Annotated in this window: 44 protein-coding genes and 1 pseudogene (1 of these 45 running past the window's edge); 20 read left to right on the top strand and 25 right to left on the bottom strand. The window is 70.6% G+C overall.

What is annotated here, in order from left to right; translation table 11 throughout:
* Positions 1-422: the 5' portion of an RHS repeat-associated core domain-containing protein gene (locus tag AB0J72_RS44875; protein WP_363411461.1), read on the bottom strand. It extends 5,794 nt beyond the left edge of the window; only the first 422 of its 6,216 coding nucleotides appear in the window; it begins with the start codon at positions 420-422; its stop codon lies beyond the left edge, outside the window.
* Between the two features lie 822 nt (positions 423-1,244).
* Here AB0J72_RS44875 and AB0J72_RS44870 point away from each other — a divergent pair.
* A pseudogene (locus AB0J72_RS44870) lies at positions 1,245-1,626 on the top strand (hypothetical protein).
* 58 nt (positions 1,627-1,684) lie between these two features.
* On the opposite strand, the gene AB0J72_RS44865 reads toward AB0J72_RS44870, so the two are convergent.
* From AB0J72_RS44865 to AB0J72_RS44850, 4 genes are all read right to left on the bottom strand, one after another.
* Positions 1,685-5,560: a ThuA domain-containing protein gene (locus AB0J72_RS44865; protein WP_363411459.1), complete on the bottom strand. Its 3,876-nt coding sequence runs from the start codon at positions 5,558-5,560 to the stop codon at positions 1,685-1,687.
* Between the two features lie 360 nt (positions 5,561-5,920).
* Positions 5,921-6,850 carry a hypothetical protein gene (locus AB0J72_RS44860; protein ID WP_363411457.1) on the bottom strand — a complete coding sequence of 310 codons (930 nt, stop codon included), beginning with the start codon at positions 6,848-6,850 and terminating at the stop codon, positions 5,921-5,923.
* Entirely contained in the window at positions 6,847-8,805 is a 1,959-nt protein-coding gene (locus tag AB0J72_RS44855) for an amylo-alpha-1,6-glucosidase (protein WP_363411455.1), read from the bottom strand. The genes AB0J72_RS44860 and AB0J72_RS44855 overlap by 4 nt, the downstream gene beginning before the upstream one ends.
* On the bottom strand, positions 8,802-11,444 hold the full coding sequence (locus tag AB0J72_RS44850) for a glucosidase (RefSeq protein WP_363411453.1): 2,643 nt from the start codon (positions 11,442-11,444) through the stop codon (positions 8,802-8,804). Before AB0J72_RS44850 ends, AB0J72_RS44855 begins: the two co-directional genes overlap by 4 nt.
* A gap of 111 nt (positions 11,445-11,555) precedes the next feature.
* On the opposite strand from AB0J72_RS44850, the gene AB0J72_RS44845 reads away from it, so the two are divergent.
* Positions 11,556-13,175, top strand: a complete 1,620-nt coding sequence (locus tag AB0J72_RS44845) for an HDOD domain-containing protein (protein ID WP_363411452.1) — start codon at positions 11,556-11,558, stop codon at positions 13,173-13,175.
* Between the two features lie 648 nt (positions 13,176-13,823).
* A complete protein-coding gene (locus tag AB0J72_RS44840) occupies positions 13,824-14,597 on the top strand; it encodes a tetratricopeptide repeat protein (RefSeq protein WP_363411450.1) in 774 nt (257 codons plus the stop codon).
* A gap of 459 nt (positions 14,598-15,056) precedes the next feature.
* Here AB0J72_RS44840 and AB0J72_RS44835 read toward each other — a convergent pair whose 3' ends face one another.
* Entirely contained in the window at positions 15,057-16,454 is a 1,398-nt protein-coding gene (locus AB0J72_RS44835) for a trehalose-6-phosphate synthase (protein WP_363411448.1), read from the bottom strand.
* 158 nt (positions 16,455-16,612) lie between these two features.
* Here AB0J72_RS44835 and AB0J72_RS44830 point away from each other — a divergent pair, with 158 nt between their 5' ends.
* On the top strand, positions 16,613-17,623 hold the full coding sequence (locus tag AB0J72_RS44830; protein ID WP_363411446.1) for a zinc-binding dehydrogenase: 1,011 nt from the start codon (positions 16,613-16,615) through the stop codon (positions 17,621-17,623).
* Between the two features lie 73 nt (positions 17,624-17,696).
* Here AB0J72_RS44830 and AB0J72_RS44825 read toward each other — a convergent pair whose 3' ends face one another.
* Together AB0J72_RS44825 and AB0J72_RS44820 are read right to left on the bottom strand one after the other, a co-directional pair.
* Positions 17,697-18,362, bottom strand: coding sequence for a DUF4253 domain-containing protein (locus AB0J72_RS44825; protein ID WP_363411444.1), 666 nt, complete (start codon positions 18,360-18,362; stop codon positions 17,697-17,699).
* On the bottom strand, positions 18,359-19,018 hold the full coding sequence (locus AB0J72_RS44820) for a DUF4184 family protein (RefSeq protein ID WP_363411442.1): 660 nt from the start codon (positions 19,016-19,018) through the stop codon (positions 18,359-18,361). The genes AB0J72_RS44825 and AB0J72_RS44820 overlap by 4 nt, the downstream gene beginning before the upstream one ends.
* A gap of 71 nt (positions 19,019-19,089) precedes the next feature.
* Here AB0J72_RS44820 and AB0J72_RS44815 point away from each other — a divergent pair, with 71 nt between their 5' ends.
* Positions 19,090-19,824 (top strand): GNAT family N-acetyltransferase, encoded by a 735-nt coding sequence (locus AB0J72_RS44815; RefSeq protein WP_363411440.1) that lies wholly within the window; start codon positions 19,090-19,092, stop codon positions 19,822-19,824.
* Here AB0J72_RS44815 and AB0J72_RS44810 read toward each other — a convergent pair.
* Positions 19,814-20,497 carry a hypothetical protein gene (locus AB0J72_RS44810; protein WP_363411438.1) on the bottom strand — a complete coding sequence of 228 codons (684 nt, stop codon included), beginning with the start codon at positions 20,495-20,497 and terminating at the stop codon, positions 19,814-19,816. The genes AB0J72_RS44815 and AB0J72_RS44810 overlap by 11 nt on opposite strands.
* A 46-nt stretch (positions 20,498-20,543) precedes the next feature.
* Here AB0J72_RS44810 and AB0J72_RS44805 point away from each other — a divergent pair, with 46 nt between their 5' ends.
* The 4 genes from AB0J72_RS44805 to AB0J72_RS44790 are packed head-to-tail and all read left to right on the top strand — an operon-like array spanning position 20,544 to position 23,917.
* Positions 20,544-21,101 carry a sigma-70 family RNA polymerase sigma factor gene (locus AB0J72_RS44805; protein ID WP_363411436.1) on the top strand — a complete coding sequence of 186 codons (558 nt, stop codon included), beginning with the start codon at positions 20,544-20,546 and terminating at the stop codon, positions 21,099-21,101.
* On the top strand, positions 21,085-22,164 hold the full coding sequence (locus AB0J72_RS44800; protein WP_363411434.1) for a hypothetical protein: 1,080 nt from the start codon (positions 21,085-21,087) through the stop codon (positions 22,162-22,164). Before AB0J72_RS44805 ends, AB0J72_RS44800 begins: the two co-directional genes overlap by 17 nt.
* Positions 22,165-22,193: 29 nt before the next feature.
* Positions 22,194-23,081: an ABC transporter ATP-binding protein gene (locus AB0J72_RS44795; protein WP_363411432.1), complete on the top strand. Its 888-nt coding sequence runs from the start codon at positions 22,194-22,196 to the stop codon at positions 23,079-23,081.
* Positions 23,078-23,917, top strand: a complete 840-nt coding sequence (locus tag AB0J72_RS44790) for an ABC transporter permease (protein WP_363411430.1) — start codon at positions 23,078-23,080, stop codon at positions 23,915-23,917. The genes AB0J72_RS44795 and AB0J72_RS44790 overlap by 4 nt, the downstream gene beginning before the upstream one ends.
* 2 nt (positions 23,918-23,919) lie before the next feature.
* Here AB0J72_RS44790 and AB0J72_RS44785 read toward each other — a convergent pair whose 3' ends face one another.
* The gene (locus AB0J72_RS44785; protein ID WP_363411428.1) at positions 23,920-24,498 is read right to left on the bottom strand and encodes a hypothetical protein; all 579 of its coding nucleotides are present in this window, start codon (positions 24,496-24,498) and stop codon (positions 23,920-23,922) included.
* Between the two features lie 51 nt (positions 24,499-24,549).
* Here AB0J72_RS44785 and AB0J72_RS44780 point away from each other — a divergent pair, with 51 nt between their 5' ends.
* From AB0J72_RS44780 to AB0J72_RS44760, 5 genes are all read left to right on the top strand, one after another.
* On the top strand, positions 24,550-26,823 hold the full coding sequence (locus AB0J72_RS44780; protein ID WP_363411426.1) for an excinuclease ABC subunit UvrA: 2,274 nt from the start codon (positions 24,550-24,552) through the stop codon (positions 26,821-26,823).
* A 148-nt stretch (positions 26,824-26,971) separates the two neighbouring features.
* The gene (locus AB0J72_RS44775) at positions 26,972-27,172 is read left to right on the top strand and encodes a hypothetical protein (protein WP_363411424.1); all 201 of its coding nucleotides are present in this window, start codon (positions 26,972-26,974) and stop codon (positions 27,170-27,172) included.
* 818 nt (positions 27,173-27,990) lie between these two features.
* Positions 27,991-28,230, top strand: a complete 240-nt coding sequence (locus tag AB0J72_RS44770) for a hypothetical protein (RefSeq protein ID WP_363411422.1) — start codon at positions 27,991-27,993, stop codon at positions 28,228-28,230.
* Between the two features lie 68 nt (positions 28,231-28,298).
* Complete coding sequence (locus AB0J72_RS44765; RefSeq protein ID WP_363411503.1) at positions 28,299-29,921, top strand: cellulose binding domain-containing protein; 1,623 nt, start codon at positions 28,299-28,301, stop codon at positions 29,919-29,921.
* A 798-nt stretch (positions 29,922-30,719) separates the two neighbouring features.
* On the top strand, positions 30,720-30,983 hold the full coding sequence (locus tag AB0J72_RS44760) for a hypothetical protein (RefSeq protein WP_363411420.1): 264 nt from the start codon (positions 30,720-30,722) through the stop codon (positions 30,981-30,983).
* Between the two features lie 498 nt (positions 30,984-31,481).
* Here AB0J72_RS44760 and AB0J72_RS44755 read toward each other — a convergent pair whose 3' ends face one another.
* The gene (locus AB0J72_RS44755) at positions 31,482-31,964 is read right to left on the bottom strand and encodes a cupin domain-containing protein (RefSeq protein ID WP_363411418.1); all 483 of its coding nucleotides are present in this window, start codon (positions 31,962-31,964) and stop codon (positions 31,482-31,484) included.
* Positions 31,965-32,539: 575 nt separating this feature from the next.
* Here AB0J72_RS44755 and AB0J72_RS44750 point away from each other — a divergent pair.
* The 4 genes from AB0J72_RS44750 to AB0J72_RS44735 all read left to right on the top strand — a co-directional run bounded on the left by AB0J72_RS44750 (position 32,540) and on the right by AB0J72_RS44735 (position 38,352).
* On the top strand, positions 32,540-32,680 hold the full coding sequence (locus AB0J72_RS44750) for a hypothetical protein (protein ID WP_363411416.1): 141 nt from the start codon (positions 32,540-32,542) through the stop codon (positions 32,678-32,680).
* A gap of 160 nt (positions 32,681-32,840) precedes the next feature.
* A complete protein-coding gene (locus tag AB0J72_RS44745) occupies positions 32,841-35,285 on the top strand; it encodes a PQQ-dependent sugar dehydrogenase (RefSeq protein WP_363411414.1) in 2,445 nt (814 codons plus the stop codon).
* A 34-nt stretch (positions 35,286-35,319) separates the two neighbouring features.
* Positions 35,320-36,693, top strand: a complete 1,374-nt coding sequence (locus AB0J72_RS44740; RefSeq protein ID WP_363411412.1) for a carbohydrate-binding protein — start codon at positions 35,320-35,322, stop codon at positions 36,691-36,693.
* Positions 36,694-36,705: 12 nt separating this feature from the next.
* Complete coding sequence (locus AB0J72_RS44735; RefSeq protein WP_363411410.1) at positions 36,706-38,352, top strand: glycosyl hydrolase family 8; 1,647 nt, start codon at positions 36,706-36,708, stop codon at positions 38,350-38,352.
* Positions 38,353-38,639: 287 nt separating this feature from the next.
* Here the strand turns inward: AB0J72_RS44735 and AB0J72_RS44730 are convergent, their stop codons facing one another.
* The 13 genes from AB0J72_RS44730 to AB0J72_RS44670 form a co-directional block, all read right to left on the bottom strand.
* Complete coding sequence (locus AB0J72_RS44730) at positions 38,640-39,473, bottom strand: nitrilase-related carbon-nitrogen hydrolase (RefSeq protein WP_363411408.1); 834 nt, start codon at positions 39,471-39,473, stop codon at positions 38,640-38,642.
* Entirely contained in the window at positions 39,470-40,186 is a 717-nt protein-coding gene (gene npdG, locus AB0J72_RS44725) for an NADPH-dependent F420 reductase (RefSeq protein ID WP_363411406.1), read from the bottom strand. Before npdG ends, AB0J72_RS44730 begins: the two co-directional genes overlap by 4 nt.
* The gene (locus AB0J72_RS44720) at positions 40,183-41,190 is read right to left on the bottom strand and encodes an LLM class flavin-dependent oxidoreductase (RefSeq protein WP_363411404.1); all 1,008 of its coding nucleotides are present in this window, start codon (positions 41,188-41,190) and stop codon (positions 40,183-40,185) included. The genes npdG and AB0J72_RS44720 overlap by 4 nt, the downstream gene beginning before the upstream one ends.
* Positions 41,191-41,211: 21 nt before the next feature.
* Positions 41,212-42,630: a dihydropyrimidinase gene (hydA, locus tag AB0J72_RS44715; RefSeq protein ID WP_363411402.1), complete on the bottom strand. Its 1,419-nt coding sequence runs from the start codon at positions 42,628-42,630 to the stop codon at positions 41,212-41,214.
* Positions 42,631-42,662: 32 nt separating this feature from the next.
* Positions 42,663-44,030: an aminotransferase class III-fold pyridoxal phosphate-dependent enzyme gene (locus tag AB0J72_RS44710; RefSeq protein WP_363411400.1), complete on the bottom strand. Its 1,368-nt coding sequence runs from the start codon at positions 44,028-44,030 to the stop codon at positions 42,663-42,665.
* On the bottom strand, positions 44,027-44,590 hold the full coding sequence (locus AB0J72_RS44705; RefSeq protein ID WP_363411398.1) for an amino acid synthesis family protein: 564 nt from the start codon (positions 44,588-44,590) through the stop codon (positions 44,027-44,029). Before AB0J72_RS44705 ends, AB0J72_RS44710 begins: the two co-directional genes overlap by 4 nt.
* 89 nt (positions 44,591-44,679) lie before the next feature.
* Positions 44,680-45,507, bottom strand: a complete 828-nt coding sequence (locus AB0J72_RS44700) for a nitrilase family protein (RefSeq protein ID WP_363411396.1) — start codon at positions 45,505-45,507, stop codon at positions 44,680-44,682.
* Complete coding sequence (locus tag AB0J72_RS44695) at positions 45,504-46,988, bottom strand: NAD-dependent succinate-semialdehyde dehydrogenase (RefSeq protein WP_363411394.1); 1,485 nt, start codon at positions 46,986-46,988, stop codon at positions 45,504-45,506. Before AB0J72_RS44695 ends, AB0J72_RS44700 begins: the two co-directional genes overlap by 4 nt.
* A 50-nt stretch (positions 46,989-47,038) precedes the next feature.
* Positions 47,039-47,833, bottom strand: a complete 795-nt coding sequence (locus AB0J72_RS44690; RefSeq protein ID WP_363411392.1) for an IclR family transcriptional regulator — start codon at positions 47,831-47,833, stop codon at positions 47,039-47,041.
* Positions 47,834-47,930: 97 nt separating this feature from the next.
* Positions 47,931-49,061, bottom strand: a complete 1,131-nt coding sequence (locus tag AB0J72_RS44685) for an ABC transporter substrate-binding protein (protein WP_363411390.1) — start codon at positions 49,059-49,061, stop codon at positions 47,931-47,933.
* A 39-nt stretch (positions 49,062-49,100) separates the two neighbouring features.
* Complete coding sequence (locus tag AB0J72_RS44680) at positions 49,101-49,922, bottom strand: ABC transporter permease (protein WP_363411388.1); 822 nt, start codon at positions 49,920-49,922, stop codon at positions 49,101-49,103.
* Complete coding sequence (locus AB0J72_RS44675) at positions 49,922-50,713, bottom strand: ABC transporter ATP-binding protein (RefSeq protein WP_363411386.1); 792 nt, start codon at positions 50,711-50,713, stop codon at positions 49,922-49,924. Before AB0J72_RS44675 ends, AB0J72_RS44680 begins: the two co-directional genes overlap by 1 nt.
* A gap of 114 nt (positions 50,714-50,827) precedes the next feature.
* A complete protein-coding gene (locus tag AB0J72_RS44670; protein ID WP_363411384.1) occupies positions 50,828-51,676 on the bottom strand; it encodes an ABC transporter permease subunit in 849 nt (282 codons plus the stop codon).
* A 432-nt stretch (positions 51,677-52,108) separates the two neighbouring features.
* On the opposite strand from AB0J72_RS44670, the gene AB0J72_RS44665 reads away from it, so the two are divergent.
* Positions 52,109-53,707 (top strand): Hsp70 family protein, encoded by a 1,599-nt coding sequence (locus AB0J72_RS44665; RefSeq protein WP_363411382.1) that lies wholly within the window; start codon positions 52,109-52,111, stop codon positions 53,705-53,707.
* A gap of 25 nt (positions 53,708-53,732) precedes the next feature.
* On the opposite strand, the gene AB0J72_RS44660 is transcribed toward AB0J72_RS44665, so the two are convergent.
* Positions 53,733-55,487, bottom strand: a complete 1,755-nt coding sequence (locus AB0J72_RS44660) for an extracellular solute-binding protein (protein ID WP_363411380.1) — start codon at positions 55,485-55,487, stop codon at positions 53,733-53,735.
* 661 nt (positions 55,488-56,148) lie between these two features.
* Between AB0J72_RS44660 and AB0J72_RS44655 the strand changes: the two genes are divergently transcribed.
* Positions 56,149-57,414 carry an amidohydrolase gene (locus AB0J72_RS44655; protein ID WP_363411378.1) on the top strand — a complete coding sequence of 422 codons (1,266 nt, stop codon included), beginning with the start codon at positions 56,149-56,151 and terminating at the stop codon, positions 57,412-57,414.
* The last annotated feature ends 257 nt before the right edge of the window (positions 57,415-57,671 follow it).

The raw sequence follows: 57,671 nt of genomic DNA, 5'->3' as shown, positions 1-57,671 counted from the left end.
GACGCCGTCGGTGAGAAGGGTCCAGCGCTGTAGTCGCCTCCACCGCCGGACGACTGCGCCGACGACGCCAGTGCAACCATGGCGCCCGACGGAACTGACGCGGCGCTCTTCGCCGAGTTGCCGCCGCTCGCCGCCGTGGCCAACGGGACCGTGGCCGTCACCGTGCCGCGGGCCACATCGTTCATTGAAGGCAGGTCCGATGCCTGGCATTCGGGAGCCTGCGGCGTACGCAGCGCGCACTCGGGGAGGCTGACGAGCCGCAGGCGGCTCGCCCAGTCACCGCCGTAGGCGTCGCGGAAGCGGCTGTAGTCGATCTCCGCTCTGATCTTGGTGGCCGTGCCGGGACTGGCATCCGAGCGGGTCAGCCGCACGACGAGCGACCGTCCCGAGGTTTTCGCCGTGGCGCGATCCAGCACCTGCACGCGCACGGAGTCGGGTCCTGTGTCGATCTGACGGGCGGCGTTCCCGCCGCCGAACGCCACGCGGGCAATGCGCAGGGGTGCGGAGGGGACTACTTCGCCCGTCCGGGCTTCGGCATCCACAAGGGACGACGGCGTGGGAGCAGGCAGGGTGACCGTGCTGTCGATGGCGGCCGGCCACTGGACGGCAGGCGCAGACTGCATGTTGTTCTTCGCGGTCGGGTCGCCCGCGGCGCCCGCCGCCTTGACATAGCTGCCCGGCACCGACGCGACAGGCGCGGATGGAGTGATGCGCTTCGGTGGTGCCGCAAACCCCGGGACCTGAGCGCCAATGGTTGTCGTAACCACCACGGGCAGGGTGAGGGCGAGAATCCGTCGCAGCATCCGGATGCCCGCCCGTCGAGTTCCGATCGTGCGAGCCAATGGAGGCGCTTCCGGCTGGCGCCGCAACCGCGCATGTTCGACGGGCGGCAGCAGTGTGCCATCATGCGGCCGAGATGTCCGCCGGTTGTGGACGGCACGCAATACGGCGCGCATACAACACCCCCCATGACTGTGTACGACGACGGCAATCTAGGGCACGCAGCCAGCCCACACAACAAGGCGGCAGAAGCGACGGCGGCCAGGTAGTACGTACCGTCACCACACCTGTCGCAACCCTCAGGCCACCAACAGGCACAGTCACACACGGCTATCACCGGCCAGTCAGCCATGAAGAGTTTTCATCTACAGAAAGTTATGGCGACCGACGGGCTCACCGCCCGCGGTCACCTCGACGGCGATGAGCTCCAGCACCTGAGTTCGCCACAATGCGGGTCGGCGAGAATGATCGTCATGACTGTCCGGTACGACGAGGTGCTCGGGGCCCTGCGCACGGCGTACGACGCGGGTGCGGCACGGCGCGACGGGTTCGTCAAGGAGCCGTGGAAGCTGGCGGAGCGTCAGGCGTTCGGGGACCGGCTGGCGGTGGGGGCGCGGTTGCTGGAGATCGGCGCCGGCACGGGGCAGGACAGTGTCCACTTCCAGCAGGCCGGCCGAAGGTCCGATCGCCGGCGATGAGCACGTGCCGCCGCGCTTCTTCTCGTGGCGCACCGACGAGCAGCTGCTCGGCTTCGCCACGGCCTGGTTCGACGTCGTCGACTTCCACCCCGTGGACGCCGGTGGGGGCCGGCGGTTCCAGTCGCTGACGCTGTGCCGGCCCGGATGAGAACAGCGGGCGCGGGGACCGCCGACGATCCCCGCGCCCGGTTGTGCCGTTCAGACCGCTAGCTGGCGTACACCTCGAACTCCAGCAGCGAGTAACCCCACGCCGTGGCGCGGGTGGTGCCGTTGATGCGCACGTAGCGGCCCGTGGCGGCGAGGCCGGTGTTGTCGTCGACGCCACCGTCGCCGCCGGTCACGGAGCGGACCGTCGTCCAGTTCGTCCCGTCGGCCGAGGTCTGGATCTGGTACGCGGACCCGTACGCGGCCTCCCAGGTGAGCTTCACCCGGCCGATCGCGTACGACTGGCCGAGGTCGACGCGGATCCACTGCGGGTCCGCGAAGGCACTCGACCAGCGGGTGGTCAGCGAGCCGTCGACGGCCCCCGACGCCGGGGTCCCGGCGTTCTCGACGCTGGACGCCGTCGCCGGCTTGTTCAGCGCGAGGTTGGTGGCGGGCGGCTGGGTGACCGTCCCGCCGTACACCTCGAACTCGAACAGCGAGTAGCCGTAGGCCGTGCCGCGCGCGGTGCCGTTGATGCGCACGTAGCGGCCCGTGCCGGTGAGGCCGGTGTTGTCGTCGACGCCACCGTTCTCGCCGGTCACCGTCTTGATGGTGGTCCAGGTCGTCCCGTCGGCGGACGTCTGGATCTGGTACGCCGAACCGTATGCCGCCTCCCAGGTGAGCTTCACCTGGTTGATGGCGTACGACTGGCCGAGGTCGACCCGGATCCACTGCGGGTCGGAGAAGGCGCTCGCCCACCGCGTCGTCAGCGAGCCGTCGACGGCCGCCGACGCCGGGGTGCCGGCGTTCTCCACGCTGGACGCCGTCACCGGCTTGTTCAGCGCCAGGTTCGACGACGGCGGCTGGGTCGTGCCGGAGTTGAACGTGAAGTCGTCGATGTCGAACAACGACCCCGCGCCGCCGGTGAACACCAGGTACAGCTGCTGTGTGCCGGCCGGTGGGCTGATCGTCCCGGTGACGTCGGCCCAGGTCTCCCAGCCGCCGGTCGGGGCGACCTGCACGGTGCCGGCCACCGGGCCGGTCGGCGAGCCGGTCCGCACGGTGATGGTGCCGCCGGTGCCGGCCGAGGCGACCCGCGCCTTGATGCTGTTGACGCCGGCCAGGTTGTACGTGTTGAAGGAGATCCAGTCGCCGTTCTCGATGTACCCGACGGCGTTGCCGCCGTGCGCGCTGGCCTTGGCGGCGAGCTGGACGCCGTTCATCGTGTTGTAGTGCTCGGCCTGCCGGGTCCGCGGCTGCAGCTGGTGCTGGTCCTGGACCGCGGTGCCGCTGACCGGGGTGTACACGGCGGCCATGACCCCGAAGATGTTCGAGCTGGGGTCGTGCTCACCGTCCACTGTGGTCTGGATCGACCCGGTGCAGCCGTTCTTGCTGGTGATCGGGTGACCGTGACTGTCGTGGCCCAGGACGTAGTTGACCACGACCCGGTTGCAGTCGATGGTGCCGGCGTTCGGGTCGGTGACCCTCACCTCGAACGGCACCAGGTCCCCGAACTGGAACACCGAGCCGTCGGCCGGGGTGATGAGCTGGATCGTCGGCCGGCCGACCCCGACGACGACACTTGCCGTCGCGGTTCTGCCGCCGGTGTCCCGCACCGTCAGCGTCGCGGTGTACTCGCCGTTCGTGGGGTACGTGAACGTCGGGTTGGCCGCGGTGGAGTCGGTGCTGCCGTTGGTGGTGAAGTCCCAGGCGTACGTGATCGCGTCGCCGTCGGGGTCGTTGCTGCCGGCCGAGCTGAACTGCACGGTCAGCGGTGCCGCACCGGAGGACGGGGTCGCCGCCGCCTGGGCGATCGGTGACCGGTTGCCGCCGCTGTTGTACTCGATGCGGTAGAGCGCCGAGTTGGCGTCGCCGCCGAACCAGGTGGTGCCGTAGTCGAGCACGTACAGGGCGCCGTCCGGCCCGAACTCCATGTCCATGATGGCGGTTCCGGTCCACGGGATCTGGGTGATCGCGCCGGCCGTGCCGTTGGCGTTGATGGCGGCCGCCTTGATCCAGCGGCTGGTGAACTCACCGAGGAAGACCTGGCCGTTGTAGGAGGCCGGGAACTTCACGTCGGAGACCAGGTTCGGGTTGAAGTTGTAGACCGGGCCGGCCATGGGGCCGCCGCCGCCCAGCTCCGGCCGCCACGGGCCCTGTCCGCCGTACGGCAGCCAGGCGGCCTGCGACGCCGGCAGGGTGGTGATGCCGGTGTTGTTCCGCGAGTTGTTCGTCGGCCCGCCGGCGCAGTTGTACGGCCCGGACGACGGTCCAGTGGGGAACGTGTACTCCTGGTACGGGGTGTTGTAGTTGGAGCAGTACGGCCAGCCGAAGAAGCCCGGCTGGGTGATCCGCTCGAACGAGACGGTGCCCGCCGGTCCGCGGTTCGGGTCGGCGGAGCCCGCGTCGGGGCCGTAGTCACCGAGGTAGACGACCCCGGTGGCCTTGTCGACGCTCATCCGGAACGGGTTGCGGAAGCCCATGGCGTACACCTCGGGCTTGGTGTTCGGCGTGCCCGGGGCGAACATGTTGCCGGCCGGGATGGTGTATCCGCCCGTGGCGCCCGGCTTGATCCGCAGCACCTTGCCGCGCAGGTCGTTGCTGTTGCCCGAGGTGCGCTGCGCGTCGTAGGCGGGGTTGCGGTCGGCCCGCTCGTCCAGCGGCGCGTAGCCACCGGAGTCGAACGGGTTGCTGTCGTCGCCGGTGGACAGGTACAGGTTGCCGGCGGCGTCGAAGTCGATGTCACCGCCGACGTGGCAGCACAGCCCACGGCTGGTCGGCACGTCGAGGATCGTCACCTGCGAGTTCGGGTCGATCGTGTAGTCGTCCCGCACGGTGAACCGGGCCAGCTTGTTGGAGCCGTTGAACGGGGCGAACTGCGCCGCCGTGCCGGTGGACGGGGCGTCGCCGGCCGGGGTGCTGAGCGGTGGCGCGTAGTAGACGTACACCCACTTGTTGGTGGCGAAGTTCGGGTCGGCCTTGATGCTCTGCAGACCCTCCTCGTCGTGGGTGTAGACCTGCAGCGTCAGGGCGACCTTCGTGTTGCCGTTGACGTCGGTGTACCGGATGACGCCGTCGCGCGCGGTGTGCAGCACGCCCCGGTTCGGCAGGACGGTGAGACCCATCGGCTCGCCGGTCTCCGCCACGCCCTTGGCCAGGTTGACCTGGTTGAACGTGCCGGCGGCCGACTGCACCGAGCAGTTGCCGAGGTTCTGCGCGGCGTACTTGATGCCGCCGAGCAGGTGGGTGCGGAAGTTCGCCTCGGTGTAGCTCTCCTGGGTGTGGCCGAGGCCGGTGTACCAGGAGCGGCCGCCGTCGTAGGCGCGGCACCACGAGATCGGGTGGTCACCGTTCATCGTGCCGCCGGTGTACGTGGCCTCGTTGAGGTTGGCCAGGACGTGCACCTGCGAGCGCGGGTTGGTGCGGTAGTTGTACAGCTCGTCGGTGCGGTTCCAGTTCGCCGGGATGCCGGCGTTGGACGGGTGCGCGGTGTCCTCGATGCGCACCGTCACCGGCTGGATCGCCGGGTGGCTGGAGAAGTAGGCGCCGACGAGGTTGCCGTACCAGGACCAGTCGTACTCGGTGTCGGCCGCGGCGTGCACGCCGACGTAACCGCCGCCGGCGCGGATGTAGCGCTCGAACGCGGCCTGCTGGTTGGCGTCGAGCACGTCGCCGGTGGTCGACAGCCAGATGACCGCCTTGAAGCGGGCCAGGTTCGTGTCGTTGAACTGCGTCGCGTCCTCGGTCGCCTCGACCGTGAAGTTGTTCTGCGTGCCCAGTTGCTGGATCGCGGTGATCCCGGCGGGGATCGCGTCGTGCCTGAACCCCGCGGTCTTGCTGAAGATCAGCACCGAGAAGTCGGCCGCGAATGCCGGGGCGATGTTGAAGCCTGCCGCGGCGAGCACGAGGGCGACGCAGAGCAGCACTCTGCGGAACATGATCGGTTGCACCTCTCCTACGAAGAAAGCAGCGAACGACGTGCGCCGATCACGTCCGATCCCTGATGGGGCTTCCGGCATGCGGGCACGGTGAAGCGCCGCCCGCTCCGGCGGGTGGATGGGGTGTCACACGGGCGTCGATGCCACGCGAAGGGCCGCACACCATGCGCCTCGCCGAAGGTCACACGGTGCCGCGGTGGTGTCCGTCGCCATTGGCGGTGGCGATCGGACCTGTTGGGGGGCGGGGGTTACTCCTTCCACCCCGGCGGGCGCCTCAGAGAGCGCTCTCTCACCAAGGTGCCGATCAGTTAAGCAGACTCGCCACCCCCTGGCAACGGTTCTGCATAGACCATCGTTTATTCAGTCGGCGGCCTGCGCCGACGGCGCCGGGATGACCCGCAATGACCAGGTCATCGAGAACCATCCTTTGTCCTCGTCGGCGACCGCGAGCCGGGTCCCGTCGGCGTTGAACGCCACGCCCAGGAAGCGCCCCCGGGCGATCCGCTCGAACTGGCCGCCCTTCACCAGCCACACGCCCGCCTTGCCGTTGGCCTCCCCGGCGAGCACGATCCGGTCGCCGTGCACGGTCAACGCCGAGGGCGCCTGCACGGCCCGGGCCACCGTCCGCGCCGGCCCGTGCCCGACCCGCCGGCACACGGAGTAGACGGGGAAGACGGACTCCGGCCCCGGCGCGTCGGTGCCGCACCGGGTGGTCAGGTAGACCAGCGACCCGTCGGCGGCCACGTCGCCGAGCATCGCGTCATGCTCGCCCAGACACGTCGACGGCAGCTCCCCCGCCGGACGGTTCTGCGGGCAGGAGGGCGTCGGGTAGTACACCGTGCCCTCGCCGCCGGACCAGGCGACGCCGCCGGAGTGACCGACCTTGCCGACGACGGCCGACCGCCCGGTGTCGGCGTCCCATCGCACGACCGCCGCGGGGGCGTCGGCGCCGGTGCCCCGGCAGGACATGACCAGACCGAGCTCGTGACCGCTGACCGCCAGGACCTTCCGTAACCTGGCCTTCAGCCCGCGCGGGTCCGGGCAGTCCGGGTGCTCGACCGTCACCTGTTCCGGACGGCCGCCGGTGCGGACCCGCATCAACCGCGGCGGGGTGTCGGAGTCGTCCTGGAGCTGCGCGAGGTAGTAGACCGTGTCGCCCACCCAGACCGGGCTGGAGTACTGATCCGCGTTCGACGAGACCAGCTCCTGCCCCCGCCCATTCGCACAGCCGGCGGCGGTCGCGAGCCCGAGGACCGCGACCGCCGCGAGAATGCGTCTGAGGATCGTCACCGGCCCACCCAGGTACCGCCTTCCAGGGCGCGGGCGCGTAGGAGCTCGGCGACCGACCATGCCTGGAACGGGCAGCCGGTGGCGGCGTGCGGCGCGTCGCCGTCGGCGGTCTCCGACACCGAGCCCAGGCCCCACTCACTGAGGTGCAGCTCCAGGCCGTCCAGGACGCCGGTGGTGTCGGCGCCGGTACGGCGGGCGGCGTCGACGAACGGGCCGATCAGCCACGGCCAGACGGTGCCCTGGTGGTAGGCGTGGTCGCGGTCCGCCGGGCCGCCGCGGTGCCGGCCGTGGTAGCCCGGGGAGCCCGGGGCGAGCGACCGCGGGCCGATCGACGTCAGCAGCGTCGCCCGGCACAGCTCCACGATGTCCGGATCCGCCGCCGGTACGTGCGGCAGCCCCACCGCGAGGAGCTGGTTGGGCCGGATGGACGGGTCGTTGCCGGCCGGACCGTCGACCACGTCGTACAGGCCGAGGCCGTCGGGGCGGGTGAAGCGGTGCTCGAACGACGCGGCGGCCCGCGACGCCGCCGCGGACCAGTCGTGCCCGCGGCCGATCCGGTCGAAGAGGGCGGCGGTGCTCGCCAGGCCGTTCACCCACAGGGCGTTGATCTCGACCGCCTTGCCCTGGCGTTCGGTGACCGGGACGCCGTCGACGCGGGCGTCCATCCAGGTGAGCGCGAACCCCGGCTTGCCCTGCATGAGCAGGCCGTCGGCGGGGTCGGCGGCGATGCCGAACCGGGTGCCGCGGCGGTGCAGGTCCAGCACCTCGTCCATGGCCCCGGCGAGGGCGGCCACGGTGTCCAGGTCGCCGGTGACCTCGGCGTACCTGTCGATGGCGCGCAGGAACCACAGGGCCGCGTCGGCGGTGTTGTACTCGAGGGTGCCGGTGTCGGCGGTGTTGGCGAGCATGCCATCGGACACCGTCGCGCCGGCGCGGAGCAGGACGCGGCGCGCCTGCTCGTGGCGGCCGGTGGTGAGGAACAGCCCCTCGAACGACGTCATCAGGTCGCGGGACCACTCGCCGAACCACGGGTAGCCGGCGACGGCCGACGGGCCGGTCGGCGTCTCGATGACGAACTGGTCGGCGGCGATCGCCAGCTGCCGCCCGACGGCGTCGCCCCCGCCCAGCGCGACGGCACGGCGCCGGGCCGCGGCGACGATCTCCACCGCCGACGGCGTCTCGCCGTCGATGAACGCGGCCGGCATACCACCGGCGAAGGTGGTCGGCACCGCGCCGGCGGCCGGCTCCCCGGTCGCGAACGCGGTCACGGACGCGGTCTCGCCAGGTGCGAGCGTGGCCGTGAAACAGCCGGCGGCCCACAGGTCCTCGTCCGGGTTCAGCCCGCGGGCGGCCTCATCGCGGGCGTGCACGCCGCGGTACCACTCGCCGCCGGGCCGCCACGACGGGCCGGCGACCCGGTACACGCCCTCGAACTCGAAGCCGCCGGCGACCGGCGTGACCTGCGGGTCGCCCCACGCGTGGCGCTCGCCGTGCGCGTCCCGCCAGGTGCACAGCGGGGTGAGCTCGAGCTCGACCGGGCGCGGGGCGCGCAGGACGCGGAACACGACACCGACCGCGGACCGGCCGTGCGCCATCGCGATCTCCCGCTCCAGGACCACGTCGCCGAGGTCCCAGCGCCAGCACGGCACGCCGTCGGTGAGCCGGAACTCGGCGAGGTGCGTGTGGCCGGCGGGGTCGACGGCGCCGCCGGCCCACTCGTCGGTGGCGAGCCGGAAGACCCGCTCGCCGGCCCGCACGACCGGGTCGAGCGCGGCGAGGCCGAGGCTCCGGGAGGCGGCGCCGGGCGCCGCGACCACGAGCAGGCCGTGGTAGCGGCGGGTGCGCAGGCCGGCGACGGTGCCCATCGCGTAGCCGCCGAGGCCGTCGGTGACCAGCCACTCGCGGCTGGCCGCCGCGTCGAGATCGCCGCACACCTGGCGGCCGAACCTGATCATGAGTGGACCTCCACCTGGTGCGCCGACGGCCGCGCGATCATCTCCGCCAGCAGGCCGGTCCAGCCGGTCTGGTGGGTGGCGCCGAGGCCGGCGCCGTTGTCGGCGTGGAAGTACTCGTAGAACAGCAGGTTGTCGCGCCAGTGCGGGTCGTGCTGGAACTGGTCGATCCAGCCGAACGCCGGCCTGCGTCCGTCGGGACCCCGCCGGTACAGCGCCAGCATCCGCTGACGGAGGTCCTCGGCGATCTCACCGGCGGTGCACTGCCGCCCGGACCCGGTCGGGTACTCGATCTTCACGCCGTCGCCGAGGTGTGCGTGGTTGTCCTCCAGGGTGCGCATGACGAGGTAGTTGAGCGGCATCCACAGCGGCCCGCGCCAGTTGGAGTTGCCGCCGAACATGCCGGTGCTCGACTCGGCGGGCTCGTAGCCGACGGTCGCGGTCCAGCCGGGCAGCTCGACGCTGAACGGGTGCTCGGCGTGCCACTTCGACAGCGCCCGCAGCCCGTACGGCGACAGGAAGCTCTCCTCGTCGAACAGGTGCGGCAGGATGCGCCGGGTCCGGCCGTGCGCCGCGACCCCGACGCCGACCGTGCCGTCGGTCCCCGGCACCACCTGATGCTCGGGCATCGCGGCGAAGCTCTTGGACAGCCGGCGGACGCGGGCGAAGACCTCCTTCGGCAGCGCCTTCGTGGCGAACAGCGGGATGACGCCGACCATCGACCGGACCCGCAGCGGCTCGCTGCTGCCGTCGGGGCGGCGCAGCATGTCGTAGTAGAAGCCGTCCTGCTCGTCCCACAGGTCGTTGTCGTGCATCGCCTCGGAGATCAGCGCGAAGTGTTCGAGGAACTTCACGACGAGGTCGTCGAACGCCGGGTTCTGCGCGGCCAGCTCGCGGGCCATCTCCAGCAGGTTCAGGCAGTAGAACGCCATCCACGCCGTCGCGTCGGACTGTTCCAGGCGGTACCCCGGCGGCAGATGCGAACGGTCGATCGGGCCGATGTTGTCCAGCCCCAGGAACCCGCCCTCGAACAGGTTCCGCCCGTCCTCGTCCTCGCGGTTGACCCACCAGGTGAAGTTCAGCACCAGCTTCGAGAAGACGCGGGTGAGGAACTCCAGGTCGCGCCGGCCGTCGATGTTGTACACCTGCAGGGCCGCCCACGCCTGCACCGGCGGGTTGAGGTCCTCGAACGCCCACTCGTACGCGGGGATCGCGCCGTTGGGGTGCTGGAACCACTCCCTGCACAGCAGCAGCAGCTGGTACTTGGCGAACTCCGGGTCGAGGTGCGCGAGCGCCACCGCGTGGAACGCCGAGTCCCACGCCGCGAACCACGGGTACTCCCACGGGTCGGGCATCGACATGATGTCGGACGCGTCCAGGTGCCGCCAGCCGGCGTTGCGGCCGTGCTGCCGCCCCGGGGGTGGCGGCGGCTGCCCCGGGTCGCCGCTGAGCCACTTCGCCACGTCGTAGTTGTAGAACTGCTTGCCCCAGATCATCCCCGCGAAGCCCTGCCGCATGATCATCGCGTCTTCGTCGCTGGTGCCGGCTGGGGCGAGCTCGGCGTAGAAGGCGTCGGCCTCCTGCTTGCGCTGGTCGAGGACCTGGTCGAACGCCGGCCCGAACGCGTCCGGGGCGGCATTCGGGGCGAGCCGCAGCGACAGCTCGACCGTCTCGCCCGGGGCGACCGTCACCTGGTACCAGAACGCGGCCTTCGTGCCCTCGTGCGCGGGGTTGACGGTGGCGGCGCCGTGCACGACGTGGTCGTTGATGCCGTCCTTGGGGAACGCCGCGCCGGACGGCATGCCGTAGAGCCGCTGCGAGTTGGTGTCGTTGTCGCAGTACAGCTGCCGCGGCATCGACCCGTCAGGACCGGGTGCCGCCTGGAGCACCATCGAGCCCATGCCGATCGTGTCGCCGCCCGCCGTGGCCAGCCGCGGCTTCTCGCCGCCCTCCTCCCACGACCACGTGTTGCGGAACCAGACGGTCGGCAGCACGTGCAGCGTCTCCGTCTCCGGGCCGGGGTTGGTGATCCGCACGCGGATCCGCATGTCGTCGGGGTCGGCCTTGGCGTAGTCGGCCTCGACGATCCAGAACCGGTTCTCGTCGAAGATCCCCGTGTCGAGCAGCTCGAACTCCGGCTCCTCCCGCGAGCGGCGCCGGTTCTCGCTGAGCAGCTGCTCGTACGGGAACTCCCGCTGCGGGTAGTGGTACCGCCAGCGCAGCCACGAGTGGCTCGGCACCGCGTCGAGGTACCACCAGTACTCCTTGGCGTCCTCGCCGTGGTTGCCTTCGTTGCCCGTGAGGCCGAAGATGCGTTCCTTCAGGATCGGGTCGCGCCCGTTCCACAGTCCGAGGGCGAAGCACAGGCGCTGCTCCACGTCGCAGATGCCACCCAGGCCGTCTTCGCTCCACCTGTACGCCCTGGACCGCGCGTGGTCGTGCGGGAACGCCTCCCATGCGGTGCCGTCGCCGCTGTAGTCCTCGCGGACGGTGCCCCAGGCTCGCTCACTGAGGTACGGTCCCCACCGGTACCACGGATTGGCGTGCTCCTTCAGGCCGACCGGTGCACGCTCGGCGTCGGCTGGTGTCTGGTCGGGGGTCTGAAGGGGAGTGGCCATCCGCTCCCGCTCCGGATTGCTCATGCTGCCAGGACACCACCGGGACCCTTCGGTGGCGTCACCTCCCGCGCGCGACCGGGTCCGTATTCCTCCGTTTTGCGGTAGTCAGGGGGATTTCCGGGCGAAGATGACGGGGTGAGCCAGCCTGACGACGAGCAGCATGTGGTCCACGTCGGCCGGCAGCCGATCTACGACCGCGACGGTGCCGTGGTCGCGCACGAGCTGCTGTTCCGCGCCGGCGCGACCGCCGCGACCGCCGCCCGCCGCGACGCGCACGCCACCGCCAGAGTGCTGGTCGCGGCGTTCACGGAGTTCGGCCTCGACGAGGTCTCCGGCGGGCAGGTCTGCTTCATCAACCTGACCCGGGACTTCCTCACCGGCCATCTGCCGCTGCCGTTCGACTGCAGCCAGGCCGTCCTCGAGGTGCTCGAGACCACCGACGTCGACGAGGAGGTCCTGGCCGGCGTCACCGCCCTGCACGAGCAGGGCTACACCATCGCCCTCGACGACTTCGTCTTCGGCACCAGCCACGAACGCCTCCTCGACGTCGCCACCTACGTGAAGATCGACATGCTGGACACCGACGAGGCCACCATCCGCGCGACCGTCGTCAACTGCCGCCTGCACGCCCACCTGCAGCTCATCGCCGAACGCCTCGAAACCCCAGAGGCCCTCGACCTGGCGATGTCCCTGGGCTTCGAGTTCTTCCAGGGCCACGTCCTGGGCCGCCCGCACGTCAGCTCCACCGTCGCGCTCGCCCCGTCCCGCCTCACCCGCCTGCGCATCATGGCCGCCCTCAGCACCGACGACGTCGACGTCGACTCGCTCGTCCCCCTCATCGGCCAGGACGCCAGCCTCAGCCTGCGCCTGCTCCGAGCCACCAACGCCGCCTCCTTCGGCCTCAACCGCACCGTCTCCTCCATCCGCGACGCCGTCGTGGCCCTCGGCCTGACCCGCCTGCGCCAGTGGGTCACCCTGATGGTCGTCGCCGACATCACCGAGGCCGACCCCGAACAGCTGAGCCACCTACTGATCCGCGCCCGCTGCTGCCAGCTCCTCGCCGAGGCCGCCTCCCTCCCCGGCGAACCCGCGTACATCGGCGGCCTCCTGTCCGCCGTCGCCGACCTGTTCAACGAACCCACCACCCGCATCCTCAACGGCGTCCCCCTCGACCCATCCCTCACCGCCGCCCTCCTCACCGGCGCTGGCCCCCTGGGCCAGGTCCTCACCACCGTCCGCGCCTACACAACCCCCACCCCCTCCCCCTCCGGCCTGTCCAACGCGTCAGGCATGTCCGGCCACTACGGACTCACTGGAAGCACCGAACCCACCGAGATCGCCGAACCCGCCGTGAATGCCCGACCCGCCGGGATTGCCGAACTCACCGGGGGTGCCGGACCCGTCGAGCTCTCTGGACCTGCCGCCTCCGAGAGACTCGTTGGAGCTGCCAGACCTGCCGGACGAGCCGAACCTGCTGAACCTGTTGGACCCGGACTCCATGACCCAGCTGAAAGCGCCGGCCGTGCTGGAAGCGCAGGCACAGCTGGGAACGCCGGTCCCACGGCCGAACCTGCCGAGTCCGCTCACCCGGCCGGAGCCGCCCCGCCGGCCCCCACAGACGACCCCGCCGCGCTGGCGTCCTTCTACCTCGCCGCGGTCCGCTGGACGAACACCACCCTCAGCGAACTCGCCAACGAGTTCCGCCACCCCCAACCCGCCAACCACACCACCGCCCCAGTCCCCCAGAACCGCTGACGCCCGCGCCTCCAGACGACACCCCACCCACTGCCACACCCAGCTACAGCACCACCGCACCACCCCGGCTCCGTCACACGACAACCGTTGCCGCGCTCGGCACAGCAACATCCATTCGCCGCACCGCCACACCCGGCCGCCGGCGCCGGCACATCGGCCCCGGGGCCGTCACGCGACAACCGCACAGCGCCCGGCACAGCCGCACCCAGCCGCAGCATCGCCACACCCCGCGGGGGCCGCCGCATCGACCCAGGTCCCGTCCCGCGACAACCGCACAGCACTCGGCACCGCCACAACCAGCCGCAACACCGCCCGGGTCCATCGCACGACAAACCCGCACGGCACCCGCCACGCCCGCACCCAGAAAAAACAGCGCAGCCGGCACCCAGCCGCGGCACCACGGGACCATGCGCGACAACCACACGGCGCCAGCGCCGCCACACCGGCCGCGGTGCCGCCGCTCCCGGCTCGGGGCGGCGCGAGGTAACCGTGCGGCGCTCGGCTCGGCTGCGCCCAGTTGCTGGACGGCCGCAGCGTCGGGATGCGGACTCGAGCCAGCCCGGCACGGCGCGGGGCCAGCGCGGGGGCAGCGCGGGGCAACAGTGCGGCGGTTGGCGGGGATGCTGGCGGTGGCGGGGGTGCGCGACGATGGCTGGTGTGAGCCGAAGCTCTTGGCGCCGCTGGCTGCGACCCGACCGTGCCGCCGCCGCTGCCGACCAGCAGCCGGCCGACCAGCCGCCTGCCGACGAGGGTGAGGCCGAAGTGTGGCACCGGCGGGCCGTTGCCGCCGATCCCGGGCGCACGCTGTCGATGGTGAAGCTTGCCGACCTGTTGCGGAAGCGCGGTGACGGGGTCGAGGCTGAGTTCTGGTATCAGCGCGCCGCTGACGCTGGTGATCCCTTCGCCATGAGTACGCTCGGCGATCTCCATCTGGACCGTGGTGACCAGGCCGGGGCCGAGAGCTGGTTTCGCCGTGCCGCCGGCACTGGCTACGTCGTCGCCATCTGCAACCTCGGCGACCTCTACCGGGGGCGCGATGACCCGGCCGAGGCGGAGGCCTGGTACCGGCGTGCCGGCGACGACGAATACGCGATGAGCCGCCTCGGCAGCCTCTTCGCTCACCTCGGTGACGCCGGCCGGGCCGAGACATGGTTCCGCCGCGCGGCGGAGGCCGGCAGCACCTACGCGATGGACAGTCTCGGCGGGCTCCTCCGCGACCGTGGCGCCGTCGACGAGGCCGAGCGCTGGCTCCGCCGGGGCGCCGAGGCGGGCAACGACTTCGCCATGTGCAGTCTGGGTGAGCTCCTCCGCGACCGCGGCGCTGTCGGCGAGGCGAAGCGCTGGCTCCGCCGGGCGGCCGACGCCGGCAACGCCCGCGCCATGTCTGCCCTCGGTGACCTCCTCGCGGGCGGCCAGGCATGACCGCATGACTGCCAAGTAGGACACCACTGCCGAACGACCGGCACCATCAGGTCCAGCGGAAGCCGAGCCGGACCACGGCGGCGACGCGGGCTCGCCGGCCAGCACCCGGGCGTTGCGCAGGCGGGTCAGCTTCGCCGCGTGGCGGGCCCGCAGCCCGTGCGCGCGGGCCTCGGCGAACTCCGCCCTGACCCGGCGCTTCTCCTCACGCCGGCGCTCCCACGCAGCGGCCGACGCCGCGAGCCGAGCCTGCGAGTCGATCGAGCCAGGGACCGTGGAACACCCGGAATCTGGGGCTGACAAAGAAAAGTAGGGTCGTGGCACGTGCCGCCTCCCCCCGGTAGGCGCTGCCCCACCATTCTCCCAACTCCCCAAACCCCCGTCCAGCGCGCACCTGCCACATGACTCAACGCTGCCCCAACCGTTACACTCCGACGTGCAAGCACCCAGGGTGCGGCCCGGCTAGTGGTGAACGGGGACGCCGAGGGCGTCCAGGAACTCGCGGGCCCACTGGTCGACGTCGTGGGACTGGATGCGGGCGCGCATGGCGCGCATGCGGGTGGTGCGGTCGGCGGGTGGGGCGGCCAGGGCGGCGAGGATGGCGCGCTTCAGGTCCTCGACGTCGTGCGGGTTGGTCAGGAACGCCTCGTCGAGCTCGGCGGCGGCGCCGGTGAACTCGCTGAGGACCAGGGCGCCGAGGGCGTCGCGGCGGGCGGCCACGAACTCCTTCGCGACGAGGTTCATGCCGTCGCGGAGCGGGGTGACGAGCATGACGTCGGTGGCAAGGTACAGGGCGACCAGCTCCTCGCGGGACCGGTTCTGGAAGAGGTAGTGCACGGGCATCGTGCCGACCTCGCCGAACTCGCCGTTGATCCGGCCGACCTCGCGCTCGACCCGTTCGCGCAGCTGCTGGTACTGCGCGACCCTCATGCGGCTCGGGGTGGCGACCTGGACCAGGACCACCTCGTCGCTGGACACCGCGCCCTCGGACAGCAGCTCGCCGAACGCCTCGACGCGCTGCTCGATGCCCTTCGTGTAGTCGAGGCGGTCGACGCCGAGCAGCATCCGCCGGTCGCCGCCCAGCTCGGAGCGCAGCCGGCCGGCCGCCTCCTGCACGTCGGGCGACGCGGCGAGCCGGTCGATCTCCGTGATGTCGATGGAGATGGGAAACGCGCGTGCCACGACGGTGCGGTCCTCGTACACCACGGAGTCACCGGACGGGTGGAGGCCGAGGAGCCGGTCGGTGAGCTGCAGGAAGTTCTGCGCGGCGAGGGGGCGCTGAAATCCGACCAGGTCGGCACCCAGCAGGCCGCGCAGCAGCTCGGCCCGCCGCGGCAGCTGCATGAAGAGCTCCACCGGCGGAAACGGGATGTGCAGGAAGAACCCGATCCGCAGGTCCGGACGCAGTCGCCGCAGCATCGCCGGCACGAGCAGCAGCTGGTAGTCGTGCACCCACACGCTCGCACCCTCGGCCGCGACGTCCGCCGCGGCGTGCGCGAAGCGCCGGTTGACCTCCTCGTACGACTCCCGCCAGTCCCGGCGGTGCACCGGCTGCTCCACGAGGTCGTGGAACAGCGGCCAGACCGTCGAGTTGGACTGGCCCTCGTAGTAGCGGTCGACGTCCTCCGCGCTCAGCGGCACCGGGCGCAGCTGGATGCCGTCGATCTGGACGGGCGCGGTGTCGTCGTCGGTGGCGCCGGTCCAGCCGACCCATGCGCCGCCGGAGCTGCGCACGATCGGCTCGAGGGCGCTCACCAGCCCGCCGGGGCTGCGCGTCCACTGGGTCTCGCCGTGCTCGTCGGTGGTGCGGTCGACGGGTAGCCGGTTCGCCACCACGACGAACGAGTATCCGTCAGCCATACTCCTCGGTTTACCGCACGGGCCGCACCGGAAACCGGGAAGCCCGGAATTTCCCGCCGCCGCTGTACCAGTACAGCGCGGCGGCACCGCTCCAGAACCGCTCGAGGACCGCTCGAGGTGCCTTTCCGGGGCGGCGAGGGTCGCGTACGGTGGCCGGCGTGCCCGCCGTCGAGATCGTCCTGCCGGGTCCCGTCGAGCCCGAAGGCATGGTCGTGCGCCGGAGGCCGGTGCCCGTGCCGGCGCCGCACGAGGTGCTCGTCGAGGTCGAGGCGAGCGGCATGTCCTTCGACGACATGCTGATGCGGCGCGGCACCTGCCTGGACCGCCGCGCGTACCCGATGGTGCCGGGCCGCGACCTGGCCGGCGTCGTCACCGCGACCGGCGACGCGGCCGACCCGCGGCTCGTCGGCCGGCGCGTCGCCGCCGTCGTGCCGGGCGGCGCCTGGGCCACCCACGTGACCTTCGACGCCGGCGCGCTCACGCCCCTGCCGGAGACGCTCGGCGCCGTCGATGCGGTGGCGCTCGCGTATCCCGGCCTGCTCGCCCGGTACATGCTGCATGACGTGGCCCACGTCCAGCCCGGTCAGGTGGTCGTGGTGCCGGGCGCGCCGGGCTGGGTCGGCACGACGCTCGTCCAGCTCGCGCGGCAGGCCGGTGTGCGGGTCATCGGCGTGTCGAGCACCCGCCAGCTCGCCGAGACCACGGACCTGGAATTCGAGCCGGTCGACCACTGGACCGAGGACGTCTCCGCCCGGGTGCGGCAGCTCGCGCCGGACGGCGTCGACGCGGTGTTCGACTCGATCGGCGGGCCGAACCTGGCGGAGTCGTGGGACCAGCTCGGCGCCGCCGGGATCCTGGTGTCGTACGGGCACAACTTCACCCGCGACGCGACCGGTGACCCCGCGGACCGGCAGGCCGCGCTGACCGCCCAGTTCGACGCGTGGGCCGCGGCGTCGCCCGGGCGCCGGGCCACCACCGCCGACCTGTTCGCCGCGGGCCCGCCCGACCCGGCGTGGGCCGGCACCATCCTCAGTGGACTGTTCGGGTCCGCCGCCGAGGGCCGGTTGCGCCCGTACGTCGCGGCGACGTTCCCGCTGGCGGAGGCCCCGGCCGCGCTGCGCGAGCTGGAGACCGGCGGCCAGGTCGGCCGGGTCGTCCTGACCGCGTAGCCGGGCTCAGTCCCACCAGGCGCGCCACACCGTCGCGTGGCTGAGGCTGATGGCCAGGTCGGCGTAGCCGGGCTCAGTCCCACCAGGCGCGCCACACCGACGCGTGGCTGAGGCTGACGGCCAGGTCGGTCAGCGTGTCCGCGCCGTAGTAGTCGTACTCGCCGTCGTTGTACACCCGGTACTCCGCGGCGAGCCGCAGCGCGCCGGCCCGGTCCCGCGGCGGCCACTTCACGGTGAACTCGGCGGTCGTGTCGGTCATCGCGACGAGCTCGGCGCCGTACGCGGCGTGGAAGTGCTTCAGGATCGCCGCGTGCTCCGCCGGCGTCGGGTACTCGTTCCACCCGCCGCAGTGCAGCGCGAGCGGCACCTGCCACGGCGCCGCGACGGGCACCAGCGCGACGAACACCTCCTCGGCGTACTCGGAGACGCCGAACCCCGGCAGCTCCGGCCGCGGCCGCCATTCACCTTCACCGCGCAGCTCGGCGCGGAGCGTGTCGGCGTAGTCGCCGCCGTACCGGGCGAGCCGCCCCTCGAACCACTCCGCGAGCAGCGCCGCGCCGTCGTACCGCAGGGCCGACTCCTCCTCCGGCGTCCGAATCCGGAACGGAGTCAGCTCCTCGGGCGTCTCCGGTGTCATCAGCACCGGCCACAGCCCGGTCCCGCGGTGCTGCGCCCGCAGCCGCCACCACCATTCGAGGGAGTCCTCGCCGGGCACCAGGAACCCCTGCACAGCCGTCATGATCGCGACGATACCGCCCACGACGCGGCGAGCAGACCCGCGCCCGCGGCGCAGAGCAGCCTGGCGCCGGTCGTGTGCGCCAGCGACGCCCCGGGCAGGAACGGCGTGAGCGCGGCCAGCGGCAGCGCCACCGCGCAGGCCACCGTCCAGAACGGCAGCGGTCGCCGACGGCGCGGTGGCGGGTCGCCGTGCCAGCGCCGCAGCAGCCGGCCGCGGCGGATCCGCACGGCTGTCGCGGCCAGAACCAAAACGCCCAGCACGTGCATGACGTACTCCGACCAGGGGACCGCGAGCTCGAGCCGGTCGAGGGCCAGATGGCTCGCCGCGCCGAGCAGCGCAGACGTCACGGTGACCGGCCACGCCGGCCGGTGCGACAAGAGCACCCCGTAGTCGCCGGACCCCGGCAGGTGCGCGGCGAGCGCCGGCGCCGCCCGCCGGATCAGCCACCCGACCGCCACGGCGACCGGCAGGCACCACGCGACGAGCCCGGGCAGCTGGTGCGACAGGGGCCAGACCGGCAGCCCGGAGCCGTCCAGCACGTACGCGAGGTCCGGCGCCACCGACCCGGTGACGAGCGCGACCCCGTCGAACCAGCGCGGCCGCCACACCTTCAACGGCAGCACGGCGGCGGGGTGGGTGGGGAACGTCAGGGGCACCAGCGCGACGGTAGCGGCGGCCGGTGGGGGCGGGGCGCCGGAACCGTGAAGATTCGGCAAGGATGGGGACCATGACGACGATCGAGGAGGCGCCGCTGCGGCAGGCGCGCAACTCCGCCGCCTTCTGGGCCGCGACCGGCCGGGCCCGCGGGCACGAGGTGGTCCGCCGCCCCGGGTACCTCGCCGTCGTGGGCGACGCGCGGGCGGGGGTGCGGGTGCTGATCCAGCGGGCCGGGCTCGACACCGCGGAGGTCGCCGAGATCACGGACCTGGCGGCTCAGGCACCCGGGCCGGTGGACGTCGAGGACCCGTTCAGCGCGACGGACCTCACCCACCTCGGTATGCGCAACTGGCAGATGCCCGTCATGCTGCGCGGGCCGGGGCCCGTGGGCGTGCCGGCGATGGACGTCATCCGAGTCCGCGCAGACGTGGATCTCCAGTCGGCCGAGCGTGCCGTGATCGACGGCTTCGAGCTCAGCCGGTTCACGCCGTACAAAAGCGGCGAACTCTTCCCGAATGCCTTGATCGAACAGTCCGGGGTGGACGTCTTCGTCGCGCGGCTCGACGGGGAGGTCGCTGGCGCGTGCGTCACCGTCCTGGACGACGGGCTCGGCAGCCACTACTGGGTCGGGACCCCGCCGAAGTTCCGCTCCCGCGGCGTGGGGCGGGCCGTCATGCTCGGCTCCCTCGCCCACCTCACCGGGGTGCCGGTCACGCTGACCGCGTCGCGCCTGGGCCGCCCCTTGTACGAGTCGCTCGGCTTCACGGTGACGTCCCCGGCCACCTGGTGGTCATCTACGCCGTGACCGAGAGGTACCACCACGTCGCGGCCTCGTCGTCCATCGCGAGCACCTGCTCGTCGGTCGGGCGGTGCCCGTCGGGCAGCGGCACCGACATCGCCTCCGTCCGCGCCACGAGCTCCCGCAGCCGCCGCACCTGGTCGGCGACCTCCGCGGTCACCTCGCCGCCGACGAGGATGTGTGGGCCCAGGGTGTACCAGAGTGCGATGAGCCGCACGTCACCGGCGCGCTCGGCGGCCTCGGCGACGGCCAGGACGGCGTCGACCAGGAGCACCGGCCGTGGTGGGACCGCGTCGGCGCCGGTCAGCTCGCCGGCGTCGACCAGCCGGCGCCACAGGGCGGTGCCGGCGTCGCAGTACAGCAGCGGCGGCTCGACGTAGCCGTCCTCCAGCTCCGACTCGAAGTCGGCCTCGTCGACGACCGTGCGCAGCGCCGTGAACTCCGTCAACCCGTCGAAGTACCCGCGCCGCCGCGCGTAGTCAGGGTGCCGGTCGAGCGGGAACCCGTACACGAACCGCCGCCGCCGCAACAGGTCGATGTCGCGGAAGTGCGTGATCGCCCCGTCGAACTGCCGCCCGAACGCGAGCAGCACCGCGAACCAGTCGCGTGGCCGGTCGTCGTCCGCGCCGTGGTCCGCGTCGAGGAGCCGCACCGAGTCCCACACCATGTCGTCGAACACCCGCGCAACGGTGTCACATCCGCGGGCCCGGCGGTGCTCAATATGTGTGCAGGAAGAAGTCAGGCTGGTCTGGCCCGTCGCCGCGGCCCGGCCGGCCGAACGGAAGGACGCCGTGCGGACCGACCTCGAGCAGGTGTTCCGAGCCTCGTATCCCCGCGTCGTGGCCGTCGCCGCCCGGGTCCTCGGATCCCGGGACCAGGCAGAGGACGTGGCGCAGGAGGTGTTCCTGTCGTTCGGTCGCTCGTCGGTACCGGCGGCGGAAGCACCCGGCTGGCTGTCGGTCGCCGCGGCGCACACCGCCCTCAACCAGCTGCGGTCCGGGCGGCGCCGGGCGTCCCGGGAGGAGGCGGCCGGCGGCGCCGACACCGTCGCCCCCGACGTCGCCGACGCGGTCGTCGCGCGCGACGAGCACCGCCGGGTCCGCGCCGCGCTCGCCGGGCTGCCCCGCCGGCAGGCCGTCGCCCTGGTCCTGCGGCACAGCGGCCTCAGCTACGCGGAGGTGGCCGCCGCCCTCGACCTCTCCCCCGGCAGCGTCGGCACGATCGTGCGCCGCGCCGAGTCCGCTCTACGCAAGGAGTTGAACCGTCATGCGCCATCCGAATGACGGCACGCTGCGCCGGCTGCTGGACGAGCCGGAAGGCGTCGCCGACACCGATCGTGAGCACGTCGCCGGCTGCCCGGTGTGCCTGTCCGGGCTCGCCGCCGCCGGGGAGGACGCGGCGTTCGCGGGCGCGGCGCTGCACGTCGGCACCGACCCGGACGTCGACGCCGGCTGGCGCCGCCTGACCGCCGCCGGCGAACCACGCCGGGTGCCGGCCGCCGCCCGCGGCACCCGGTGGCGGGCGGCGCTGCGCAGCCCGGTCGTCGCGGCCGTCGCCGCCGTCGCGCTGCTCACCGGCGCGAGCGCCGCGGCCGCCGCGGACTGGCTGCAGATCTTCCGGACCGACCGGATCGTCCCGATCACCGTCACTCAGGCGGACCTGGTCACGATGCCCGACCTGGCCGCGTACGGCGACGTGAAGGTCACCAACGGCCCGAACGTCCGGAAGGTCGGCGACGCCGCCGCGGCCGCGGCGATCACGGGCCTGTCCGTGCCGCGGACCGGCAGGCTGCCGCGCGGCGTGACCGGCGACCCGACGTTCCAGGTCGGCGACCAGGCGAACGCGGTGTTCACGTTCTCGGTGGAGAAGGCCGCGCGGACGGCCGCGGCGGCCGGCGCGACGCTGCCCCCGCCGCCGCCCGGCCTGGACGGCAGCCAGTTCCGGCTGAGCGCCGGGCCCGGCCTCGCCCTCGTCTGGCAGGGCGGCGGGCGCAGCGCCCCGGCCATGATCGTGGCCCGGGTCGTCGCGCCGGTCGCGTACTCCTCCGGCGTCCCGTTCGACACCGCCCGCGACTACCTGCTGTCGCTGCCGGGCCTGCCGGAGTCGGTCGCCGCGCAGCTGCGCGCGTTCTCCGGCAGCGGCACCACCCTGCCGATGATCGTCCGCTCCGGGCAGCAGGCGACCGCGACCGACGTCGGCGGGACGCCGGCGACCGTCCTCACGACCCGCGACGGCGTCATGTCCGGCGTGGTGTGGGTCGACGACGGCGTGGTCACCGCGGTCGCCGGGTCACTGTCCGCCGACGAGGTGTTGTCGGTGGCGCGCGGGCTGCGGTGGGACCGGTGAACGCGTCGCCGGCCGTGTGGTGTTCCGGGTTGCGCAAGCGGTACCGGCGGCAGACCGCGCTCGCCGACGTCTCCTTCACCGTCGGGCGGGGCGAGGTCCTGGGGCTTCTCGGCCCGAACGGCGCCGGCAAGACCACCGCCATCAAGATCCTGCTGGGGCTCGTCCGGCCGGACGCTGGCGAGGCGCTGCTGCTGGGCCGCCCGGCGCGGGACCCGGCGGCCCGGGCCAGGGTCGGCTACCTGCCCGAGCTCTTCCGGTACCAGCCCTGGCTGACCGCGGCCGAGGTCCTCGACCTGCACGTGAAGCTCGCCCGCGCCACGGTGTCCGCTGACGATCGGCGCGAGTGCCTGGCCATGGTCGGGCTCGCGGACCGCGCCGGCGACCGGGTCGGCGGCTTCTCCAAGGGCATGCAGCAGCGGCTCGGCCTGGCGGTCGCCCTGGTCGCCGGGCCCGACCTCGTCGTGCTCGACGAGCCGACGAGCGCCCTCGACCCGCTCGGCCGCGCCGACGTCAGGGACCTGCTGCTGGCGTTGAAGGAGCGCGGGGTGGCCGTGCTGCTCAACTCGCACCTCATCGGCGAGGTCGAGCGCGTCTGCGACCGGGTGGTCATCCTGGACAAGGGCCGGGTCGCCGCCGCCGGTACGCTGCCCGAACTGCTCGGCCGGCGGTCCCTGCACCTGCGCCTGGACGGTGTGTCCCCGGCGGCCTCGGCCCGGCTCGCCGCGGCCGGCGCGGTGACCTCCGCCGGCGACCAGTTCACCGTCGCGCTGCCGGCGGATCCGGCCGATTCGCTGATCCCCGACCTGGTCCGCGACCTGGTCGGCCTCGGCGTGCGCGTGCACGCGGTCGAGCCGGCCCGGATCACGCTGGAGGAACGCCTCCTGGACATCCTGCGCGCCTCGACGGAGGATCGATGACCGTCCTGACGATCGCCTCGCTCACGCTGCAGGAGGCGTCGCGGCGCAAGGTGCTGCGGTCCCTGGCCGTGCTGACCGTCCTGCTGCTCGGGCTCAGCACCTGGGGCTTCACCCGCATCGACGCCACGTTCGGCGGCCTCACCAGCGGCGAGTCCCGGCTGGCCGCGGCGACCGTGCTCAACCTCGTCATGTTCGGGCTGAGCCTCATCTCGGCGCTCGGCACCGCGTTCCTCGCCGGCCCCACCCTCGCCGGCGAGATCGAGTCGGGGATCGCCCTGGCCATGATGACCCGCCCGGTCCGCCGCTCCGCGGTCCTGGTGGGCAAGTGGCTGGGCCTGGTCGCGTTCGGCAGCGGCTTCGTCGCCGTCGCCGGCCTCGCGCAGCTGCTCATCGTCCGGGCCACGGTCGGGTACTGGCCGCCGCAGCCGTTCCTGGGGCTGGCACTGCTCGCCGGCCAGACCGCGGTGCTGCTCACCCTCGGCCTGCTGCTGTCGACCGTGATCTCACCGATGGCCTCCGGCATCGTCTCCGTCGGCCTCTTCGGCGCCACCTGGATCGCGGGCGTCGTCGGCGTCGTCGGCGAGGTCCTCGGCAACGCGAGCCTCGCCCAGGTCGGCACCGTGTCCAAGATGCTCCTGCCGACCGACGGCCTGTGGCGCGGCGCGATGCACGCCTTCCAGGACCCGACCCTGCTCAGCCAGTTCAGCGAGGCGTTCGAAGGCCATCCGTTCCTCAGCCAGACCGGCCTGACCCCCGCGTACGTCGCCTGGGCCGCGATCTGGACCGCCGTCGTCCTGGCGCTGTCCGCCCTCGCCTTCCACCGTCGCGACCTGTGAACCTACCGCCGCAGGAGCGGCTTGCCGTCGCGGGCCCAGGCGAGGGCGAGCCGGTCGTCGACCCAGCCGTCGTCGCGGACCAGGCCGTCGACGAGGTCCGGCGAGGTCTCGCCGAAGCGGCGGTTGAGGACGTGGCCGGTGCTGTCGACCTCGAGGTTGCCGTCGTCGTAGATGGTGAGGGGGCAGTCGGTGGTGCCGCCGATCGACAGCGTGCCGTCGGTCGTCGCGAAGTGGATCAGGCGGCTCACGACGGCGCCGCCGTAGACGTACAGCATCGTGGCGTCGACGCTGACGACGGCCGCCCGCAGCGTGCCGGTGACCATGAGGGCGAACGTCTCGGGGGCGCCCTCGTCGAGGTCCAGCGTGCCGCCGACGGTGAGGTCGCCGTCGATCACGAACGCCGTCAGCTCGTCCGTGCTGCCGACGCCGGCCATCCTGTACAGGTCGCCGCCGGTGAAGTCGCCGTCGGCGTGGACGTCGCCGCGCCGTACCAGAGCCGCATCGAACTCGACGTCGAACTCCTCGAAGGGGCTCGGCGGCAACACCGCGTACGCAACGTCGAACTTCTCCCAACGTGTCATCAGCGCAATGTAGCGGCCGAAAATGTCGGGGGGTCCGGCTATGGTGGCCCGGTGCATGTGGCAGACAGTCATGACCTGATCAAGGTCCACGGGGCCAGGGAAAACAACCTGAAGGACGTCAGCGTCGACATCCCGAAGCGCCGCCTGACGGTGTTCACCGGGGTGTCGGGATCGGGCAAGAGCTCGCTGGTGTTCGGCACGATCGCCGCGGAGTCGCAGCGGCTCATCAACGAGACCTACAGCGCGTTCGTCCAGGGCTTCATGCCGAGCCAGGGCCGGCCCGACGTCGACCTGCTCGAAGGGCTCACCACGGCGATCATCGTCGACCAGGAGCGGATGGGTGCCAACTCCCGTTCCACGGTCGGCACCGCGACCGACGCGAATGCCATGCTGCGGATCGTGTTCAGCCGCCTCGGCGTGCCGAGCGCCGGGCCGTCGTTCCACTACAGCTTCAACGTGCCCGCCGGCGCGTGCCCCCGCTGCGAGGGCATGGGCACCGCCAACGACATCGACCTCGACGAGCTGTTCGACCGGGACAAGTCGCTGAGCGAGGGCGCGATCACCATCCCGGGTTACAGCGTCGACGGCTGGCTCGTGCGGATCTTCACCGCGTCCGGCTTCGTCGACGCCGACAAGCCCATCCGCGACTACACCGAGCAGGAGCTGCACGACTTCCTGTACAAGGAGCCGGTGAAGGTCAAGATCGAGAGCATCAACATGACCTATGAGGGGCTCATCCCCAAGGTCCAGAAGGGGTTCCTGCAGAAGGACAAGGAGGCGCTGCAGCCGCACCTGCGCGCGTTCGTGGAGCGGGCGGTCACGTTCACTGCCTGCCCCGAGTGCAACGGCACCCGGCTCAACAAGGCGGCGCTGGAGTCGCGCATCGACGGCATCAACATCGCCGACGCGTGCGCGATGCAGATCAGCGACCTCTCCGACTGGGTCCGCGGCCTCAAGGACCCCGCGGTCGCGCCGCTGCTGACGACCCTGCAGCAGACGCTGGACTCATTCGTGGAGATCGGCCTGGGCTATCTGTCGCTGGACCGGCCGTCGGGCACGCTGTCCGGCGGTGAGGCGCAGCGCACCAAGATGATCCGGCACCTCGGGTCGAGCCTCACCGACGTGTCGTACATCTTCGACGAGCCGACCGTCGGGCTGCACCCGCACGACATCCAGCGGATGAACGGGCTGCTGCAGCGCCTGCGCGACAAGGGCAACACGGTCCTCGTCGTCGAGCACAAGCCCGAGACGATCGCGATCGCCGACCACGTCGTCGACCTCGGCCCGGGCGCGGGCGGCGCCGGCGGCACGATCTGCTTCGAGGGCACCGTGGCGGACCTGCGGGCCAGTGACACGCTCACCGGCCGCCACCTCGACTACCGGGCGGTGCTCAAGGCCGACCCGCGCAAGGCGACGGGTGCCCTGCCGATCCGCAACGCGTCCCGGCACAACCTCCAGGACGTGAGCGTCGACGTGCCGCTCGGCGTGCTGGTGGTCGTCACCGGCGTCGCGGGGTCGGGCAAGAGCTCTCTCATCCACGGCTCGGTGCCCAAGGGCGCGGGCGTCGTCTCCGTCGACCAGACCGCGATCCGCGGCTCCCGGCGCAGCAACCCCGCCACGTATACCGGCCTGCTCGACCCGATCCGTGCCGCCTTCGCCAAGGCCAACAAGGTGAAGCCGGCCCTCTTCAGCGCCAACTCGGCGGGCGCCTGCCCCAACTGCAACGGCAACGGCGTCATCTACACCGACCTGGCCATGATGGCGGGCGTAGCCACCGTCTGCGAGGAGTGCGAGGGCAAGCGCTTCCAGGCCGCCGTCCTCGAATACAAGCTGGGCGGCAAGGACATCAGCGAGGTCCTGTCGATGTCGGTGACGGAGGCGGAGGCGTTCTTCGCCGCCGGCCACGCGAAGTCGGCCGCCGCCCACGCCATCCTGCACCGCATGGCCGACGTCGGCCTCGGCTACGTCACCCTCGGCCAGCCGCTGACCACCCTCTCCGGCGGCGAGCGCCAGCGGCTCAAGCTGGCCATCCACATGGCGGAGAAGGGCGGCATCTACGTCCTGGACGAGCCGACGACCGGCCTGCACCTCGCCGACGTCGAGCAGCTGCTGAAGCTCCTCGACCGCCTCGTCGACTCCGGCAAGTCCGTCATCGTCATCGAGCACCACCTGGCCGTGATGGCCCGCGCCGACTGGATCATCGACCTCGGCCCCGGCGCCGGCCACGACGGCGGCCGCCTCGTGTTCGAGGGCACCCCCGCCGACCTGGTCGCCGCCCGCTCCACCCTGACCGGCGAGCACCTGGCCCAGTACGTCGGCGCTTAACGTCGACCCACCGAGCGGCACTGAGATGTGACGACTCGACGGGTACTGGAAATGCCTTTCGAGCTGGGATGATTGGAGTTATCCAGGCTTCCGTCATCCTGCTCGAGAGGTCATCTCGCAGGTGCGGTTGTTGCAAGCAGGCCGTGCGGTGGGCGCGGTGCTCGATGAGGCGAATCTGGTGTCGTGTGCCGGGCTGGTCCTGGTGTTGGGGTTGGCCGAGCGGGTTGGTCTGGCCGGGCCGGTCGGGGTGCGGGTCCGTCCGGACATGTCGACCGGGTCGAACCCGGGCGGGGAGGCCGCTGCGGTCGTGGCTGGATGTGCGCAGGCGCGGACAGCATCGATGACCTGAACGTATTGCGGCACGGCGGGATGGGCGGGCTGTTCACCGGCGTGTGCGCGCCGTCGACGTTGGGGTCGTTCCTGCGGTTCTTCACCTGCGGTTACGCCCTGCAGGTGAAAGCCGCCGACCGGAATCTGCTGACCGCCCTCGCGGCGGCGACGCCGTTGCTGCCGGGCGGGAACGTTCAGTACCATCCGGTCGGCCTTGGGTCAGGATGTCGCCGGGCGGCCAGGTGCATAGCGCTGCCCTCCCCGCTGCGCCGCTGCCTGCTTGTCAACACACAGGTCACTGGATCAACCGCTGCCACCAAAACGCGATCCCATCGGTCTGGTGGTTGAGCCACCAAATCCACGGAAGTTGCTCCGACAGCTCTCGGACAGCCGGCATCGGCAGTTCACTTCGTCATGCGTTGCACTTGGGCACGGTGTTCGGCGTGCCAATCCACTGGCGTATCAACGACGACTTGGTCTCAGTGCTCGTCGGACATAACGACGAGACGTGGCAGATCGGCATTTCATACTGGTGGAGGTGGCGGACCGGCTCTGCGATAGGGAGCGATCTTTGTCACGCACAAGGTGCCATGCCGCGGCAATTTCGCGGTCGCGCCTGTCGCATGGTGGAAGCTTTGCCGTCCATGCCGCGGCGCCAACGGAGAAAGTGTTATGCAACCGATGGTCGGAAGGTCGCGGTTTCCAGGTTCGGAAAGTTACATCCGAGGTGGGGTCAATGACCGCGTGGGCATGGATGGCGACTTGAATAGCCGATGCATTTCTGACACCCTCGGCGCCGCAATGTTAGCGATAACAGGAACAACTTCTGGAGGGCGTGTGACGCCGTCGAGCACTGGTCGCCGCCACTTCACCGTCCCCAGCGGACAGACCGCGCAGATCGACTGGATGCGGGCAAACGGACCGTCCAATGGGCGCATCACCGCCACCGGCGCCGGCTGCAACGCCGTCATGACACTGCTCGACGCCTCCACCGGCAAGACCGCCAAACCGGCCGGGTGGCCGTTCGGCACAGAGATCGACGCGAAACAGCATCAACGACCGGAAGGAATCCGATGACACAGGATCAGCAGGAGCCGGTGAGCGGCAAGCGACGGTTGCTGAGCCGCCGAGCCGCCCTGACAACCATGGGTGCGGTGCCGGTTCTCACGGTCGCGGCGTCGGTCCTGAGGGCTACCGAGGCCTCGGCCGCGGCGGCGAACATCAATCCGTCGGCGCCGCGCCAGACGATCCGGGGCTTCGGCGGCATGGCCCACGCGGCCTGGATCGGTGACCTCACCGCCGCCCAGCGGACCACGGCGTTCGGCGGCGGTGAGGGCCAGCTGGGATTCTCCGTGCTGCGGATTCCCGTCGGCGAGAACCAGTCGGACTGGAGTCGCGATCTGACGACGGCGAAGCGCGCGGTGGAGCTCGGGGCAACCGTCTTCGCCTCGCCCTGGAACCCGCCCGCGAGCATGGTCGAGACGTTCACGCGCGGCAGCCAGACCAACGCCAAGCGCCTCAAGTACAGCGCGTACGGCGCATACGCCCAGCATCTCAATGACTTCACCACCTACATGCGCAACAACGGCGTCAACCTGTACGGCATCTCCGTGCAGAACGAGCCGGACTACGCGGCGGACTGGACGTGGTGGACCTCCGCCGAGATCGTTCGGTTCCTGCGCGAGAACGCCGGCGTGATCAGTACCCGGGTCATCGCACCGGAGTCGTTCCAGTACGTGAAGTCCATGTCGGACCCGATCCTCAACGACGCCGCGGCACTGGCCAATGTGGACATCATCGGGGCGCACCTGTACGGCACGTCGTACGCGAACTTCCCTTACCCGCTGTTCAAGCAGAAGGGCGCGGGCAAGGAACTCTGGATGACCGAGGTCTACTACCCCAACAGCTCCGACTCGGGTGACCTCTGGCCCCAGGCGCTCGACGTGGGCGAGCACATCCACCACGCGATGGTGGATGCCGAGTTCCAGACGTACGTCTGGTGGACGATCCGGCGCAGCTACGGCCCCATGCGTGAGGACGGTCAGATCAGCAAGCGCGGCGCCATGATGGCGCACTTCGCGCGGTTCGTCCGTCCCGGGTACACCCGCATCGACGCGACGGCGAATCCGACGTCGAACGTGTACGTCTCGGCGTACCGCGGCGGCAACACCGTCGTGATCGTCGCCGTCAACAAGAACACTTCTGCGGTGACCCAGCAGTTCACGCTGGCCGGCACCACGGCATCGGGCAGCGTGTCGAACTGGCTGACCGACGCGAGCCGGAACGTCGCGCCCCAGACGGCGCTTCGGATGTCGAACGGATCGCTCACGGCGACGCTGCCCGCCCGCAGCGCGATGACCTTCGTGGCCAGCGTCAGCGACACCCCGCCGTCCAGCCCGTCGCCGAGCATCACGCCTTCTCCCACGCCGAGTCAGTCACCCATCGGCGGCACGGGCCCCCGGGTCGCGTACACGATGAACACCTGGGACTCCGGGTTCACGGCCAGCATCAGCGTCACCAACACCGGCACCTCGACGATCAACGGCTGGACGCTCCGCTTCACCCTGCCTTCGGGCCAGGCGATCACCTCGGGCTGGAACGCCACGTTCTCACCCTCCAGCGGCCAGGTGAGCGCCACCAACGTCAGCTACAACGCGACGCTCGCGCCCGGGGCCACCGTCGACTTCGGCTTCCAGGGCACCCACTCCGGGAGCACCGCCGAACCGGCCGCTTTCACGCTCAACGGCATCCCCTGCACCGTCGTCTGACCGGCGGGCGTATCACCGCACGGAAGCCCGGCGGGGTGTGCGCCGTCCGGCTCGCGCGCGTCAGGACTATTTCCGGTTCGCGCCGCGGGGCGGGCGGCGATCGCCAGCAGGACGAGGTGTTCGCTGCCGCCGACCCGGCTTGGTCCCACACCCAGGTCATGACTCGGATGCTCGTCGGGCATTCCGGGTGGCTGGGGTCGGCGTCGTACGAGGCGGCATGTCGTTCCTTCAGATGCGGTGGGACGCGGCGGTGTGTGCCGGTTCGGGTCCGGCGGCGATCGGCGCCAGCCGGGCGGTTCATGCGTGCGGTCCGCCGCCCGGCGGTCTGGGATCGCACCTGCGGGTCCCTGCCCGGCGGCGCGAAGATCAGGAGGTGCTGGCGCGGGCGCAGGTCGGTGCGGGCGGCCTCCGGCTGCGGAAAGCTGCGATGCTCGGCCGGCGCTTCGGGGTCCACGACGGTGACGTGTGCGTACAGCTGGAAGCCGCTGTGCTCCGCTTCGGTCAGCAGCCGCCAGCCGTGCGTTCCGTAAGGTTCCTCGGTCGGGCGGGTCGGCAACGCGCCACAGCGTGATCGGCACCGGGGCGGCGTCGATTGCCGGCGGCGGCGCGGCGTCCGGCCGCTGCGGCTGGCGGGCCGCGAGGCCCGCGGTTTCACGCGGGCCTCGGCCGAAGCCTGACCGCGTTCCTGTCGCGGACGCGTCAGAGGATGGTGGGGCGGGCCCCTACAGTGCGCTCATGCCTACGAGTCGTCGTTGTGCCAAGTGTCAGTGTCCGCGCCTGTGGCACATCGATCCGGTCATGCTTCCCGAACCCGACAACCGCAACGTCGTCGATGTCCTGCCGGCCGTCGCTCGGTGGGCTTCCGGATCGGCGGACGGCGGGAGCACAGGCAAGCGCATCGAGGCCGGGCGCTTCGAGGTGTGGATCTGCGCGGCATGCGGGTACACGGAATGGTACGCGCTCCAGGTCAACGAGATGCTCGCGTGGCTCAGCCGCAATACCAGCTCGGGCGTGCACTACTACGACGCCGACTCGGCGGCCCGGCCCGCCCCGCTCGGCTGACCGCGGGGGGAGGTTCAGAGGTAGCTGACGCCGGTCAGTTCCTCGGCCGCCGCCCAGAGTCGCCGGCCAACGGCTGGGTCGGTCGGCTCCCGGCTGAGCCGGGCCGCGGTGACCCGGGCCCGCGTCACCCACAGCGCTGCCGCATGACGATCAGCGAATGAACGCCGTCTGAACCGCGCGGACCTCGATCAGTGATGCCAAGCGCTCGGTACTGCGGAGCCGCTGTCCGCTGTCGTCCACGCGACCGGTTGCGGCCGCGCCACCAGCTCAACGCGCCGACGAGGGCCGGCGCGGCGAGCCCTGGGGCGAGTGCCTCGTAGCGCGCCGTGGGCGAGCCCAAGGCTCAGGCTGCGACTTGTCCTTCCGGCTGCGTCAAGCGTTCAGCGAACAGGTCGCCGGGTCACGCCGCCGCCGCGGCATCCAGCGGGATGCGCCGAAGGATCGGCGCGCACGCTCGGCGGGAGAACAGTATGTTTGTCTGAGCGCGGGCGGTGCCGGTCAGGTCAGCCAGAGGTTGTCGTGTTCCTGGTAGAACGCGGCGCGTTCCTCCTCGCCCATCTGCGCGACCTGGACCAGCCCTTCGAAGTAGCCCTCACGGGGTGCGCCCGGCGAGAAGTGCAGCAGCATCGACGCTGGCGCTCCGGACTCGTTCTTGAACCCATGAATACCGCCCGCTGGGACGTGCACGTAGTCTCCGGGCTCGGCGTCGATCCAGCGCCTTCCGTCATAGATTCGGATGGTGCCGGACAGAATGTAGAAGGACTCCGTCAACGACCGATGGAAGTGCGGTTCCGGTCCGGTCACGTCGGGTCCGCACTCCCATCGGTACAGACCGAACAGGCCACCGGTCGACGCGCCGGTGGACAGATAGTGCACTCGAGTGCCGTTCGGGTAGACGAGGTCCGGCGCGGTGCCGTCCGGGCGGTAGGCTGCGCTGATCTCGCCGTTTTTGTCGTGGTACAGCGGAGGAGGATAAGTCACGGAAACATCATGCACGCCAAGGGCCGGACCACCCTGGTGTTGATCGGATATTTGCTCATCGGCCAAAAGTCGTGAGCCGCGACCAGTGCCGGAGGCCATGTACGCGGCGAGGATGTAGTTCGGGTGCCGGTCGAGGTTGCTGCGGGCCCCGGTCGTACCGCATCGTCGTTCGCGGGTCGGCGTGGCGGGCAGCGATCTGCACGTCGCGGCGGCTGACGCCGGCGTCGAGCATGGTCGTGACGAGGTCCGCATCGGCGAGGACAGGCCCGATGCGGCCACGCGACCACGGGAACAGCTTGCGTCAATCGATGGAGCCGCTCTTCGTCGCGCTGCAGTACACGTTGGCGCCGGATGCGCCGTTTCGCAGGCACACCCGCAGCGTGAAGCGCACCCCGAACTGGAACTACGAGCCGGACATGTCCGCGTAGCTGCAGCCGTTTTCCGCGCCGTTCGAGTCATGGACCTTGTAGGTTCCGACACCGGAGTGGTTCACGATCGTCACGGCTCGCAAGCCGTCCGGGTAGCCGACCGCAGCACGTCCGGCCCCGCCACCTGCCGACGTGCCACGGACCGCCTTGATCGAACTGCTGGCCCGGTGCGCCGGCGGCGACCCGGACGCGATCGAGCGCCCGCCCGGCGTGGTCAACGCTCAATGCAACGGCGCCGTGGGCAGCGCTCCGGAGCGCGGTGTGTCCCCAACCAAGACCCTCTCCTGAGGAAATATGGCGCCCAACGGCGTCGCCTCGGCGCGCCGGCCGAGCCGTGAGATTGACGTTCGTAAACGCTTGACACGTCCGTCGATGCGGTGATCCCATCTGTATTAACTGTCAGGCAACTTGCCTAACAATTCAAGGCTCCTCAGGCTTTGGAGGCTCGATGGGTTCCAGAGGACGACAACAGGCGAGACGCTGGATCACTCCGCTGCTGGCGGCAGCAGTGGTGGCCGCGATCCTTCCGCTGGCGGAACCGGCACAGGCCGCCGCGACCCGGTATGAGGCAGAAAGCGCCACCATCTCCGGCGGGGCCGTGGAGTCCAACCACACCGGCTTCACCGGAACAGGATTCGTCAACTACGACAACGCGACCGGCAGCTACGTCGAGTGGACCATCAACGCCGCCACGGCGGGCACCGCGACGATCGGGCTGCGCTTCGCCAACGGCACCACAACCGACCGGCCGATGGACGTCAGCGTCAACGGCACGGCGGTCGCCACGTCGCTGTCGTTCCCGGGCACCGGTAACTGGGACACGTGGCAGACCAAGACCATCACCGCTGCGGTGAACGCCGGCAGCAACAGGATCCGTGCCGTCGCGACGACCGTCAACGGCGGCCCCAACGTCGACCGGATCGACGTCGACGTCGCGCCGCCGACGTCGGACTACCAGGCGGAGAACGCGACCGTCTCACAGGGCGCGGTCGAGTCCAACCACACCGGGTTCACCGGCACCGGCTTCGTGAACTACGACAACATCGTCGGAAGCTACGTCGAATGGTCGATCCCGGCCGCCACCGCGGGCAACGTGAGCGTCGCCATCCGATACGCAAACGGTGTCGCGAACGGCGCGAGCGTCGACCGGCCGATGGACGTGACGGTCAACGGCACCCTCGTGCGCAGTGCCCTGTCGTTCCCGAGCACCGGCAACTGGGACACCTGGCAGACGGTGACGTTGACCGTCGGCCTCTCCGCCGGCACCAACCGGATCCGGGCCATCGCCACGACCGCCAACGGCGGGCCCAACGTCGACCGGCTCAGCACCGGCGTCCCCGGCGACACCGCACCGCCGACCGCGCCCGGACAGCCCGCCTGCGGCACCATCACCGAGAACAGCGTCAACCTGTCGTGGGGTGCCTCGACCGACAACGTCGGCGTCGTCGCGTACGACATCTACCACGACGGCAACAAGATCGGTGAGGCCGCCGGGAACGCCACCGCGAAGTCCCTGACCGGCCTGCAGCCCAACTTCGAATACCGCCTGTCGGTCTTCGGCCGCGACGCGGCAGGCAACGTGTCCACGAGCAGCCCGCAGGCGATCTGCCGGACCCTCGCCAGCTCTGACACACAGGCGCCCTCCGCGCCGACCGGCTTCGCCGCCGCCAACGTCGCCGGCAGCTCCGTCGACACGTCGTGGACCGCGTCGACCGACAACGTCGGCGTGACGGGGTACGACGTGCTGGGCGCCGGCGGCTCGGTGCTCAAGTCGGTCGGCAACGTGACCTCGACGACGGTCACCGGACTGGCGTGCAACACCACGTACACGCTGACCGTGGTCGCGAAGGACGCCGCCGGCAACACCTCTTCGCCGAGCAACGCGAGAACCATCACCACCACCGCGTGCAGCGGGGGCGTGCCCTCGAGCATCACCACCGTCTCGACCGGCTGGACGATCCCATGGGGACTCGGGTGGCTGCCGGACGGCCAGACGGCGATCGCGACCGAACGCGACTCGTTCAAGGTCTTCAAGGTCACCCTGAGTGGCGCGCGGACCCAGGTCGGCACCGTGCCGAACACGGTCACCACCAACGGCGAAGGCGGCCTGCTCGGCGTCGCGGTCGACCCGAACTGGAACAGCAACCACTACGTGTACTTCATGCACACCGCCGCCGAAGGCAACCGCATCGCCCGGATGACCTACAACGGCACGACGCTCTCGGCGTACACGTCGCTGGTCACCGGCATCATGAAGAACCGCTACCACAACGGCGGTCGCCTGGCGTTCGGCCCCGACGGCTACCTCTACGCGACCACCGGCGAGGCGCAGACGCCCAATCTCGCCCAGGACAAGAACTCGCTCAACGGCAAGATCCTGCGGATGAAGACCGACGGCACCCCGGCGCCCGGTAACCCGTTCGGCACGCTCGTGTACAGCTACGGCCACCGCAACCCGCAGGGCATCGCCTGGGACTCGCAGGGTCGGCTGTGGGAGGCCGAGTTCGGCAACAGCCAGTTCGACGAGCTCAACCTCATCAAAGCGGGACGCAACTACGGCTGGCCGACGTGTGAGGGCACCTGCAGCGTCTCCGGGATGGAGAACCCGAAGCGGCAGTGGTCGGTGAGCACCGCCTCGCCGAGCGCGATCGCGATCGTCCGGGACGTCGTGTACATGGCGGCGCTGCGCGGCCAGCGGCTGTGGCGGATCCCGTTGCTCGACGGCGAGAACACCGGCACACCGACGGCGTACTACGTCGGCACGTACGGGCGGCTGCGCACCGTGGTCAAGGTGCCGGGCGCCGATCAACTGTGGCTGTCGACCACCAACTGCGACAACAACGGCGGTGCGGCCGCCGGCTCCGACCAGATCTTCCGGATCACGATCAGTTAGTCGATTCCGAACCCCTGGAGGAACGATGCGACTCATGAGCAGGCGCGCGGGTGTGACCGCGCTCGCGGTCGGCGTCGTGGCGGCGCTGACGCCACTCGCACTGCAGATCCCGTCCGCCGAGGCCGCCACGACGGTCTACCAGGCGGAGAACGCCACCATCTCGCAGGGCGTGGCGGAGTCCAACCACGCCGGCTACACGGGCACCGGATTCGTGAACTACGACAACGTCAGCGGCTCGTACGTGCAGTGGTCGGTGACCGCCGCGGCCGCCGGCAGCGCGACGCTCACCATCAGATTCGCCAACGGTACGACCACGAACCGGCCGATGAACATCAGCGTCAACGGCACGACCGTCGCGTCCGGCGTGGCGTTCAACGGCACGGGCAACTGGGACACCTGGCAGGACGTCAACGTCACCGCAACGCTGAACGCCGGCGCCAACACGGTCCGGGCCACCGCCACCACGGCCGGCGGCGGACCCAACGTCGACAAGCTCACGGTCGTCGACGGCAGTACCGGCGGGCCCAGCATGGCCGTCGCGCCGTACGAGTACTTCGGCTGGGGCAACCCGCAGAGCCCGACCTCGGTGATGTCGGCGACCGGCATCAAGTTCTTCACGCTCGCCTTCATGCTCTCCGACGGCGGATGCAACCCGCTGTGGGACGGCTCGCGTCCGCTCACCGGCGGCGACGACCAGGCGAAGATCAACGCCATCCGCGGCGCCGGCGGGGACATCATCGTGTCCTTCGGCGGCTGGAGCGGCAACAAGCTCGGCGAGAAGTGCTCGTCGGCATCCGCGCTCGCCGGCGCGTACCAGAAGGTCATCAACGCATACCAGCTCAAGGCGATCGACATCGACATCGAGGCGACCGAGTTCTCCAACGCCACCGTCCGGCAGCGGGTCATCACCGCGTTGAAGACGATCAAGACCAACAACCCCGGCATCAAGACGTTCGTCACGTTCGGCACGACCCCGACCGGGCCGGACTCCGACGGCGTCGATCTCATCAACAAGGGCGCCGCGGCCGGCCTGAACAATGACGGCTGGACCATCATGCCGTTCGACTTCGGCGGGCACAGCGGCACGATGGGCGCCGCGTCGGTCAGTGCCGCCGACGGCCTGAAGAACGCCGTCAAGAACGCCTACGGCTACAGCGATGCCGTGGCCTACACGAGGATCGGCATCTCGTCGATGAACGGCAAGACCGACGAGACCGACGAGACCGTCACGCTCGCCGACTTCCAGACGATCCTGGCGTACGCGCAACAGCACCACCTGGCCCGCCTGACGTTCTGGTCGGTCAACCGCGACCGGGCCTGCGGCAGCGGCTCCGACGCCGATTCGTGCAGCGGCGTCTCGCAAGCGGCATACGCGTACACCAAGGTGCTCGTCCAGTACACCGGCTGACAAGGGAATCCCATGAAGCTCAGACAGTTCGGTTCGGCGCTGTCCGCGGTCGGGCTGGTCGTGGCGCTGTCACCATTGACCTCACCGGCGGCAGCGGCGGCGCCGTCCGTGGACTATCAGGCCGAGAGCGCGACGATCTCGCAGGGTGCGGTCGAGTCCAACCACACCGGCTACACCGGCACCGGATTCGTCAACTACGACAACGTCAGCGGCTCCTACGTCCAGTGGTCGGTGACCGCGTCGGCGGCCGGCACGGCCACGATCGTCCTGCGGTATGCGAACGGCACCACGACGAACCGGCCGATGGACATCTCCGTCAACGGCACGGTGGTTTCCGGCGCACTGTCCTTCCCCGGTACCGGCAACTGGGACACCTGGCAGACCAAGACGGTCACGGCAGCGGTGAGCGCCGGCACGAACACGATCCGCGCCACCGCGACCACCGCCAACGGCGGGCCCAACGTCGACAAGCTCAGCGTCGCCGTGGACACCGGACCGCCGCCGGGCGGTCCGGCCGTGCCTTTCGGCAGTCACCTCTTCCCCTATGCGAGCGGCACGCTCAGGCCGAGCGGCACGCAGTCCACTGTGGACCAGGCGGTCGTCACCTACTACAACAAGTGGAAGGCCGCGTTCGTCAGGCAGAACTGCGGCAACGGTTGGTACGAAATCATCTCGCCAGACGCCGATCACCCCTATGTCGCCGAGGCGCAGGGCTACGGCATGGTGATCGTGGCCACCATGGCCGGCGCCGACCCGAACGCGAAGACCGTCTTCGACGGGCTGGTCAAATACATGTTGGCCCATCCGTCCGTACACAATCCCGATCTGCTCGCAGCTGAGCAGGACACGGCCTGCAAGAGCGTCAACGGTTCGGACTCGGCGACCGACGGGGATCTCGACGTCGCGTACGGGCTACTTCTGGCCGACAAGCAGTGGGGCAGCGCCGGAACCTACAACTACAAGCAGTTGGCCATCAGGCACATCAATGCGATCAAAGCCAACGAGGTCAACCCCACGACCCATCTGCTACTCCTCGGCGACTGGAGCACCCCGGGCGACAGCCTCTACTGGACCACCCGGCCGTCCGACTTCATGATCGACCATTTCCGCGCATTCAAGACGGCCACCGGTGACACGGCGTGGGACACCATCCGCACCGCGCACCAGAGCCTCATCACCGACCTGCAGAGCCGGTACGCGTCGAGCACCGGACTGCTGCCCGACTTCGTCGTCGACACCAACACCACGGCGCGGCCGGCGCCCGGCGAGGTGCTCGAGGACCCGAACGACGGCAAGTACTTCTGGAACTCCTGCCGCACCCCGTGGCGTATCGGCACGGATGCGGTGACCAGTGGCAACGCCGCCTCGCTCGCCTCGGCCCGCAAGCTCAACACCTGGGTGCGGGGCAAGACCGGCGGCAACCCGAACAGCATCGCCGTCGGCTACTCGCTGAGCGGCACGGCGATCTCCTCCGGCAGTGAGCCGGCGTTCTTCGCACCGTTCGCGGTGGCGGCGCTCACCGACTCCGGCAGCCAGACGTGGCTCGACGCGCTGTGGACCAAGATGGTCAACACGTCGTTCACCAGCAACGACTACTACTCGACGAGCATCCAGCTCCAGGTGATGATCGTCGTCAGCGGCAACTTCTGGGCTCCCTGATCGCAACTGTCGGGTCCGGTGTCCCGCTGGGCACCGGACCCGACCACGTGTGCATCGGCGGGGATGGCACGGCGGCGACGCCGGTCGCCCGACGCGCGGCCCGCGCGGGGAGCAGGTCGTTGATAGTGCCGGGGCACGGTTGGCCAGGCTGCGTTTGAGGTTGGACCACAGGTTCCCGCCGGGACATCCGATGATCGCCGCAACACACCGTTCGGGACCGCGCCGCCGCCCGGGTGGAGCGGCACGGCGCATGCAATGCGACACGACATCGCATGCGCCGCACCGGATCAGGGGGCCGTCGGGCCCATCTTCGTCAGGCGGGAGTAGAGTTCCGGCCGCCGGTCGCGCAGGAACGGGCGCTTGCGGCGCGTACGGTCGACGAGACTGAGGTCCACCTCCGCGACCGCCAGGCCGTCCGTGTCGTCCGCGGCCTGGGCCAGCACGTCGCCGTCCGGGCCGTAGACCGCGCTCAGGCCGAAGTAGTCCTTCGCGCCCTCCCGGCCCACCCGGTTCGAGCAGATCACGAACAGACCGTTGAAGACCGCGTGGGCGCGCAGTTCCAGCTGGAAAACCTCGCGCATCGGGGCGCTCGCCGAGGCCACCGGCACGCACAGGACCGAACCGCCGCGCAGGGCCACGATGCGGCTCAGCTCGGGGAAGTGCCGCTCGTAGCAGATGATGGTGCCCACGCCCGTCTCGCCGGTGTCCACGACCTCGGGTTCCGTGCCGCCCGGCTGGAAGTAGAACTTCTCCGGGAAGCCGTTGGAGAACGGCAGGTGGGACTTGCGGTACACCGACTTCAGCTCGCCGCCGACATAGGTGCACGCCGTGTTGTAATAGACCCCGGGCACGTCCGCGGCCTCGAAGATGGACGAGACGACGGTCATGCCGTGCCGGCGGGAACGAGCGGCGGCCATCCGGTTCGAGGGGCCGTCGAGGCGCTCGGCGAGCTCGAAGTAGTCCAGGTCCGGCTCCGGCTGGACGAACGGGACAGCGAAGAGTTCCGGCAGCAGCAGGATTCGGGCACCGTCCCCAGCGGCGGCGTCGATCAGGTCGGCGGCGCGGCCGATCGTCTCGGTGCGGTCCGCGGAGGGCCGAAGTTGCAGCGCGGCGAGTTTCACGCGGGGACCCTCTCGTGAGCGGTCTGGGGCAGGCCGGTGATGGCCACCCCGGACCGGGTCTTGTACCGCTTGTTCACCGAGATGAGCACGGCGGTGAGCGGTTCCAGCTGACGGGCCAGGCGCAGCCGGCCGGCGTCGACTCCTCGGCCGCCGGTCACGTCCGCGGCCAGGCCCATGACGAGTTCCTTGGCCTCGCGGTCGTCGCCGCAGACCAGGACGTCCTCGTGGCTCAGGTCGGCGTCCGGGTCGAGCAGGAGCGGGGCCGAGAGGTGGTGGAACGCGCCCACCACCGTCGCCGCGCCGGCGAGCGAGGCGGCCTCCTCGGCCGCGCTGCCCGCGGGGACGTCGAGGCCGAACGGGCCCTGCTTGTCGAACCCGAGCGGGTTGACGCAGCTGATGACGATCTTCCCGGCCAACGCGCCGGCGAGCCCGGTGATCAGCTCGGTGTGGCCGTCGTAGGGCACGGCGAGCAGCACCACGGGGGCGGAGGCGGCCGCGTCGAGATTCGCGGCGCCGGTGATGTCCCCGGCCTGCCGCCGCAGCTCCACGGACGCGATTTCGAGCTCCCGACGCAGCTCCACCGCGGCGGCTTCGGCCTTCTCACGAGCGCGGGAGCCGAGCACGATGGAGTGTCCGGCGCGAGCCAGTCGGTAGGCCAGGCCGCGGCCCTGGGGACCGGTGCCGCCGATGACGGCGATCGTCGTGACGCTCATGCCTTGGCCGCCTGCGCGAGCCGGGTGAGGGTCTGCTCCTTGTCCCCGAGCGTCGAGATGATCGGGCTGCGGACGCCGGCTTCGTGGTACGACATCAGCTTCTGGAAGGCATCGTCCGTCGATCCGCAGGCGGTCACGTTCTGGACCAGGCTGTTCGGGACGAGCCGCATCGCGCGCTTGATGTCCTCGGGGGTCGCGGGCCAGCCGGCGATCTTCTGCAGCCGGTCGACCAGCTCGCGCTCGACGCCGCAGTGCTCGGCGATGTGGGGCTGCTGGCAGAGGTACAGCGTCAGGAACGCCTTGCACGCGTCGATGGCCTCCTGCGGGTCGTCGTCGTTGATGCTGCACGAGACGATCTGGGTGAGGTCGATCGAGGTCTTGCCGTCGGTGCGCTTGGCGAGGCCGCGCTGGATGGCCGCGGTGGCGCCGACGAGGTACGACGGCGGCAGGAGGAAGTCCATGTGCACGCCATCGCTGATCTCGCCGGCCAGCTCGAGCATCTTGGGGCCGACGGCGCCGATGTAGATGGGGATGTCGACGGGCTTGTTCTCGCGGTACATGCTGTCGAACCGCACGCCGCGCATCTGCACGAACTCGCCCTCGAACTCGACGAGTTCGTTGCGGAAGAACGCCTGCAGGACGGTGATGTACTCGCGCATCGACGCGATCGGCTTGACCAGGGGCTGGCCGACCTTGGTCGCGAGGGGCTCCCACCAGGCGCCGATGCCCAGGATCGCGCGGCCGGGCGCGACCTCGTCGAGGGTCTTGAAGGTGACCGCCATGAGCGCGGCGTTGCGGCTCTTGTTGTTGACGACGCCGGTGCCGATCTTCACGTGGCGGGTCTTGCTCGCGATGATCGCGGCGGGCACGATGCCGTCGCGGGCGAGGCGCCCCTCGGCGACCCAGACGGACTCGAAGCCGTTCTGGTCAGCGAACTCGGCCTGCCAGTAGGTCTGCTCGAGGCTGAGCCGCTCGCCGACGTGGATGCCAAGAGGAATCTTCATATCGCTCCGTTCAGAATCCGTTCAGAAGAGGTGCGGCGCGCCGCGCTCGGCGAAGGATCCGCGGCCCGCGGCGCCGTAGAAGGAGCCGTCGGCGCCGACCAGGTGGTCGCCGCGGGAGAAGACGTGGACCGGCTTGCCGGTCACCCGCATCCCGTCGTAGAGGTTGTAATCGGTGCGCATGTGGGTGCCCTCGGTCGTGATGACGTGGTCGGCCTTCGGGTCCCACACGACCAGGTCGGCGTCGGCCCCGACGGCGACGATCCCCTTGCGGGGGAACAGGCCGAAGAGCTTGGCCGGCCGGGTCGAGACCAGGTCGACGAACCGGCAGGCGTCGAAGCGCCCGCTCGCCACGCCGCCCTCCCAGAGCACCATGAGCCGGTCCTCGATGCCAGGCACCCCGTTGGGCACCTTGGGGAAGTAGCCGGGGCTGCGCAGCTTCTGCGGGGGCAGGTCGTCGGGCTGGTGCAGGCAGAAGCCCGCGTGGTCGGTCGCGACCGTCGCCATCGCGCCGGTGACGAGCGCCTTCCACAGGCCTTCCTGGTTGCTGCGCTCGCGGATCGGCGGCGAGCACAGGTAGGCCGCGGCCTTCTCGCCCAGGCCCTCGTAGTCCTCGTAGGCGACCTGCAGGTACTGCGGGCAGGTCTCCGCCCACACCCGGCGGCCGTCGGCCCGGGCCCGGCTGATCTCGTCGGCCGCGGCGGCACTGGAGACGTGCACGACGTACAGCGGCGCCCCGACGGACTCGGCGAGCACGATCGCGCGGTGCACGGCCTCGGCCTCGGAGTCGTGGCCGTGGGCGGTCGCGTGGAAGTGCTCGGCGGTGTCCCCGCGGTCGATGAGCAGCTGGGTCTCCCGGGCCACCATGTGCCCGTTCTCGGCGTGCACCATCGGCAGCACGCCGAGCTCCCGGGCGAGGGCGAAGCCCTCCAGCAGCTCGCCGTCGTCGACCATCTGGGTGCCCGGATAGGCCATGAAGAACTTCCAGCTGGCCGCCCCCTCGCCGGCGAGCCGGCGCAGGTCGTCGAGCACGTCGGGCTGCTGGGCGCGGGGCGGGACGATGGCGTGCAGCCCGAAGTCGACGACCGAGCGCTCCAGGGCCGCGTCGCGGCGGCGCAGGTACGTGTCGTACAGGGACCGGTCCGGCTCCTTCTTGACGAAGTCCAGGATCGTCGTGGTGCCGCCGTGCGCGGCGGCGACGGTCCCGGTGTAGAAGTCGTCGGCCGTCCTGGTGGTGAACCCGTCGATCGGGTACTCCAGGTGCGTGTGCGCGTCGATACCGCCCGGGATGACGAGCATGCCGGTCGCGTCGATCACCTCGTCGGCGGTCCAGTCCGAACCGATACCGAGCGCGACGATCCGCCCGTCGCGCACCAGGACGTCGGCGCGGATCGCCGAGTCGGCGTTGACGACGGTACCGCCGCGAATCAGTGTCGATCCCATGTCACTCCCCTGTCACTGCGCCTGTGTCGCGTTCAGCCCTGGTAGTGCTCGTCGGCGAGGGCGAGGACCTCGTCGAGCACGCCGAGCGCCAGGTCGATCTCGGCGGCGTTGATGACCAGCGGCGGCGTGAGGCGCAGGACGTTGAAGTTGGCGGTGAGGTACACGCCCCGCTCCATCGCCGCCTTGAGCAGCTTGCCGACCGGGGCGGCCGCGGGTCCCTTGGCGTTGAACGGGACGAGCGGCTCCTTGGTCGCGCGGTTCTTCACCAGCTCGACGCCGTAGAAGAGGCCGCGGCCGCGGATGTCGCCGATGCTCGGGTGCCGCTCGGCCAGCTGGGCCAGGCCGGCGCCGAGGCGCTCGCCCATCGCCCGCGAGTTGTCGACGATGCCCTCGTCCTGCATGATCCGCAGCGAGGCCACGCCGGACGCGCACGCGAGCGGGTGACCGGCGTAGGTCATGCCGCCCCAGAACATGTTCGTCCGCAGCCACTCGGAGATCCGCTCGTTCACCGTCATCGCACCGAGCGGGACGTAGCCCGAGTTCAGGCCCTTGGCGGTGATGAGGATGTCGGGCGTGACGTCCCAGTGGTTGCAGGCGAACCACTCGCCGGTGCGCCCGAAGCCGGCCATCACCTCGTCGAAGATGAGCAGGATGCCGTACCGGTCGCAGACCTCGCGCAGCGACCGCAGATACCCCTCCGGCGGGTAGAGCAGGCCGTTGGTTCCGGTGACCGGCTCGACGATCACGGCGGCGACCGTCTCGGGGTTCTCGTACTGCAGGATCTCCTCGAGGTGCGGCCCGCCCGAGCAGACCGGGCACGGGTCGGGGTGCCCGGCCGGGCAGCGGTACGTGTACGGGTCGAGCATCCGCACCACGCCGCTGATGCCCGGCTCCGCGGCCCACCGGCGCGGGTCGCCGGTGAGCGACATCGCGCCGGCGGTGGCGCCGTGGTACGAGCGGTAGCGGGCGACGATCTTGTGCCGGCCGGTCACGTGGCGGGCGAGCCGCACCGCGTTCTCGTTGGCCGCCGCACCACCGGTGGTGAAGAAGCTCATCTTCAGGTCGCCGGGCGTCAGGTTCGCGATCATCTCGGCGAGCTCGGCCCGCGAACGCTCCGCGAAGCCGGGGCCGATGTAGCACAGCTCCTCGGCCTGGGCGCGGATCGCCTCGACGAGGCGGGGGTGCTGGTGGCCCAGGTTCAGGTTGACGAGCTGCGACTGGAAGTCCAGGTACTTGCGGCCGTCGTAGTCCCAGAACCACGAGCCCGAGCCGCCGGCGACGGGGATCGGGTCGAGCGAGCCCTGCACCGACCAGGAGTGGATGACGTACTCCTTGTCGACCGCCTTCACCCGCTCCGCGGTCCAGGCGTCGGTGCCGATCTGGTTCTCGGTGATGGTCATGCGCCGGCCTTGACCTCGGCGCCGAACGTGGCGAGGCGGGCGAGCGGGCGGCCGGCGTTGGCGGCGGCGACGATCACGAAGATCTCGCGGGGGCGCGGGACGTCGGCGACCTGCAGCGTCACCGTCTGGTGGTGCGAGCGGGTCTTCGAGTCCAGCTTGTGCTTGAGCGGGATGTCGATCGGGCTGCCGGTGAGCCCGACCTTCTCGGCCGCCGGGAGCAGCTCGGTGCCGCCGGCGGCGTTGCGGAACATGTTGCCGAACCGCAGGTTGTGAATGAGCGCCGAGCCGTGCTCGAGCTCCCCGTCGATGCCGACGAGCGCCGCCTTGCCGAAGGCCTCGACCTCGTCGCCCAGCAGCTCGACGCAGGCCGGGCCGATGAGGCTGCCGATCTCCTCGCCCAGCTCGTCGGCGAGGGTCACCAGATCCTGCACGTACTCGCTGGGGTAGGGGTTCTCGATGACGACCCCGACGAACGCGACGCGGTGGTGGGGCTGCACGTCCTGACCGTTCTCGAGCCAGGTCTCCTCGAGGTGGCGAACGATCTTCCGGACCCTGATCACGATCACTCCTTTGTGGTTCATTGAACGAACCGTCGGTTCAAATACTGTAGACACTGCGGGGGACTGTCAAGAGCCGTGAGAACCCGAGATCAGCTCGAGTAGAGGTCGGTCCGCCGGTCAGCCAGCGGCTGGTTGAACGGGTTCTCCCGCCGCTCCCGCCGAGTGCCGATGAGGTCGACCTCGGCCAGCACCAGCTCTTCGCGGTCGCGGCTCGCGGGCTCGGCCAGCGGCCAGCCGTCGGGCCCCACGAGCACGGATCGCCCGACGAACTCCTGCCCGCGCTCGACGCCGATCCGGCTGACGCCGGCGACGAAGAACTGGTTGCTGTGCGCGCCCGTCATGCACATCAGGTGCGCCATCGCCGGCCCGGTGTCGGGCTGCCCGGGTACAGGCACCCAGTTCGACGGCAGCACAAGAAGATCCGCACCTTGTACGGCCGCGCTGCGGAACATCTCGGGGAACCAGGCGTCGTAACAGATGCCGACGCCGATGCGCCCCAGCGGGGTGTCGAACACCGGGAAGCCGGCCGTGTTCGGGTCGTAGACGCGTTTCTCGTCGTTCCACAGGTGGGCCTTGCGGTACGTGCCCAGGTGGCCGTCCGGGCCGAGCACCACGGCGGAGTTGTAGACCCGGTCCCCGTCGAGCTCGGTCAGGCCGCCGACGATCCAGATCCCCAGCTCCGCCGCGAGCGCGGCCCAGCCGGTGCTCGTGGGGCCGTCGGGTATCGGCTCCGCGTACGTCGCCGCCTCCGCCCGGTCCTCAAACACGTAGCCGGCCGAGGACGCCTCGGGCAGGACGACGAGCCGGGCCCCCTCGGCCGCGGCCCGCCGGATCCAGGCCGACGAGGCCGCGAGGTTGCCCTCGACGTCACCGAGCACCGGTTCCCACTGGACGCCGGCCAGGATAAAGCCGGTCACCAACTCGCCCGGACGGCCGTGTACTTGATGTTCAGGTACTCGTCGATGCCGACCCGCCCGCCCTCGCGGCCGAGCCCGGACTGCTTCACCCCGCCGAACGGCGCCGCCGGGTTGGAGATGACGCCCTGGTTGAGCCCGACCATGCCGCTCTCGAGGCGTTCGCTGACGCGCAGGCCGCGGCCCAGGTTCTCGGTGAAGACGTAGGAGGCGAGGCCGTACTCGGAGGCGTTGGCCAGGCCGACCGCCTCGTCCTCGACGTCGAAGACCACGATCGGGGCCACCGGGCCGAAGATCTCCTCGCGGACCGTCCGGGCGTGGCCGGGCACGTCGGCCAGGACCGTCGGGGCGAAGAAGTAGCCGTCGCCGTCGACGGCCGCTCCCCCGGTCACGACCCGGGCGCCGGCCGCGGTCGCGTCGCAGACCAGCTCGCCGACCGACTTCACGGCGTTGCCGTCGATGAGCGGGCCCACCTCGGTCGCGGGGTCGAGCCCGTGACCGACGCGCAGGCGGCCCAGGCGCTCGGCCAGGCCGCTGACGAACTGCTCCGCGACGGAGCGCTGGACATAGAAGCGGTTGGCGGCGGTACAGGCCTCACCCACGTTGCGCATCTTGGCCTGGACGGCACCCTCGATGGCGAGCTCGAGATCGGCGTCTTCGAAGACCAGGAAGGGCGCGTTGCCACCGAGCTCCATGGACGTGCGCAGCACCCGCTGGGCGGCCTGGCCCAGCAGGGTCCGGCCCACCTCGGTCGAGCCGGTGAACGACACCTTGCGCAGCCGCGGGTCGTCGAGCAGCGCCGAGCTGGCCGCGCCCGAGCGGTTCGTGGTGAACAGGTTGACCACACCCCGCGGGACGCCGGCCTCCTCAAGGATCGCCACCAGCGCGAGCATCGACAGCGGGGTCTGCTTGGCCGGCTTGACCACGACGGTGCAGCCGGCCGCGAGGGCCGGGCCGATCTTGCGGGTGCCCATCGCCATCGGGAAGTTCCACGGGGTGATGAGCAGGCACGGGCCGACCGGCTGGCGCATGAGCAGCACCCGGGAGCCGCCGCCGGGCGCGGGGAGGTAGCCGCCGTCGATGCGGACCGCCTCCTCGGCGAACCAGCGGAAGAACTCCGCGGCGTAGGTGACCTCGGCCCGCGACTCCGCGACGGCCTTGCCCATCTCCAGGGTCATCAGCCCGGCCAGGTCGTCGCGGCGGGCGAGCATCAGCTCGAACGCCCGGCGCAGCACCTCGCCCCGCTCGCGCGGGGCCGTGGCGGCCCAGGCCCGCGCGGCCCGGTCGGCAGCGGCCAGGGCGTCGAGGGCGTCGTCGACCGAGGCGTCGGCGACCTCCGCGATCACCGAGCCGGTCGCCGGGTCCTCGACCGCGAGCGTCCCGCCACCCTGGGCCGACCGCCACTCGCCGTCGATGTACAGGCCCTTCGGCACCCGGCCGGCCACCACCGTCGCCGCGGCCAGCGCCTCGTCAAATGCGGCCATTGCGTTCCTCCTCCACCGGCCGGGCAGCCCCGGTCCGGTCCATGCCGGCGCTATTGCAGCCGGCCGAGCCCGCTGGGGAGCTCGATGTCGGTATTGCTGAGCAGTTCGCTGAGTTGCCGGGCGGCCTTCATGACCGACTCCGCCACCTCGTCGATCCGGTCGCGGGTGAGCCGGTAGGTGGGGCCGCCGATCCAGACCGCGTACGGCGTGGTGCCCCGGACCCTCACCGGCGCCGCCACGGAGGCCGCGCCGACCTCGAGCTCGTCGTACGCGAAGGCGAACCCGCGGGCACGGACTGTGGCCAGAGAGCCCATGAACGAGTCCAGGTCGCCGACCTCCGGCGGGGCGTGCGCGGCGAACTCCTCGGCGAAGTCGGCCCGGACCTCGGCCGGCTCCAGCGCGGCCAGCAGCACCTTGCCGGTGGACGTGGCCCACACGGGCTGGGTCCGCGGCACGGGCTTGAGGGTCTGGCCGATGAGCGAGGGTCCGGGCACCTGGGCCACGACCATCACCTTCGGGGCGAGCAGGACGTCGAAGCCCGCCGTCTCCCGGGTCTCGCCGGCCAGGCCGCGCAGGACGTCGCGCATGTGGCCGTAGGCGCCGCCGCCGTCGAGCAGACCGCCCACAATGGACAGCAGGCCCAGCGACACGCGGTAGCGCCGGGTGACCGGGTCGAGGGTCAGCCAGCTCTCCCGCTCCAGCACCGTCAGCACCCGGTAGCAGGTCGCCTTCGGGATGCCCGCCTCGCGCGCGACCTCGCTGAGGCCGACGCCCTCGGGGTGGGCGGCCACCGCACGCAGCAGCCAGATGGTGCGCCGGACCAGACCGGCCTCACCAGATGCCATCGAGTTCCTCCCGTAATCCGCGGGCCGTCGTCAGCGGCCAAATCTTCGATGCCATCCTGGCAGGCCCGGCGCACCACCGGGACGTCTACCCGCTCGGCTACTTGCCGCCCTCTGTAATGGTCGGCGTCCCGGGCTTGTAGCCGGTGCCCATGACGTCCACGCCCGAGGCCTTGAGCTCCTCGCGGGCCTTGTCGGACAGGTCGGTGCGGAACGCGCTGGCGTCCGGCTTGCTCTTGAGCACGCCGCCCTTGGTCGCGATGTCGATCGTGGAATCCCACGACGCCTGGTCCATCGCCCCGACGCCCTTGGGCGAGGGCCAGATAAGCTTGTTGACCTCGCTGAGCATCCAGGTCTGGTGGCCCGTGCCGAGCGCGCTGCCGTGCGCCAGCACCGTGTCGACGCAGCCCTTGAGCTCGTCGCGGCAGTAGGCCCAGCCGCGGTAGGTGGCCTTGAGGAACTTCACCGCGGTGTCCTGGTTGGCCTGGTCCTTGAGCCAGTCCCCGCGGCTGTAGATGCCGTCCTCGAGGCTGGTGTAGCCGGAGTCCTGCAGGCTGATCGCGGTGAAGTCCGACGGCTGGTACAGCTGGCCGGTCTTCGGGTTCTTGGTCTCCAGCAGCTGGGCGTACTCGTTGTAGGTCTTGGCCTGCGCGGCGTCGACCTCGCGCTTGAGCAGCAGCGACATGTCGAACGGCTGCTGGATGATGGTGGTGTCCTTCGGCGGGTCGACGCCGGCGCCGCGCATGGCCGCGTAGAGCACCAACTCGTTGCCGTAGCCCCAGCTGCCGACCTTCTTGCCCTTGAGGTCGGCGAGCGTCTTGATGCCGGAGTCGGCCCACGCGACCTGCAGGTAGGCGCCGCGCTGGAAGACCTGGCCGATGTTGACGAGGTCGGCGCCCTGTTCCCGGGTGGCCATCGTCTTGGTGACGTGGCTGACCGCGAACTCGGCGTTGCCCGAGGAGAGCACCTGCTGGGGGACGATGTTGACGCCGCCCTCCTGGATGGTGACGTCGAGACACTCGGCGTCGTAGTAGCCCTTGTCCTTCGCCGCGTAGTAGCCGGCGAACTGGGCCTGGGCGACCCATTGGAGCACGACCCGGACCTTGGTCTTGGACGTGCAGTCCTTGCCGGCGTCGGAGGCGGCCTGGGTGCCGGTGTCGGACATGCCGCCGCAGCCGGACGCGAGCAGCGCGGTGACCGCGAGGACGCTGAACCCTTTCCGAATTGACATGCTGACTCCAATTGAAGCGTTTTGGGGGGGGTGTGTTGGCTACGCGTTCTCGTCGTGCAGCGACGCGTGCCAGGGCATGAGGAGGCGTTCCAGCAGCGACACGATCCCGAACATGGCCAGGCCGAGGGCGCTCGCCACGAGGATTCCGGCCCAGGCGTACTCGAACCGGGGCAGGGCCGCCTGATAGGCGATGTAGACGCCGAGCGCGTTGCTCGGCCCGCCGAAGTACTCGGTCACGATCACGCCGATGACGGCGAGGGTGGAGCCGAGCTTCAGCGCGTTGAACAGGAAGGGCAGCGCGTTGGGCAGCCGCAGCATCAGCGCCACGTGTCGGGGCTTGGCCGCCAGCGACTGCATGAGCTCCAGGTGCAGGGGTGAGACTTGGAGCAGTCCCCGGGTCGTGTTGACCAGGACGGGGAAGAACACCATCACGGCGGCGACGCCGGCCTTTGAGACCAGGCTGGTGACGCCGAACCAGTTGTTGAAGATCGGGGCCAGGGCCACGATCGGGGCGCAGTTGACGATGACGGCGACCGTGAGCACGGGCCCGGACATGCTGGGGAACCGGCTCAGCACCAGGGCCACCGCGACGCCCCCGGCCACGCCCATGAGCAGGCCGAGCAGCACCGCCTCGACGGTGATCCGGGAGGCCGACATGATCGTGGTGAACTGGCTGGCGAACGCGGAGAGAATCGCGGTCGGCGTCGGCAGGATGAACGACGGCACGTCGAACGCGACGATGGCGAGCTGCCACACTCCGAGGATCACCACAGCGGTGACGGCGATCGGCAGGATGCGGCCGAGCTGGGTACGCAGCGCAGACGGCGGGGCGGCCTGGGTGACGGCCTGGGTGACGGCCATCAGACGGCCTGCCCGGCGAGCTCGCTGTGCAGCGCCGTGCGGGCCTCGGTCACCTTGGCGAAGAACGCATCGGTGGTACGGGTGGCCGCGGTCCTCGGGTAAGGCAGGTCCACGTCGATGCTCGCCGCGATCCGGCCCGGGCGGGCCGTCATGACCACGATCCGCGAGGACAGGAAGACGGCCTCGGATATGCTGTGGGTGACGAACACGACCGTGGTCCGGGTGTCCGCCCAGATCCGCAGCAGCTCGCCCTGCAGCCGCTCCCGGTTCATCTCGTCCAGCGCACCGAGCGGCTCGTCCATGAGCAGGATCTCGGGGTCGGCGGAGAGCGCGCGGGCGATCGCCACCCGCTGCTGCATGCCGCCGGAGAGCTGCCACGGGAAGTGCTTGGCGAACTCGGAGAGCCGGACGAGCTCCAGCATCTCCTGGGCCTTGGCCTGCCGGGTCGCCTTGTCGGCCCCGGCGACCTGCAGCGGCAGTTCCACGTTGCGCTGCACGCTGCGCCAGTCGAACAGGCCGGCCTGCTGGAAGACCATCCCGTAGTCGCGGTCGGCCCGCGCGGCGCGGGGCGTCTTGTCCTTGAGCGTCACCGTGCCGCTGGTCGGCTCGGTCAGGTCGGCCAGCACGCGCAGCAGGGTGCTCTTGCCGCAGCCGCTCGGGCCGAGCAGCGACACGAACTCGCCGCGCTCGATCGTCAGGTCGATGTCCTGCAGTGCGGTCACCGAGCGCTTGCCGCCGCTGTTGAACTCCTTGTTGACTCCGCGGACGGAGATGATGGCGGGCTCAGTCATCAGCTACTCCAGGCAATGGTGAGGTTCGGTGCGGTCTTGCCCCACGGGCGTCGGGATGTCTGGCGGCAACGGTCCGCAGGTGAGGCGGTCCGAGCCATAGGCTTCTGCTTGTGCTCACGCATGGCGGTGTCGCAGCGCGAAGCGCTCGATCAGGCCCAGCAGCTGCACGAAGACGATGCCGGCGACCGCCGAGACGAGGACAGCGGCGTAGAGCTTCTCGGGGCCGTTCGAGTAGTAGTAGGCGAAGGTCAGGATCGACCGGCCGATGCCACGGCCGGTGCCGGCGGACAGCTCGCCGACGATCGCGCCCACGACGCTCGCCGTGGCGGCCAGCCGGAGCCCGGAGAACACGAACGGCAGCGACGCCGGGATGCGCAGCCACCACAGCACCTGGCGGCGCTTGGCCCCGACGCTGTGCATGAGCTCCAGGTGCACCTTCTGCGGCGACTTCAGCCCGCGCAGGGTGTTGATGGTGACCGGGAAGAAGGCCAGGTAGGCGGCGATGCCGGTGACGGCGATCCACGGCGGGGCGCCGGCCTTGCCGCCCCAGATCACGATCATAGGGGCGATGGCCACCAGCGGTACCGTCTGCGAGGCCACCAGCCACGGCATCAGGCCCTTGCTGACCGGGACGACGTTGAGGAACACGACCGCCAGCAGCAGGCCGAGCACGGAGCCGGCGACGAGGCCGTAGAGGGCCTCGCGCAGCGTCACCGTCGTCTCGCCGATCAGGTATGCGGCCAGGGTCGTCGGGTCGCCGCGGCGGGCCGGCTCGACCAGCGAGCCCAGGATCGCCGAGAGGTGAGGCATCGACAGGTCGTCGGTGGCCACCGGGAAGCCGATCCGGGTGCCGGGAATGACGTCGTCGAACGCCTGGCCCAGCGCCTTGTACCCCTCCCAGAGCCCGGCCAGCACCGCGAGGACGCCGATCGAGCCGACGGTGTTGATGACGTGCTTCTTCACGCTAGGCCCACGCAGGGACCGGCCCCGCGCCAGCTGCTGCCGCCCGCGCTGGGCTCGACCCGTCTCGGCCGCGCTCGGCGGCGGAACGATCTTTGTCGCGGTCATGTGCAGGCACTCTCCGAAACCTCTCGGGAGCCGTCGTCCGGCAGTAGTGTTTCACTCAGTGAACCGTTGGATCGGATCACTCAGTGAACTGGTGGTTCACGATAGAGCCGTGATCCATGCCACGTCAATGCATCCGGGCACGCGGAAATCACGTGTTCCAGTGGATCATCCAACCGCCGATGACCTGCCGGTTTCCGCTCGTTGCGCCGGTGCGTCACCGCTGCGTTCGCGGCGCGCCATGTCCGGTGCCTACCGTGGCGGCCGTCCAACGCCGAGCCCACCGTCTCGGCTGACCGATCGTCGGCCGGCGTCCGCACCTCGGCATTTGTGCAGGCAAACATTGTCCCGCGCTATTCTGAACGCGCCCCGAGCCACCAGGACGCACCGATCAAGACGGGACGGCAATCGGGGGCCGCGTACGCTGCAACGATGGCTCACGATGTGCTGCTCGGGATTGACTTCGGCACCTTCAACACCGTGGCCATGGTGCGGCGCGGCGGCGGTGAAGCACGTTCCCTGCTCTTCGACGGGTCACCGTTGCTGCCGTCGGCGGTACTCCTGGAAGGCCTCGGCGACGTGTTGTCCGGTGCCGAAGCCGTGCGGTCGGCGCGGGTGCATCCGGATCGGTACGAGCCCAACCCGAAGCGAAGGATGGCAGACGGGATCGTCCTGCTCGGCGGCTACGAGACCGACGTGGTCGACCTGGTCGCCGCTGTGCTGGGGCGGGTGGCGGCGGAGGCGCGGCAGGTCGCCGGCCAGCTCCCGGATCGTGTCGTGGTCACGCATCCGGAGATCTGGGGCACGTCGCGGTTGAGCCGGATGACCGCGGCGGTCGTCCGTGCCGGCCTGCCGAGCCCGACACTCGTGTCGGAGCCGATCGCTGCCGCCGCCTACTTCCTCGGCCAGGTCGGCCGGGTCGGCGCGGGTCAGTGCGCGGTGGTGTACGACTTCGGGGCCGGCACGTTCGACGCCGGTGTGGTTCGCCGCGGCCCCGCAGGAGCGCTGACGGTCCTGGCCAGTGAAGGGCTGCCCGAGGTGGGCGGCCTGGACCTGGACGCCGCGTTGGTGGAGCACCTGGGCCGGCTGATCGCGAAGCGGGCCCCGGACGCTTGGGACCGGTTGCGGCGACCGGCCACCGCCGCCGACCGCCGTGCCAGGTGGCAGCTGTGGGAGGACGTCCGGCTGGCCAAGGAGTCGTTGAGCCGGCGTTCGCAGACGCTGGTGCACCTGCCGATCCTGGACGACACCGTTCCGGTGAGCCGGGACGAGTTCGAGCAGCTCGCCGAACCGGTCATCGCGCGGACGGTCGCGGTCACCCGCGCCGCGGTGCAGAGCGCCGGCATCGGGCTGTCCGACGTCGGTGGCATCTTCCTCGTCGGCGGGTCGAGCCGCGTCCCACTCGTCGCGACGCTGCTGCACCGCGCGTTCGGGATGCCGCCGACGGTTCTGGAGCAGCCCGAACTCGTGGTGACGGAGGGTGCACTGATCCTGCTCGACGCGTGCGAGGAGCGCACGCCGACCGGTGTCACGATGAGGCTGCCCGCCGGTGCCGGGTCGCAGGTGTCCGTTGCGCAGGCCCGTGGAACCGCCGCCGACCCGGCACCCGTGCCGCAGGGTTCGCCGCAGCGGGTCGTGCAGCTGTCGCCGGCCTCGACGACGGCAGGCTCCGACATCCAGGCCCTGACCACGACCGGCGTCGAAGCGTCGCGCGTCGACGAGGCCGTCGAACCGGGGCGGGGGCGATCGATCCGCCGCCACCTCACCGATCCGTGGAGTGTGGCGGCGGCCGTGCTGCTCGGTGCCCTGAGCGGCACGGCCGGCGGCCTCGCCGGTGCGAGCACGGCGGCCGTGCTGACCGCGGGAGCCGTGGTCGCCGTGATCGTGCACACGGTGCGGGTGGCCCTCGGTGTCGTGTTCGACCGTTGAAGACGCGCTGGTCGGACGTTGCCCGCTAGAAGTTGCTCAGCACCGAGCTGAAGATCTTGTCGACGCTGGCCGGGTCGCGCGCGTCGTAGGCGGCTGCGCGCGACACTTTCGCGATCTGTTCGAGCGTGTCCAGGTCGGCCTCCTCGCCGAAGGCGATCCCGAAGATGCGAACCGAGTTCTCCAGGGGTGACCCGTCCAGGTCGCGGAGCAGCTTCGCCCGGTCGTTGTCGGCCGGATACTCGTTGCGCCCATCGGTGAGCAGCACGACCGCGTTGATGCGGTCGGCGTCCAGCCGTTCCCGCATGTACAGGTCGGCGGCCCGGGTCGTGTGGTACAGGGCCGTGCCGCCATCGGCGCTCAGCGCCCGGATGATGCCGGTGAGTTGCTGCTTCGCGTCACCGACGCGCGACATCGGCAGCCGCTCGGTGTAGGGCTGCGCACCGTTCGGTCGCTGCCCCGTGAACGTCCACAGTGCCACCTCGTCGTCGGGATGCAGCAGGTCGAGGCTCGCGATCGCCGCGTTCTTCGCGGCTTCCAGCTTGCTGATGTCGCCGGCCGCCTTCTCCTTCATCGAGCCCGAAACGTCGAGGACGAGCAGCACCCTCGCCTTCTTCCGCAGGTCGTCCCAGCCGGCGAGGATCTTGTCCAGGACCTCTCCGACGGGTGGCTGGATCAGGCTGAGCTTCTGCCCGGCCGGGATCTGCAGGGTCTGCGTCAGTTCGGGGCCGGCGTTGCCCTGGTGGTCGCGGAAGCCCAGCGCCGCGAACGCGGCCTGCTGGGCCGGTTTCTGCAGGAACGCGAGGAAGTCCGCGGCTGCTTCCCGTTGGGCGTCACTGGCCGAAGGCAGCACCACGTATGGGTGGTCGAGCATCAGCGTGCCGTCCCGCGGCACCATCGGCACGAGCGGCACCGTGGGCGGCTTGCCTGTCACCTTCGGGTCGCCGGTGGTGTTGCCCTTGTTGTAGAGGAAGGTGAGCTGCTCCTGATGCACGACGGCACTCACGTACGACATCGCGGCGCCCTTGGCATCGGCTTCGGCCAGGTTGGCGAGGAACTTCACCGCATCGTCGGTGTAGTGCAGGACGCCGGCTTCGACCCCGCGAACGAAGTTGATCACATTGGGCTGGGTGAGATCGGCCGGCGTCAACTCGCGGGACAGGCCGGTCGCCGCGTAGTACGTGGCCACCGTCGCGGCCAGGCCGGACGTGGACCGGTGCGGGTTGTCCTTGCCGAAGGAGAAGCGCCCCCACTCGGGATGGCCGTACCGGCCCCACCCCTGCGGATCGGACGCCAGCGCCAGCACGTCACTCCACCCGAACTCGCGGTTCGGCCAGCCGAACGCCTCGGCCATCGGCTTCGGCATCGAGATGACCAACGGGCTCTGCGCGATCGACGGCATCTGCGCGCCGGCCGCCGGCACCACCTGCTTGCCGCCGGCGGTCTCCCGGTGGCGGGCCAACTGGAGCCACAACGATGCGGTGGGCGTCCACACCTGCGGTGCCGGGCCACCGTCGCGCTGTTCATCCCAGCCGGAACCAAGTGCCTCCGCCGCCGCGCCGGACGTGAGCCGGTGCACGGTCACCGACGCGCACCGCTTGCCGCCGTACAGCGTGTCGGACGCGTTGTACCGGCGGGCCAGCTCGATCATCAGGTCGGCCTTCTCGGTCGACGAACTGACCTCGATGGGTTCACAGCCGGCTCGCTTGTCGGCGCCCGTCTCCCCGGGGTCGCGACGGAGCGCCACGTACGTCACCACGACGGCCATCAGACCTACGATCACCGCAACCACCAGCGGCATTCGCGTACGTGACCCCGCACCAAAACCCATCGACGATCTCCTGTTCACCAGCAGAGCCCCGCATCGTAACCGACGGCCACAACACCGCCGCCATCCGCCGGACGTGGCCGACTGGACCGCCCGCTGCGTGTGGTGTACGCGGAGAAGTTCCCCGTCGCCTGCTTGCAGCCGAGGTGTCGGCCGCGAGTCCCAAGTTCCACAGGTGAACGGCAGTTCTATGCACGGACGGAGGTGAAGGTGCATCCCAGATCTGTGACCAGGCGGTGCCGGCCCTGGCAGCGCCGGCCAGATCATCCCCGCAGCCGCGGCACTGTGCCGATGGGCAACCTCCTGATGGTGCTGCGGATCCGGATCGAGTCAGGCCACGCCCGGCACGTCGGACACACGTCGCGCATCCATGCCGAACGATCAGGATCCCCCGCATTCGTGGACCGCACCGCGTCGAGCAGGGCACGCACCGGGTGGAAGTTCATGCTCGGTGCCATGCATTTGAACGATGTGAGCCACGCCGGCGGCCCAGTGGCGACGCCTGGTCACCCCTGCGCGTCATCCTGGGCACCTGTCACATCCGTCATCGGGGGCCCACGCTGGACGAGGACAACGTCACCGAGAAGGACGACAACGCAGGGAAGGAGGATCGCTGATGAGCTCCGGCTCCGCTACTGCCACCGTCCTCGCCGCACTGGGTGAGGTCCGGGAATGGCAGGAGGACTTCTACCGGCACTTGCACCAGCATCCGGAGCTGTCCCACCAGGAGCAGCGCACCGCCGCTGCGGTGGCCGAGCGGCTTCGTGGCTGGGGATTCGACGTCCACGAGGGAATCGGAGGCACCGGTGTCGTTGCGATCCTGCGCAACGGCGACGGCCCGAGCGTGCTGCTGCGCGCCGACATGGATGCGCTCCCGGTGCGCGAGCAGACCGGGCTGCCGTATGCGAGCACAGTCACCGCCACCGACCAGGACGGCAACGAGGTGCCGGTGATGCACGCCTGCGGCCACGACGTTCATACCACCTGCCTGCTCGGCGCCGGCGCCCTGCTCGCGGGTGCGACCAGTGACTGGAGCGGCACCGTCGTCGCGTTGTTCCAGCCCGCGGAGGAACTCGGGGACGGCGCCCGACGGATGGTCGACGACGACCTGGCCGCGCTCGTCGGCACTGTCGATGTGGCGCTGGCGCAGCATGTACTGCCGATCCCATCGGGACAGGTCGGGACCCGGCCGGGCCCGGTGCTCTCGGCGGCCGACAGCATGCGAATCACTGTCCACGGCAGGGGTGGGCACGGCTCAATGCCGCAGGCAACCATTGATCCCGTGGTGCTGGCGGCAATGATCGTCGTGCGCCTGCAGACCGTGGTATCGCGCGGGGTCGCCCCGACGGACCCCGCGGTTCTCACCGTCGGCAGCATCCAGGCAGGCAGCAAGAGTAACGTCATCGACGACCACGCGATTCTCCAGCTCAACGTCCGCAGCTACAGCGACCAGACCCGGACCGCGATCCTCGCCGCGATCCAGCGGATCGTGGCCGCCGAGTGCCAAGCCTCCGGTTCACCCAAGGGCCCGGACTTCGAGTTCTTCGACCGATTCCCGCCCACCGACAACGATCCGTCCACCACCGCGCGCGTGCGTGCCGCCTTCGAGCACGTGTTCGGGGACTCGGCACAGGACCTGCCCTTGCAGACCGCGAGCGAAGACTTCAGCGATGTTCCCCGCGCGCTGAACGTGCCATACACGTACTGGGCGATCGGTGGAATCGATCCAGATGCGTACCAAGCGGCGGCGGCCGCCGGGCGAATCGCCCAGGACATCCCCGTCAATCACTCGCCGAACTTCGCGCCCGTCATCCAGCCCACCCTCGACACCGGTACGAAAGCCCTTGTCGCAGCGGCTTTGGCCTGGCTCGCGAAGGACTGATGCACCGTCCATCGTGGACGGTCTACCTCGCGCCGGTCAGGCAGCAGACGGGGTGTCACGAGCGCATCGACGGTGCCGCGCACGTGCGGGGTCGATGACGACGCTGCACGGCGGCTGGATGCGTTCGGATTCCTCGTCGTCGATGGCGGACCGTCCCGCCACCCGTACGCATCGAGGGCATCCATGCGGTCCGCCGGGCGTCTGTGCACCGATCCAGCCGTGCCGGCTGAACAGGCTCCAGGTCAGTGTCCAGGAAT

The sequence above is a fragment of the Dactylosporangium sp. NPDC049742 genome, from assembly GCF_040674675.1.
Classification (GTDB): Bacteria; Actinomycetota; Actinomycetes; order Mycobacteriales; family Micromonosporaceae; genus Dactylosporangium; species Dactylosporangium maewongense.
This window is presented reverse-complemented; position numbering and strand designations above follow the sequence as displayed.

Bases quoted from the DNA above. Each gene is read 5' to 3' on its own strand.
- hydA (WP_363411402.1), bottom strand. From the start codon at position 42,630: ATGGGATCGACACTGATTCGCGGCGGTACCGTCGTCAACGCCGACTCG.
- AB0J72_RS44675 (WP_363411386.1), bottom strand. From the start codon at position 50,713: ATGACTGAGCCCGCCATCATCTCCGTCCGCGGAGTCAACAAGGAGTTC.
- AB0J72_RS44740 (WP_363411412.1), top strand. From the start codon at position 35,320: ATGAGCAGGCGCGCGGGTGTGACCGCGCTCGCGGTCGGCGTCGTGGCG.
- AB0J72_RS44840 (WP_363411450.1), top strand. From the start codon at position 13,824: ATGGCTGGTGTGAGCCGAAGCTCTTGGCGCCGCTGGCTGCGACCCGAC.
- AB0J72_RS44835 (WP_363411448.1), bottom strand. From the start codon at position 16,454: ATGGCTGACGGATACTCGTTCGTCGTGGTGGCGAACCGGCTACCCGTC.
- AB0J72_RS44800 (WP_363411434.1), top strand. From the start codon at position 21,085: ATGCGCCATCCGAATGACGGCACGCTGCGCCGGCTGCTGGACGAGCCG.
- AB0J72_RS44685 (WP_363411390.1), bottom strand. From the start codon at position 49,061: ATGTCAATTCGGAAAGGGTTCAGCGTCCTCGCGGTCACCGCGCTGCTC.
- npdG (WP_363411406.1), bottom strand. From the start codon at position 40,186: ATGAGCGTCACGACGATCGCCGTCATCGGCGGCACCGGTCCCCAGGGC.
- AB0J72_RS44690 (WP_363411392.1), bottom strand. From the start codon at position 47,833: ATGGCATCTGGTGAGGCCGGTCTGGTCCGGCGCACCATCTGGCTGCTG.
- AB0J72_RS44825 (WP_363411444.1), bottom strand. From the start codon at position 18,362: ATGACGGCTGTGCAGGGGTTCCTGGTGCCCGGCGAGGACTCCCTCGAA.
- AB0J72_RS44765 (WP_363411503.1), top strand. From the start codon at position 28,299: ATGGGTGCGGTGCCGGTTCTCACGGTCGCGGCGTCGGTCCTGAGGGCT.
- AB0J72_RS44720 (WP_363411404.1), bottom strand. From the start codon at position 41,190: ATGAAGATTCCTCTTGGCATCCACGTCGGCGAGCGGCTCAGCCTCGAG.
- AB0J72_RS44695 (WP_363411394.1), bottom strand. From the start codon at position 46,988: ATGGCCGCATTTGACGAGGCGCTGGCCGCGGCGACGGTGGTGGCCGGC.
- AB0J72_RS44865 (WP_363411459.1), bottom strand. From the start codon at position 5,560: ATGTTCCGCAGAGTGCTGCTCTGCGTCGCCCTCGTGCTCGCCGCGGCA.
- AB0J72_RS44710 (WP_363411400.1), bottom strand. From the start codon at position 44,030: ATGACCATCACCGAGAACCAGATCGGCACCGACGCCTGGACCGCGGAG.
- AB0J72_RS44785 (WP_363411428.1), bottom strand. From the start codon at position 24,498: ATGACACGTTGGGAGAAGTTCGACGTTGCGTACGCGGTGTTGCCGCCG.
- AB0J72_RS44855 (WP_363411455.1), bottom strand. From the start codon at position 8,805: ATGATCAGGTTCGGCCGCCAGGTGTGCGGCGATCTCGACGCGGCGGCC.
- AB0J72_RS44850 (WP_363411453.1), bottom strand. From the start codon at position 11,444: ATGAGCAATCCGGAGCGGGAGCGGATGGCCACTCCCCTTCAGACCCCC.
- AB0J72_RS44655 (WP_363411378.1), top strand. From the start codon at position 56,149: ATGAGCTCCGGCTCCGCTACTGCCACCGTCCTCGCCGCACTGGGTGAG.
- AB0J72_RS44815 (WP_363411440.1), top strand. From the start codon at position 19,090: ATGACGACGATCGAGGAGGCGCCGCTGCGGCAGGCGCGCAACTCCGCC.
- AB0J72_RS44735 (WP_363411410.1), top strand. From the start codon at position 36,706: ATGAAGCTCAGACAGTTCGGTTCGGCGCTGTCCGCGGTCGGGCTGGTC.
- AB0J72_RS44760 (WP_363411420.1), top strand. From the start codon at position 30,720: ATGCTTCCCGAACCCGACAACCGCAACGTCGTCGATGTCCTGCCGGCC.
- AB0J72_RS44745 (WP_363411414.1), top strand. From the start codon at position 32,841: ATGGGTTCCAGAGGACGACAACAGGCGAGACGCTGGATCACTCCGCTG.
- AB0J72_RS44680 (WP_363411388.1), bottom strand. From the start codon at position 49,922: ATGGCCGTCACCCAGGCCGTCACCCAGGCCGCCCCGCCGTCTGCGCTG.
- AB0J72_RS44790 (WP_363411430.1), top strand. From the start codon at position 23,078: ATGACCGTCCTGACGATCGCCTCGCTCACGCTGCAGGAGGCGTCGCGG.